Origin of the sequence: Candidatus Methanoperedens nitratireducens (assembly GCF_000685155.1) — an archaeon.
Lineage (GTDB): Archaea > Halobacteriota > Methanosarcinia > Methanosarcinales > Methanoperedenaceae > Methanoperedens > Methanoperedens nitratireducens.
Genome location: NZ_JMIY01000007.1, coordinates 394,808 through 443,327 on the forward strand (window position 1 = coordinate 394,808; position 48,520 = coordinate 443,327).

Sequence of the window (48,520 nt, forward strand, 5' to 3'; positions counted from 1 at the left end):
CCAATAGAGCAATCGTGGAGGGCGGCTAAGAAATGGCTGGCAATAAGGTACTGGGAGAATAAAAGTCAAATGAAAGAACAATTGGTTACAGCTTTTGAACAAGATATTGTTAACGTACCAATTTACGATTATCTTAGCACTTGACTATAGACTCTGGGGGAAAGGAGTTGTACTGCGTGATGAAGTAAGTGGAGCAGAAATCGCCACCTCAAAGAGGTTTATTGTTCATTCGCAGCAGTTTATCTTATCGCGCATTGATGCCCGTAACGGGGCTTTTGGTCTTATTCCAGAGCCTCTTGATGGCGCGGTTGTAAGCAATGATTTTCCTGTTTTTAATGTAAATCCGTCACGGATTATTCCAGAATACCTTGGTTGGATGAGTAAAACGCGTTTTTTTGTTGATCTCTGCAAGGCTACCAGCGAAGGGACAACAAATCGAGTGCGGCTAAAAGAGGATCGCTTTCTCGCCATGCAAATCCCCCTCCCTCCCCGAACAGCGCCGCATCGTCGCCTACCTTGACGCTTTGCAGGCAAAGGTGGACGCGCTCAGGTGCCTTCAGACATCAGGAGAATTGCAGAATTACGACTCATGGTTTTCTCACTCTGAATGGATGAAACTGCAGCCTATCCTCAGAGCTTCCCACCTGAATGCTTATATTCCCCATGATATGGATTCTTTTTCCTGGAGCAAGATCAATCGGCTCCCTGTTACTGAGCTCGATTTTACCGTTATCAATAGAGGTAACCTCCATGATGCCGAAGGTATCGCCTTCTTTGATCTCGGTGATATTTTGAGACCTGAGCCATGTATATTTGAAATACGCCGCATCCGTGTATTGTAAACTGTCTACTCTTGAATAATAAATCATAAAATTTAGAGTACTATCACTCAAGTTCATCCGATAAGTGAAAAATTTATTCGGTCCATACTGTTGCACCATGACCGTATCAACAAGTTTATTCGAGTCCTTAAATAAAGTAATCCACGCTTGTCTGCCACCAGTATCTTTTGCACTAATTGAGTTGGCGATTACCCTGTATCCTTCTCCCAATTCCCAGGACTCGCCAATGGTCATTTCTTTTTCCTCTGTTGCATTCTGCTCAAATATTATCTTCGCGAGCCTGTTCCCCTGCAGATACACATGCTTCTCTCCCAGCCAGACGATTGCCTGATAGAATCCATCCGTTCCATCGGGAGTCTGGTTTGCCTGAGCATAAACCTGATACTTAAAAGGTACAGGGTTTGTAACGTATATCAGGCTGTGTTTATCTATTACTCTATAGCTATTGTTCAGCAAGCTCTGATCTATGATCAGGGTCTCGGTTGAAACGTTTGCTTCAGGATCGAGCCAGAACCCTGGGAAATTCTCAGCATCCCAGCTCTTCGTGAAATTACCTTTAGCCTCGTCAAAAGCCTCGCCCCTGAAATACTCAAGAGCCGGCCGAGGGGTCACTACGCTTGTAAACACTTTTTTCTCTTCCCGGTCAATTATGTAGCGGATTATTTCGCCCGGGAAATCCGGGTCGCCTACGTCCACAGTAACGACAGCAAAAAAGCCAGAAAAATTCTCCAGGTTAAGGTATTCTGAAGTAATTCCTGTGATCTCGTACCTTTTGTCTTTCAAATAAGTGTCATTAATCGCTATCGTCAGTATCTCTGCTTTTTCAGTCTCGTTGAGAAGAGGAGGCTGATCTGCGGAATAACCAATATTCCAGGTATTTTCAATTATGGACTCTCCCCCAGGCGGACTCTTCTTTCCGCCTTTACCGATTTTAAAATACAACATGTTGCTCCCGACCACCCAGCCTTTATATTTAATAGTGATCGTTATAATATAATCCCCTTCAGCAGCCGCATTACTTGTATTTATTGTTAAGTTTGAATATACTACCTGCTGCTCATCTCCTCCTCCCGGAAAGATCAGCCGCTTTTTCTCCGGGATAATTTCAAAACCTTCAGGTTCATAAAACAGAGAGCCGTTCGTATGCAGTATCTCTGTTTTATAATTAACATAAATATCACCGCCATTGGAGATATTATTGCGTGCGATGAATGACAGTTTTACAAGAGTTGAAGTCCCTCTATATGCAGGCGAGCGAATCGACTCAACACGGGTTTCAATGCGAGGCAATAATGCAGTCCCATTTACTTCTTCTCCTGGAATTATAAAACTCCCGCTTACTCTCTCTCTCAGACTTGTATCCTTGATCCAGATATCTTTTCCTGCACGAAATATTGCATGAAATATGATTCTTCCGGCGTATTTATTTAGAATAATTGTTGACCCCTTATCGGTTGTTGCCCCGTATATGTTTAGCTTGCCATTCTCCATATTAGCAATGAGCTCAGCAGTTCTACCGTCATCGATTTCCAGGTTTACTTTGGTTTTTTCATCGCTAAGTTTTAGTAAAACAGTATTTTCTCCGCCGGTTACTCTTATAGTTCTATTGTTATCGATTTTTTCGATTTTTGTATCTCTTAGCAAGTCAAGACGGTGCTCTCGGTGTAAAAAATATATGAGTCTTCCATTGCCGTTTCCTGGAATTTCGTCCCAGCTGAACAAATACATTGTTTCTCCAATATCGGGTGCCAGATAGGAGTAGATATAATTCCCATCCTGCAGAACTACTGCGCTCTCATTTATGGATTGAAAACCTCCCGGTTCCTTTTTCAGTTCTTCTTCCATAACAGCAATGCTCTGTTTCAGGGTGAGTTCTTTTCTCTGCGGGTAACTGAAATAGTATGACCTCTTAAAATCAAAAGTCTGATAATCAAGCCTGAAGATCGCTATTTTTATATCTTCTTTCTTTTTTGGGATCGAGGATGCCACAACAATCCATTCTGACGTGGAGATGTCATAGGGGCTGTGAGCAGCGGGCACTCTAGTATAGGACTGGACAAAAACTGTTACTGAATAGTTTTTCTCACGGGTGACAAACTTTGCATCATCAGAAAATTTGACCTTCTCCCATACAGTGGAAGCCTGCTTCTGGTCGATTTCGAAACCAGGTGTGGAATAGTTATATACGGCCTCATTATAAGCTGTTTCTTCGTAAGGTTCGTTTTTAATTTCCTGCAGGCACCCGCTGATTAAAACAGCTCCTGTTATAAAGATTCCAATCAAGATTTTAAGCACTTCTGACATCTAAACCCTTCCATTTTTATATATAATATTTTAATATCCATCACGCCGTCCAAAAACTGATTTCATAGAATGAGTTATTTATTTTAACAAAACAATTGCCTTTCCCTATTGAGCGGCATTTCTTCTGGTCATCGAGAAGAGTCATAAGTGCTCTCCATTCTTCTCTCGGAACCGCACCTGAATATTCGATTATCCTGCCTTTCTCGATATCATTGATAGCTTTTGCAAAATATGGGTACCTGTCGATTTCTCCAGCATCAACAACTACAAAAAATTCAGGCTCATTAACTTTCTTGATAAAGTACCCGGCATCGTGGCTGGCTCCCAATGCAAAAGCAAACATAAATAATATCCAGATAACGGATACAATTTTACCGAGTTTTGTAAAAGTGTTTTTAAGGCGATTTTCATTTGCGCTGCTGCTACCTAAGATGTAATACAATCCAATGCAAATCAGCCCGCCAAGAGTTATCATAGAGGTTAAAAAAGAGAAAAATCCTATTAAAGGAGGCATCACTCCAGTAAATTTATCTTTCAGAGTAGATGAATAATTTAAAAGAATTGAGATAATTATTCCTGAAAATGCAATTCCAATAAATAAAATTGCATTCTTTATATTTATTTTATTGATCAATATTGCGCTAATTAATGAGAAAAGACCAAATAAAAATCCTGGAAGAATAAAACCAAATCCCCAGATTGAAGAAGGAGGATTGATAAGATAGTACCAGATAAGTCCTCCAAGAGTGCCGCTTATAATGCCTATAGCCCCAAATTTTAATCCTTTATTCCATAAAAGTCCTGTATAAAACCCAAAAATACTCCACGCTACTGTGAACACCAAAATAGGCATTATTTTGATGCCCATAAACAGAGTCGAAATAAAAAGCCCAATTGTCTGACCGAATATTAATCCAACTGCTCCGTGCGAAAAATATTTTCTAAGGCTTTCCATATGTTTTACCTCCTAAATCTATAAATCCACTTATAGCTCGTGTATGCTTTCATTTCAACTCCTCCTGCTACCAAAAACCTGCTTAAAAAGCAATGTTAGAAGAGCCAGCAGCAGAGGTATGGGTTCGTATCTATTTGCCATGTCTACCCAAATCCATTTTCATCTGATCTTCCCTCCTTCATCTGTGCACTCATTTTTAGTCCTCCCTATTCTACAAAAATAGTGATATTGCTGGATTTTACCGTACCGAGCCAGTAGGGATTTGTTATTCTCTCATCTTTGGCCGGGCCTGTATGGTACACAGCGCTTAAGGTGTACGCTCCTTTCGTAAGATTCCAGCAGCTAGAATCCTGAGTTGCAGTTATGGAATCTCCTGGCTGTAGAGTAATCAGGTTCTCATTTGTCAGTGGAAATCTCTGAATTATTCCACAGTTGTAGGATACTTTAGCCCCATCCTGATAAGAAAAGAGTATATCATAGCTTACCTGCTCTTCCAGCATCCATAAATTTATGCTCTTGCTGTCTGCATTTGATAATATCAGGTGAATTTTAAAGTTCTCTCCCTCTTCAACCTGAGTTTTTTCAGGTATTATCGTGAGGTTTAATTCGCCTGTTTGAGAACGTGCTAAAAAGCCGTATGGAATGGAGGTTTTAAACAATACCAGCAAAAAGAATACTGTAAGGAGAATGATTCCGCCTGATAAGATGTATTGCCTTTTCATTTCAATCTCTCCTCTTCATTAAGTAAATTATCAAAAGCAGAAGCCCTGCCGCAGGTATTGTCCCAAAGCCCGGCGTCTTTGGCGTATTTACTGCTTCTGTGGTGTTATTTTCTAATACGCCAGCAATGCGAACTATGCCATTGGGCTCTGCATAGCGTACATAAGGATCGGTTGAAACTTTTTTAATAAATTCAGTAATGTTGTTTGTTTCAAAAAGTGCAGATTTCAGAACATTGTTAGCATCATCAAAATTCTTTAATTTACCTTCATGCTTGGATGCAAACTCATCAAGCGATGGCGGAAACCTCCAGAATCCAACAATCACCTGATCAGGAACGTATTCATCCCTCATATCCTCTGGATACATTACCCTGGGCTCTGGCGAATACTCCTTATCTGACCTAATAAACTCAAATTCATCTCTATAGGCTTTCTCAACGCTAGAATCCGTTGAGATTCTATTAATGAAATCTAGCGTTTGTTGACTTGTTTGTGCAGGTATTGAGATAGGATTTGTCTCAAAGGCAGCCATCTTTATATCATGTTTTGTGAATATCAGCTTTCCACCGTATCTGGATGCAAACTCATCAAGCGATGCTGGCATCTCCCTGAAATAGACAACAACAGCTTCTCTGAAAACGGGCATTGGTAGGTCTTCAACCTCGGGCTGGTACTCGCTTCTTATGGATACTGCATCTTCCACATTTATAGTTGCCGCCGGGATCTCTTCCAGGTTCTTAACTCTTATAGAAACTGCTCCCTCAACATTTTTACTGGTCAAATTTACCGTTATGGTGTCATGATACACTCCATAGGAGTTGTTCCATCTGAAAATTACATCGTAGATATCTTTCCTTTCAGTGTAAGAAGGCTTTTCTATTGCTATTACTTCAGCATCACCTGGAAGCATGACCCTGATCTTGGAGTCATTACTGGCAATCTCAACTACACTGATAATCACATCAGTAGATTCTAAGCCCGGGTAAAGCTCTTTTACTGTGCCTGTGATGATCCTGTCTGAATTATTCACCTGATACGGTATTTCTCCGGCTTCAGTTGCCCAGCTTGTAGAGACTGCCGCATTTGATAATAATACTAAAGCAAATATCCCGGGCAGAACATACAGTACAATCCTACTCACCTGGTTTAACATAATCTCCTCCTGATGTTTATTAAGAAAGTTGTTTAAATATTTTATGTGACAATCATCTATATGTTCAACTCATAAAAGATTTTCTTAAGCTACGAATGGATTCGTAGCTATCCTGCCTTCATTACTCAAAATGCCTCCGGGAAACAAATGATAGAAGAGATTTGCTTAAGATTGATGATGTGCGGAAAATGAGATTATGCTTCTTTCTTGCTCAATACCCTCACAATCCTGTCGTGCAGTTTTTTATTTTTTGTCCCTGTTATCGACATGCCTGTTGTCCTCACATCGCCTGATATCACCTGTCCCTTGATATCTGTGAGGGAACCGCCTGACTCTTTCAATATCAGGGCAGATGCCATGATATCATAGCCGCTCACAAGCCCGCGGGTATCAACAACACCGTCCAGTGTTCCATCGGCAACAAAACACATATCTAACGCGATGCTGCCCAGCGCCCTGAGTATGATTGTTTTCTCAAATTCTATCAATCCTGGCGGGACATATGGCACACCGTATGAATACACCGATACCACAGGTTTTGGTCTTGTGCCGCGTTTTTTATCGGTAACCCGTTTACCATTTAAAAAGGCACCTCTTCCCCTCACTGCATGGTATATATTCCCCTGTATATCGCATATCACGGCCATGCTTATATCCTCGAATGTGGCTGCATCCGTTTTTTCAGTGTATGCAAGCGACGTGCAGAAGAAGGGGATACCGCATGTGGCATTCGTGGAGCCATCTATGGGATCAAAAACCAGCATGAAACCAGGTTTTTTTCCAACAATGCGGTCGCCAAGCTCCTCTGAGATTATCCTCGCTGACAGACCACGATTTAAAAGCGCATCATCAAGAGCCTGCTCAGCGGTCATATCGATCCTGCGCGTGATATCCTTTGGCCGCTGCACGACCATCTCTCCATAATCTACGTTCTCGTGGATGAAGGATCTTACTACATCCCTTATCTCGACTCCTATCTCTATGAGGGTCTCAATTTCCATGTTCATGTTCATTTATCTCTCCAAAAAGAGCAATAATAGCATCTGCCACTTTTTTTGCAGCCTCATCAGGCGCCATTTTATCACTGTCGATTACTACCTCAGGTCTGAGGGGTTCTTCATATGGGATGTTAACACCAGGGACAGTGGCACCCGGTCGCGCTGATTTTTTGTAGATATCCTTTGGTGAAAAAACAGCCTTCCTTCTCGCCTCGCGTTGCATGCATACCTGAATAGGGCAGCGGATATACACCTCAGCGAACTGCGGGATGATCTTGCGCGCAGTATCGCGGTATTTTCTCCGGTTCGCAGTGGCATCAATAAAAACATTCATGCCGCACTCGGTCAGGAGTTTTGCCATATAGCCAAGGGATGCATAGACAATATCCCTCTCCTCATCCGTATATCTGGGATGCGGGGTAAGGATGCGGCGTATTTCATCAAGCTGAAGTATCCTGACATCGATGCCTTTTCTCTTGAGTAAGGCTGATGTGCGGTGTGCGATAACTGTTTTCCCGCTGCCGGGAATTCCTGTGAACCAGACTGCAAAAGCCATTCTTCCCCTATAGATATGAATTCACGTTCTTGTACTCAAATTCTTCGCTCTCAAGTACATTATTAATAAAATTAAATAGTTTTGTCCTCACACCAGGTTCAAGAGTGGGATACCATATAGGGCTTGCCACTACAAGGCCCCTGAACACGTAAAAAGGCTGGATGACCCTCAATACCTCATAGTCGCCTGTTTTTTCAAGGTAGTTATCAAAGAAAAGTTCATATAATTCACGGAACGGCCCTGCAAGCTCTCCATATTTCTGCAGGGAATAGAAGATATAGTTCATTGTTATGGATGAGATATCATCAGCAGCCTCACCCCACTCACCACGGCTCCTATCAAGCAGAGTGAAATCGACTCCCTCACGGAACATGATATTCCATGGATGGAAGTCACCGTGGGTCATGCATAATCGGTATGTCTTTCCCTTGATCTTATAGCGCCAGTCAACGCACTTTTTCTCTATCTCGCACAGATCATCCCGGCTCACAAAATCAAGGTTATCAGGGTAGCTGTCCGTCAGTCCCATTATACATTCCCCGTGACCGACAGTATCCCTGATCTTCCTGAAGTACAGCTCGCGGTCATCATGCTTTATGGTATGGATCCGGGCAAGACAGGAGGATAATGCCTCTGCCCTATCCCTATCAAGGGAGGTGAGTTCTCCATCCCTCTTTATCCTCTCAAGGTCAAGGAAATACTCCTTTCCCTCGATCTTCTCCATTAAAATAAAATATTCCTCTGCATCTCCTGCTGAGCGAAGTTCACCTTCATGCGTGAAGTATCCGACATCAAGGGAGCGGACATGCCCTGGAAGCTTATTAAAGGCAGAGTTCTGCCAGATCAATATCTGCGCCCGATCTGAGAAATGATCATGCCCGAACCCTTTCTGCACGCGCATCGTTGACAGCACAACAGATTTGATGCTGCCGTTTGCCTCAAATTCTATAAGATAAGGCTTCCCATAGCCGAATCCCTTTATACCTTCATCTACCTCAGTCGGTATCCCGCCAAGTTCACCTATACTGATGATCCTTGCACTGCCGTATAATCCTGATAAGTATCTCTCAACTTCCTGTCTTCTTAATATCATGTTCCCAGGGTCCATGAATGGAGGTATCTGTCCTGCTCCTCTGTCAGGGTCTCTATCTCAATGCCCATGGCCCCAAGCTTGAGTTTAGCTACCCTGTTATCGATCTCAACAGGCACTCTGTAAACCTGGTTCTCAAGGCTTTTACCTTTCTCATTGATATACCTTACAGCAAGCGCCTGGTTTGCAAAACTCATATCCATGACCTCGGGCGGATGCCCGAACGCACTTGCAAGGTTCACAAGCCTGCCCTCGGCAAGCAGGTAGATTCTCCGATTATCTTTTAAAACATATTCCTGCACATCATTCTTTATCTGATTGACCTGACTTGATAGCTCAGTAAGTGCGGGGATATCTATTTCCACGTTGAAATGCCCTGAATTGCATACTATCGCCTGATCTTTCATGACCTGGAAATGCTCTTTGCGGATGACAGAGATATCGCCTGTGACTGTAATAAACAGATCTCCGATCTTAGCAGCTTCAGTCATGGGCATTACCCTGAACCCATCCATCACAGCCTCAAGTGCTTTTCTCGGCTCAACCTCCACGATAACAACATTGCCTCCAAATCCCCGTGACCGTGACGCTATGCCCCTGCCGCACCATCCATACCCTGCAACTACTATGGTCTTTCCTGCAAACAGGATGTTTGTGGCGTTCATTATGCCATGTACTGTGCTCTGCCCTGTGCCGTAGCGGTTATCGAACATCATCTTGGTCTCAGCATCATTTACAGCGATAACAGGATACTTCAGGGCACCGTCTGCCGCCATTGCCCGCAGCCGTATCACGCCTGTTGTTGTCTCCTCGCATCCGCCTTTGATATCACCTATCAGTTCCTGGTGCTTTGAGTGGATAAGCGCAATGGTATCTGCACCGTCATCAAGTGTAACGTGGGGTTTTATCTTGAGCGCCTCTTCGATACACTCATAGTACTGCTCCTCATTCTCGCCTCTTATCGCAAAGACTTTTATCCCCTCTGAGGCAAGCGCAGCAGCCACATCGTCCTGAGTGCTCAGCGGGTTTGAAGCTGTAAGCGCGATACCTGCACCCCCTGCTTTTAGCGTGTGAATAAGATTGGCTGTTTCAACTGTCACATGGAGGCATGCTACCACGTTAATTCCCTCAAGCGGTCTCTCTTTCTCGAACTGTTCCCTGATCTTTTGAAGAACAGGCATGTGTCTTCGTGACCATTCGATCCTCTGTTCTCCAGCCTCGGCAAGGCCTATGTCTTTTATTATATAATCTCTCATCAAAATCCCTATTTAAATCGTTAAAACAGGCATAAAATGCCCAATATGCTTATTAAATCTGTTGGTTTTGGGATGGTTAAAAATCAGGGAAACTTAAATAATACTTGCCTCTTATTAAGATTTACATGCTAAAAGAAGAAATCTGGATCGAGAAGTACAGGCCAAAAAAACTTGATGATATCGTGGGGCAGACTGAGGTAATAAAACGTCTTAAGTCCTATGTCCAATCAAGAAACCTGCCGCATCTTCTGTTCTCAGGACCCCCTGGCGTGGGAAAGACGGCAGCCGCCATCTCTGTAGCCCGTGAACTTTTCGGTGAAACATGGGTCAACAATTTCACCGAGCTAAATGCCAGTGATGAGCGCGGAATCGATGTGGTCAGGAACAAGATAAAGAACTTTGCCAGGACATCGCCGCTGGGTGACGCCTGGTTCAAGATAATATTCCTTGATGAGGCTGATGCGCTTACCCAGGATGCGCAGTCAGCACTGCGAAGGACCATGGAAAAATACACAGGCTCATGCCGTTTTATACTTTCATGTAATTATTCCTCCAAAATAATCGAACCCATCCAGTCAAGGTGTGCGGTTTACAGGTTCAAACCCATATCAAGTAATGCCATCGAGGAGAGGATGGGACATATAGCCAGAGAAGAGGGTATTACACTTACCGATGATGGCCTGGAGGCTATAAGATACGTCGCCGAAGGGGATATGAGACGTGCCATCAATGCTCTTCAGGCGGCTGCTATGCTTGATAAGACCGTAACTATGGATGCTATCTACAAGACCACAGCTACTGCCAGACCGGAAGAAGTTGCTGAGCTGGTAAAATTCGGTCTTGAAGGCAATTTCGCCAAAGCAAGGGCAAAACTGGATTACCTGCTGATAGAACAGGGGCTTTCGGGTGAAGACATCACAGGGCAGATATTCCGCGCTATTCGTGACATGACGATTCCAGACAGGCTAAAAGTTGATCTTATTGACCGCATTGGAGAGATCGATTTCAGGATGGCTGAGGGTGCGAATGAGCGGATTCAGCTTGAAGCCCTGATTGCTTATTTTATACGATACGGTGCCAATAACAAATGAACACTGAAGTACTCATACATATTTTCAGTTCCATCCCATCATGGCTTGCGGTTATTATGATTGCCATGCTGCCAGTTGCAGAACTTCGGCTCTCCATTCCAATAGCGATAGTGGGATTCGGGCTCGATCCTCTTACCGCTTTCTCTCTATCAGTCATAGGTAATATGATACCTGTCATACCACTGCTCCTCTTTCTTGAGCCCGTATCAAATTTTTTGCGGCGGTGGAGATTATGGGATACTTTTTTCACATGGCTGTTTGACAGAACCCATCGCAGGCACAGTGTCAGGTTTGAAAAATACGGAGCAATCGGTCTTGCTATATTTGTAGGTATGCCCCTGCCTGTTACAGGTGCATGGACTGGTTGTGCCGCCGCTTTTGTTTTTGGTTTTAAATTCAAGAACGCCCTTATTGCAATATTTGCAGGTATTATAGCGGCTGGACTGGCAGTAACTACATTTACAATATTCGGAGATGGCTTATTTAATTATATTTTCCAATAAATTCTATCCTTATTAGGATATATCAGAGCTAATCCCCTGCCTTCGGCACGCTTTGCGAACCTTTTCAAAGTATGGATACAGCCCGTACAAAAATCATAATAAGAATACTTTCACATTGCTTACATGAGGTTATTATATTCTAAATTCTATGATCGCTATAGGTGACACAAGTTTCAGACAGACGCAGTTCAGAGGCAACGGTATGACGAAGCTAAGAAAAAGAATTGGCAAATGGTCATACGTAAGATGGATGCCCACGATTTCAATCATGGGAGAAGGTCACTGTTTTCTTCAAAACGTTTATCCATTTAGAACACAATATATGGGCTTGAATCCAGAAATCAGAAATTAGAGAGTGTTAATTAAGAGATGTCATCCATGGGTAAAAGAATTCGTATCATTAATGAGCCTTCAGATATAGTCCCGCTTCTCCGTGCTTTTGGCTCCGAGCGTCATAAAAAAGTTTTCGATACTTTGCAGAAAGATTGGAGAACCGAAGAAGAGATAGAGAAAGAGGTAGGGTTCAGAATCGGAGAAAGCCTTGATGTTTTGAAAAAGAGTGGATTGGTCGAGAGTAAATGGCGAATGCCGCAACCAGGCAAAAAACCTGAAAAAGAATATCACTCATCATATTCCAGGGTGCACATTAATCTTCAGTGCTCGGTTGAGGATCTAAGTGATCTGATTATGATCACTTTCAAGAGCGACAGCGAAATAAGACCATACCTTGACGTGATCGAGAAAGAGGTAATGGAGGGCAACCAATCGATGAACGGCCTCCAGCGTGTCGTAGATAAGAGCGCTATGTTCATAAGGGGAATGGCAAAACGATCACCGGTCCTGACCGTGAAAGGGCAGAGGATTGAGCTGGTCGGAGAAGGTGAATGATACTTCGGAGTAAAAAAGAGAGCACTAAATTTCAGATACTCGTTGAAATAGCCGCACACCAGCCTGATGTCAGGCAGAAAGAGATCGCAGATAAGATTGGTATAACCCCGCAGGCAATATCAGAATATATCAAGGAGCTTGTTTCGGATGGGTTTTTATGCTCAGATGGTCGTGTGCGCTATCGTGTAACAAAAAAAGGAGTGGAATGGGTTCTTGAGCAGGCGGTGGAACTTAAAAAATATGCACGCTTTGTCATGGAGGATATTGTCAGCCATGTCTCGGTCGCTACTGCAATCGCCAGGGAGAGATTTAATAAAGGGCAGATGGTCTCACTTATTATGGATAACGGCCTGCTGTATGCAGGCTCAGGGGATGGAGATGTCACCGGTACCACGATATCAGATGCGAAGGAGGGAGAGGATGTAGGGGTGACAGACTTAAGAGGGATGATAAATCTGCCTGAGGTTAATATAACAATATGTAAAGTACCCAGGGTAGAAAGAGGAGGGTCACGTTGTGTAGATTATGAGATGCTAAGAGAACGTTCTCAAAATATGCCTTATATCGCAGCACTCGGTGTTGAGGCGCTGATCTCTCTTCGAAAGATAGATATTGAACCAGATATTCTCTTTGGCACCAGAGAGTCGGTTGTTGAGGCTGCATTTCATGGCCTCTCCTCACTTGTGGTCTCTGTGGATGAGGAAGTCCCATCTCTTCTTAACAGGCTTGAATCTGAAGGATTGAGCTATGAGGTCGTAGATTTGAGCAAATAATCGATGGATTTTTATTCTTTAATTATCAGTATATAGTATATCTCGTTCCAGTACTGGCAAGGAGGCCTTATGGAAAATGAATTTGCGCCCCATGTCGAGGAAATAAAAAGGGCGCTTGGTAATGAAATAGACGATAATAGCATAATAACTGACCTGAAAAAGCTGCTTGAGTACAGGGTACCCCTGAGTGAAGCAAAGCGAAGCCTGATCAAGAAATATGGCGGGACAGAAAGAAGCACAGCACTTAAGCTCAAGGATATAAAGATCGGTGAGCATAATATTGAAGTGACAGGACAGGTTATTGAACTCACTAAAAAAACTATCAACATAAAGAGTATAGAAAATACGATTTTTTCAGGGATTATCAGGGATGAGACTGCTGCAAGACGTTTTACAGCATGGGATGATTTTGGCTTAAATGTGGGAGACGTGATCAATATCACGAATGCATATGTGAGGAACTGGCAGGAGGGGCCTGAGATAAACTTTGGGAAAAAGTCAAGTATAACAAAACTCACCTCCACTATCCAGATCAGTCAGGAGGATGTACAGAAAAAACTATCAGAATTAAGGGATGGGGATGTGAATATACATACTGTGTTCACCATTTTGAGCATCGGACTTAGAGAGATTAACACAAGAAGCGGGAGTAAGAATATTCTAACAGGTATTGCTGCAGATGAGGATACAAAACTACCGCTCACCTCGTGGGTGATACTGCCACAGCTCATGGCTGGCAGTACAGTCGAGATAAAGAACGCATTCATAAGATCATTCCGGGGAATCCCCTCTCTGAACATAAATGAAAACAGTACAGTAACAAAGATTGATAAGAGTATAGAATACAAAGAGCCGCGCAGGGTAATGATAGGGGATATAGTTAAGAAAGAGGGGGCCTTTGATACGATAATAGAGGGAAATATCCTCTCTATCAGACCGGGCTCAGGGTTGATAAGCCGCTGCCCTGAGTGCTCCCGTGTTATTCAGAGGAGCGTATGCCGTGTACATGGCAGGGTGAATGAGAAAATGGATATGCGCACTAAAGCCATAATCGATGACGGAACAGGCGCGTTAACACTTGTTCTTGATGCCGGGCTCACACAGAAGATATGCGGCTTTACAATTGAAGAGGCACAGCAGATAGCAAAAGCAGCAATATCCCAGAAAGCGGTTGAAGATGAGATCAGGAAGAAACTATTCGGAAAAATGCTGACATCGAGGGGAAATATGTCAAAAGGCGACTTCGGTACCATGTTTGTAGCGAGCAACATATGGGAATCTCAGAATATAACTAAAGAAAAAGCAATAGAGCTGCTTGGAAGGCTGGGGTACCATGGATAATATAATTGATAGGGAAGTTGCATGGCGCATTTTTGCTTATGAGTTTAACAGATCGGATCTATGCCTGAGTGAAGGTGATGAAAGAGCCACGAATTATATCATCACCCTGACCGGTGTAAAATGCAACCGCCTCTTTATTGTTGGTGTGGTCACAGAGGTCGAAAACATCGGTGCAGGTAATAGCCTGTGGAAGGCGCGCATAGCAGATCCTACCGGCGTAACTACCGTGTACGCAGGGCAGTACCAGCCTGAAGCGGCTATTTTCTTATCTGAATTGAAAGTGCCTGCATATGTTGCAGTAGTAGGCAAGGCAAGGACATACGAACCTGAGGGCGGAAACGTGTACACATCGATCAGGCCTGAAGAGATAAATAATGCTGATGAGAAATTAAGGGACAGATGGGTACTTGATACTGCTGAGCGAACACTGGAACGCATAAGAATCATCGAGGATGCACTGAGATCAGGATTATCAGGAAATGACCTTATGGAATATTTACTGGGGAATGGAGCAAACGCAGTACTCGCCGATGGTGTAGCCAGGGCGGTTGAGCATTATAAAAACCTGGATATCATCATAACCGAGCTTAAAGATGCATTAATCCATGCAGTGGAGATGGTTTCATCAGATGATGTTCATAGAACCGAAGATGTCCAGCATGCGCCTGAGGAGCAAAGAACCGAAGAGATAAAAAAAGCTGATGTAGCAGATGAAGAGAAAGAGAGCACTCAAGAGCCGCTGACCGAAGAACCTGAGGCTGAGATTGAGAAGGAGCCAAAAGAGGTTCTTGCTGATATAATCGATAAACTGGATACTGGCAGGGGCACATCCTTTTCAGGGATAGTTGAGGCTGCAACAGCGGCTGGTATTGATGCTGAATCAATAGAGGCAGGTATTAAAGAGCTTATGGCAGAAGGAAGATGCTATGAGCCGAAGATAGGGGTGCTGCGGAAAGTATAATGAACCCGCTGCTAAACGAGCCCGCCCTGGTGGTTGAGAATACTATCCGCACGCTTGTAATTGCGGATATCCACCTGGGCATAGAGTGGGATCTCTATAATAGTGGTATCAGCATCCCGAGCCAGGTTGAGAAACGAAAGATGCGTATCCTCAGCTATATCAAAAAAGTCAGGCCGGATGTGATCGTGCTTCTTGGTGATATCAAGCATAATGTCCCGAGAACATCATGGCAGGAAAAAAAAGAGGTTCCAGAGTTTCTTAAAACGTTAGCATCGTTTGCCCATGTTGATATCGTGCCTGGAAACCATGATGGTGATATAGAGTACCTTATACCTGAAAATGTGACAGTACGTGATATGAGAGGCTTTGTTCTGGATAATGCAGGTTACTTCCATGGCCACACCTGGCCGTCCAGGGAATTGCTCTCTGTACCCTGTGTTGCAATGTCGCATAACCATCCCACGATAAGGTTCACGGATACCCTGGGTCATGCTCTCTCAGAGCCGGTGTGGATACGCACGCATTTTATAGAGAAGGCCATGAGAGAGCACTACGGTGAGCTTGACTGGATTAATCCTGAGGTTATAATAATGCCTGCATTTAATGAATTATGCGGCGGCATACCTTTTAATGAATCCATGCATGAAGAGCTGCTTGGACCTGTCTTTTCAAACCATGCAATTGAACTTGAGAGGGCCAGGGCGTTCCTGCTTGATGGGACAGATCTTGGCACAATCGGAAGTCTCAGAAGACTACGAATAACAAGGGCGCGTAAATTATGAGTACGGGAAGTATAGTAATCGCTATAGGCGGGAACGCAATATTGAACCCGGCAATGGGTAATCCGGATGAGCAAAGACGGATGATCGACAAGACCTGTCTTGAGATTGCGCAGATCATCCAGAGAGGGTATGATGTGGTTTTGACCCATGGCAATGGTCCCCAGATAGGGAATATCCTTGCAATGCAGGAAGAATGCGGCTCTGTTCAGGCGCAGCCTCTGGATGTCTGCGGGGCACAGACCCAGGGAATGCTTGGCTATTTACTCAAGCAATCACTTGATAACAGACTAAGGGAGAGTGGAATAAACAGGCAGGTTGCAGCAGTACTGACACAGGTAGTTGTTGATGAATCCGATCCTTCTTTTGATACTCCAACAAAGCCCATAGGTCTTTATTATTCGAAATACAGGGCGCAGAAAATGATGGAGCAGGGAATAAAGATGATACAGGACAAAAAAGGCTACAGGAGGGTTGTGCCTTCACCAGTACCGGAAAAAATTATAGAAGAAGATATCATCAAAGATCTCATCAGGGAAGGCATAATTGTCATAGCAGCAGGCGGCGGCGGGATTCCTGTTATACAGAAAAACGGTTTGCTGGCAGGGATCGAGGCAGTAATTGATAAAGATCTGACAGGCAGCCTGATGGCATCCGTTATCGGAGCTGAGGCTTTTCTTATACTTACCGATGTTGAAAAAGTAGCCTTGAACTATGGAAAAGATAACCAGATTGATCTTGATGAAATAACGACTTCAGAGGCACAGAGGTATGTCGAAGAAGGCCATTTCGGAAAAGGCAGCATGGAACCAAAGGTGCTCTCTGCAATAAGATTCATACGATCTGGCGGGAAGATCGCAATTATCTCAAATCTGGATAAGGCTGTGCCTGCGATTGAATGCAGGGCAGGCACAAGAATTATCCCATAAATGGCATTCCGGCTCAGTGAGACTCAGAATTTTGTCTTTTTTTCGGCTACAACTTTATTCAGATCTGATACCAGCGCATCTACATCGATCCCGTGGGCCATTGCACCCTCTTCTATGCTTTCAAATGCTGATACATGGCATCCAACACAGTGGAGTCCGTGTCTCATGAATACAATCATGGTCTCAGGGTACTGGTTAACTACTTCTTCTATTGTCATTTCTTTTGTTATAGTCATAATAACCTCCGATTATTCGTATATATACGAACATTAATAAAGCTTTCTAGAACGATCTTATGCGCCCTGAAGGCATGCACCGCTCGTAATGAAAGGAGTATATTACTGTATTATATACTTAAAAGTTCGGTTCTATATGAGCCCGAACTTAACGCAAGGTTTAAAAACAAAAACAACTATAGGGTCAAAAAACATTATTACAAAATAATTATAGGAGAAGCAATATGGCAGAGAAACCACATTTAAACTTAGCTGTTATTGGACATATCGATCATGGGAAATCAACTCTCGTAGGACGATTAATGTTTGAGACAGGTGCAGTACCACCGCACATCATCGAAAAGTATAAAGAAGAAGCAAAAGCGAAAGGCAAAGAATCATTCGTGTTCGCATGGGTGATGGACTCTCTCAAGGAAGAGAGGGACAGGGGTATAACAATCGATGTTGCACATCAGAGATTCGACACTGCAAAGTATTATTTTACGATTGTAGACTGCCCGGGCCACAGGGACTTTGTAAAGAATATGATTACAGGCGCATCCCAGGCTGATGCAGCCATACTTGTCTGTGCAGGAAAAGAAGGCGTACAGTCACAGACCAAAGAGCATGTATTCCTTGCAAGGACTCTTGGTATTAACCAGCTCATAATCGCATTAAATAAAATGGATGAGATCAACTATGACCAGGCAAGGTATGACCAGGTAAAAGCTGATCTTAGCGCACTTCTCAAGATAGTGGGCTACAAACCGGATACTATTTCTTTCATCCCAACATCGGCTTTTAAGGGGGACAACCTCTCCAAGCCGAGTGAGAATACAAAATGGTATACAGGGCCAACGCTCTTAGCTGCACTGGATATGCTCAAAGTGCCAGAGAAACCTATTAATTTACCGCTGCGCATCCCTGTTCAGGACTCGTACACAATCTCAGGTATCGGCACAGTGCCAGTAGGGCGTGTCGAGACCGGAAAGATGAAGGCAGGCGATAAGATCATATTCATGCCTGCAAAGGCAGTCGGTGAGGTCAAATCCATAGAGATGCATCACCAGGAGGTCAAAGAGGCACTTCCGGGAGATAATATCGGATGGAACGTAAGAGGCGTTGATAAAAAGGATATAAGACGCGGCGATGTCTGCGGTCACACAGATAAACCGCCTGTAGTTGCAGAGGAGTTCACAGCGCAGATCGTTGTCCTGCAGCACCCATCGGCAATTGCAGCAGGGTATACACCTGTAATACACTGCCATACAGCTCAGGTTGCAGGCACAGTTACAGCCATACTCAAGAAACTTGATCCCAAGAGCGGTCAGGTAGTAGCTGAGAACCCGGATTTCATTAAGGCCGGGGACGCTGCTGTTATAACCATAAAACCAACCAAGCCCATGTGCATCGAAAAAGTAAAAGAGATCCCTCAGCTCGGCCGCTTCGCAATAAGAGATATGGGAATGACAATTGCGGCTGGCATGGTGCAGGATATTAAACCTCGCCTGTAATTTTTTATTTTTAAAACGGTGCTTATATGGCTCAAAAAGCGAGGATACGTCTATCAGGTACCAGTCCGTCTACCCTTGATGGGATATGTTCACAGGTAAAAGAAATAGCACAGAGAACAGGCGTGAACATCTCAGGCCCTGTTCCTCTGCCTACTAAGAAACTGGTGGTGCCGTGCAGGAAGTCACCAGACGGTGAAGGGAGTGCAACATGGGATCACTGGGAGATGAGGGTTCATAAGAGGCTCATCGACCTTGATGCAGATGAGCGGGCGCTGCGCCAGTTAATGCGCATACAGGTGCCCAAGGATATCAGCATAGAGATTGTTTTGACAAGCTAAACTTGTTATGGATAGGCATGGGTTAGATTATGACCCGGCCTTATCTATGATAAAAAGTAGTAGGCTATCTGATTCAGGATATCATAACCAAACCAGGCCAGTAGATAGAATCTCGGCGCCCTTGATAGGAAAACTGCAAGCCAGTATTTTTTAATATCGTAGTTAACATATCCTGCTATAAGTCTGAAGGGCTCAAATGGTAGAGGGGTAAATCCACCAAAGACTATCCAGAAGAATGCACGTTTCTTAAACCTGTCCAGGTAAGGTTCGATCTTTTTATAAAATTTTGTGTTTTTAGTTAAGTTCATCCCGATGTAATAATCTACTGTTGACCCCATAGTACTGCCCACCCCGCCAAGGATAGCAATCACAGCAAAATCTGCGATATGTGATGCTCCAGCGGCAACAACGGCAGTGTCGCTAGGAAGCGGAATAAGCGTGCTGGATACTGTCATGAATATAAAATAATTCAGCAGGATATTCACCTTGGCATAGTAGAGGAAAGTGAAAAGTAAAGAGAGTTCAATAAAAATAACTTTCTTCTGGCCAAAATAAGCAGAAATCCCCCGAACATTTAATTCATTGATGTCTCTGTATATATTGAGGGAATAGACTCTATTTGAGAATGGATACAGTATCGGCACACCGCGGTCAGAGGCCAGTCTTATCACTGTACTTGATGTTAAGATAAGAAATGAGATTTCAAAATATGGCTGTTCAAAAGAAAAGATTAATTGCATAATCAGCACCACAGCAGTAATAAATATAGCAAAAAAAGGAGTGAAAAAAATATTTCCGCTTCTCCTGATAAAAATACTCAGACTGACTGGTATGGAAAGAAACAGGAGGGATAAAAAGGCAATTTTTAGACCTGGTTCAAAAAATAGGGCAATCAAGAGTGTAATAAGAATATTTCCACCTATCATTATCAGATTACCTCAAGATAATCATTCATAAGTGTGTATATATCAGTAGTCCTAAGAAGTCCTGTTTCAATTTTTTTATTTAAAATTACAGGCACATTCATATGCTCCTTTAGAAGAGAGCCATGGGAAGCCCTGTGCTCCGGGATCTCAAAAGTGCGCAGATCATACCCATTATCGGCAGTAACAATGATATCACCGCTTCGTGCACTTCTGAATATCTGGGCTATCTGAACAATGGAATCAGGGTAATTACTGGCAAATGTGATCTCATGCCACTTATTTTCCCCCAGCCACTCGCCAGAGAATGATCCTAAGCCCAGTGGATCACCTCTGATCATCTCATACTTATATCTATTTTCACTCTGCTGTATTATTGCTTCCTGATCTCCTTTATTGATCCTGATTCCTCCATTCTTAGAGAGGATCAGATCAATTCCCTTTATATTGGACAATTTTTTCTTGATTTTTTCTTTATTGTGATCTGTATGTCCTTTTTCGAAATAAATGTGAGCCATAGAATTACCGCTCTCTGCTACAAATAAATCGTGCCCATTTTTGATGTTGAGAGGATAGCTTCTTACTGAGAAACCCATGAGTTTTAGTACTTTTACCAGGCCTATATGAGTGTGTGTATCAGTCAATCCATGATCACTTGTTATTATAAACAGGTAATCTTCATACTGGTCTTCTAATAAACGTTGTATTTTCCCAATATTATTATCAAATAACTCATACGCTCTCAATACCTTATGGTGCATACAACCGTTTCTGTGACTTAATTCATCAATAGAGGCAAAAAGCGTTACTATCAATTGGAATTTCTTTTTTCTTAGAATATGGGTTGTGTAATCAAGTCCTAACCTGTCAAAATTGGTCCAGGTATTAAAGATATGGGAAATAAAATGTCCATATGCAAATATCTTCTTTGTAGCGCCTCTGCTTACAGGCTCAAAAATACTTGCTGAAATAAATTTTTCATATATGGTCTTTGAGAACCGTCCCATGTCTTCATTTAATCCATCTCCTTTAAGATAGCCGTATGGCGAGGTATATGATTGTGTCCTGGTCTTTCTCGCTCTTTCCATCCATCTTATACCAGGGATATTGCAGTCACCCGGATATCTACCAAGAAAAAATGGGATATGGGCAGGACCTGTGGCTGTGGGGAACGTGGAGGTTATTGTGCTGTATGTACCGTTCTGTATGATCTTTTCTAGATTAGGCAGTTGTCTTTGTGCTAAAAGTCTATTGATAATATCGCCCCTTGCACCATCCATTAGCAAAAAAACTACAGCCTTTTCAACCATTTTATTTCTCCATCCCTGTATTCTCGATGTCTCTGATAAACAAATGCATTATACTCTTAGGTGTGTTTTTAAGTTGTATGAAAATTGCGGTCATACAAAAGGGATTAATATGATATGAACATAAACTACTATCAGGGGGTAATGTACTTGAGAGCACTAATGATAAGTGCGGATAATTTTGAGGATCTGGAGCTCTTCTATCCGCTCTACCGATTAAAAGAAGAGGGGGTCACGGTTAAAGTAGCATCCATGAGAGAAGGAAAAATTACAGGAAAACATGGGTATCCAGTCGATGTGGATCTGACCCTGGATGAAGTAAAGCCTGATGAGTTCGATATGCTTGTTCTTCCAGGCGGAAGAGCGCCAGAGAAAGTAAGACTTGATAAAAATGCGCTTGAGATTGCAAGATTTTTTTTCCACCAGAATAAACCAGTTGGGGCAATATGCCACGGCGTGCAGACGCTCATTTCGGCAGGAGTGATAGAGGGGCGGAGAGCCACATGCTATATCGGCATCAGGGATGACCTTATATCCGCAGGGGCGCATTACGAGGATAAAGAAGTTGTAGTGGATGGCAACCTCATCACCTCAAGGGACCCGGATGATCTTCCTGCTTTCGGGAGGGAACTTATCAAGATATTGAAGAAGTAATACTGTATCTGTTTGCCGTGAACATGCTCGTTCATATCACAGAAGGGAATACCTTCACAATGTCAGAGAAATAGACAGGCATTTCAGCTTTTTACTTTTTAGCCTTGCCCTCTTTTATCACATTACAATGGGCGCGCCAAAGGTTAAATCCTCAAGATTGTAAAAAAGCCTGGTGTTTATAGAAAACGAAACAACGAACTTAAAACTAACTCAAAACGAACTTCCGGAGTTCGTACAAGTTCGTTCAGTTCGATGTTAATATTATCTACCCTCTGATGCCGATTTTTACTGAAATACTAAATACTTTCGGTAAGTATATGTGATCCTCAGATCGTTACAAAATTCATCCAATTTGACGCCATGTAAATTCACAGGTAACATTATAAATAGATATATGCAAAATAACAACTATGAAATTCAAAGTCATCATTAGAGAAGGCGAAGATGGCTGGTATGTAGTTGAAGTCCCTTCGCTTCCAGGCTGCATCTCACAGGGCAAGACAAAAAAAGAAGCCCTTGAGAATATAAAAGAAGCTATCGAACTCTACCTTGAGCCAGAAGATGATCTTTCCTTAGTAGGTGCAGGGCAGGTTGCAAAGGTATAAGAGTAATGCCAATATTTACCAGTGCCCCTGTTTTAGCTCCAAAAATTGTCGCACAGTTAAGATGCTCTAACAAATGCATATAACACCTATGCTTTGCAGTCACTAAACCCCACACTGGAAAGTGCAAGGCATCAGTAAGTATGCTCATGGATTCGATATTTCAATCGGTTCATTGGTTCTCTATGTTTATTTATACAGGCGCAAGGTCATGAATTGATTGTTTTATGCATTTAGATTGTGCTATTTGTAAAAAACCTCTTGCTGAACATCAAACTGTTGAGTACGCTCTAATCAAAATGATAACGTGGCATTGCAATCCCCAACATGCCCGATGTATAACCATTGGAGGCGATTGTTTAGATAAAACGCCAGATTGGTTCAAAGACGCAATGCCAGATTGGTTTAGAAAAGCATTATAATGGAATGAATTCTGATGTCCTTTGGTGTTTGTTCTGAGGTATGGTAGCGTTATTAGTGGTCAATAATGAAAAAATTTTATTGGTTAGGTTATCTGTTTATAGATATGATGACAGAGATCGTGAATCTACATGTTTTAGCGATAGCAAGACCTACAAAGAGTGTAGTCTGCGTTGCTGGTATAAATGACAATGGTGAGTGGATAAGACCACAAAGAATATTTGAGGATGATATCAAACAAGGTACTAAAATCAATTTTGATATCTTTGGAATTACAAAAATTTATGTGGAACCTTGGAAAGGGAAAACAATTCGACCTGAAGACCGTTATTTAATAAAAGCAGTTGGAAAAACGCCTGAATTAACGAGATATATGTCAGAATCAGAAATCCATAAATTCTTAGAATCACATTTAGATTCATCTGTGGAATCAGCATTTAATAATGGAAGAACATTAGGATTAATTAAACCACGAAATATAATTAGATTATATAGCGATATCAATAAAATTAGAATTACTTTCCAAGACTCTTTGGGGAACCAATTCACATGGCCAGTAAGAGATGAATCATTTTATAAAAAATTATCTACTTATGAAGAGAAATATCCAGCCAATTTCGTAGAGGAATATTATAAGTGTATGCAAAAAAGCATTACTTATTTCGCTATTGGTTTAACACAAATTTATGAAAACAATATAAACGCTGAATACGGCGGATGGCCAATGATAGTAGGAATTCACTGTTTAAAGAGGAAATAAACACTTATGGATGAAAAGAAGGAAATATTTACTGTTGGATTCGCCCAAAAATCTGCTGAGGATTTAATTAAAACATTAAAAAGTAATAACATAACTAAAATTTTGGATATCAGATTAAGCCCAAATTCACAACAAGCAGGTTATGCAAAACAAGACACTTTAGAATATATACTTAGATTAAATGACATTAAATATGAACACAATGCTTTATTAGCGCCAACAAAAGGAATTTTAGAACATTATCGAAAAGAAGGAGATTGGGAAAAATATGAAAAAAATTTTAATTTATTGCTTGAGCATAGAAAATCAAACTTAAAAATTAATTTGGATGATAAAGAAAATGGACGGATATGTTTATTATGTACCGAACCAGAACATAGTAAATGTCACAGAAAATTGGTAGCGGAATATTTAGCAAAGCAATTGAAAAATGTTACAATAATTCATATATGATCACGCTTGTAATGAAATATTTGAAGTGATATTTTAATGGTAAAGATTTCAATAGAAATAGATGCACAATTAAAAAATCAATTTAAGAGTCTTGCTATAGAGAAATTTGGTAAAAAAAAGAATTTTTTGGCATTGGCTTTAAATGAAGCAATTGATAGATGGATTTCCGAATTTAAGCTTCCTAATAAAACATTTGAAGATTTTAGTGATTCAAAAGAATCTACTCAAAAATATGCTGACGTTGTAATTGAAGGTTCATCTAAAAATTTGTTAGAATCAAAAGAAGTGAACTTAAAAGATTTTCAAGATACTAATATAAAATTATTTTACACTATAGGATATCAGAATAAGAATATAAATTTTTTCATAGAACTTTTAAAGAAAAAGGGGATAAAGACGCTTGTCGATATTAGGCGGAATATAAATAGTAAGAAAGAAAATTTTTCTGGAGTTGAGTTAGAACATATACTTCGTCAGCATCAAATAATATACGTATCTTTACCAATATTAGGCCCTCCTTCAGAGATGCGCTACGAATTATATAATACTAAAAATTATCATATTTTTTTCGATAAATTTAGAAATTATTTAAAAAATAATATAAATAATTTGAAGAAAATAAATAAACTTACATTTCCAATATGTCTTTTATGTTATGAAGATAAAGCATCTGAATGTCATAGAAGCATTGTGGCAGAGAAATTAATAGAACTTAATAATGAATGGATGGTTGAGCATATCGAATTAGCTAAAAAAGAGTGGATATCTGAAAAAGATTTAACAAGCTTTGATGTTAAGATTGAAAACGCCAATAGCCAAATAAGCATGAATGAAGCATGAATGTTTAAATTTTAAAGTCGTGAGCACTTAATTCATTATGTATTAGCGCCGATGTCCAGAAATTTGTATTCATGTCAGTTTTTGCTTTTTTCCATTTACTGTATTAAAAGTTTAAGTATGATATACCCCACATTTCGACCCATGTGCCAACACATATCGATTCTTTATTCATTTCAGGAAAAAAAATACGTTTGCGCTAAAGGAGGGTACGGAATATGGTTTGAATATCCTTGTGCGCTTAATTTTCAGTTTTGAGGAAGGTTGTTCTTGATTCCATCGCCTTTCGGGAGCATGAGAACGAGCGCGGAGGACAGTCACAAACCCCGTACGATGTACGAGGCCTGTACATAGCGTTTATTACTGCTTGAGGGTATTGAGTTTAAATTACCGGATCTCTACGCGGGTATTTAACTATACAATCGGCGCGCCGAAGGTGAAGTCCTCAAGCTCAACCACTTTTCTCCATAATTCCTTACACTCGCAGTCAAGGTTATTAAAAACCCCTGTATCCTGGGTCAATGAGAAAACACGTATAGCCTCGGCCACATCCCTATCGCATTTCCCGCAATTATGCGGGCCGCGCGCTGAACCCGCAGCAACTGGGTCGGATATTATGACGGTGTCAGGGTTTGATTCCTTACCGGTTCTCAGGACTTCCACAGCACTCCAAAGCCAGGGAGGGCGGTAATCCCCGCGCTCAAACATCTCATCCACAAGTGTTCCTCTCTGGACATTGCAGAGATTGATTGATATTGTTTCAGCGTAAGGCGCAGTGTCATTGATGGAGCGTATCATGTCGTTAATAGCGGCGCCCTCTGAGAGAAAAGCAGGCTTAAGAAGCAGGTAGGCCTTGACTGTCACACCCTCAAGCCTTGCAGCATTGCTTGCCCTGATAAAATCCGAGAACGAAAAGCCCTTATTGATGCAATCGTTCCGTATCACATCGTTGCTCGTCTCAAGCCCGATAGCCACCTCAAACCTTTTACCAAGGCTTGCTCTGGATCGGGAGAGCGTCTCCTGCGTAATATATTCAGGTCGTGTCTCTGCAATGACCTTTTTCACACGGCTATCTTCACCGAGGCGAGAGAGCATCTCCTGTCTTGTCTCTGCACCAATCTCGCAGTCATCTAAGAAGCTGCCTGAGGTGAATATCTTTACAATGAGATCCTCATCCCTGCATCGTAAGAATGCATTCTCGAACTGCTTTATCAGATCATCATGCAATGGAGGCTTCTGTGCGCTGTCATAGACATACCCGCACATAGCGCAGTTACCCCATCTGCATCCTCCTGTCTGAAAAATCACGGTGAGCGTAGCAATTGTCTTTCCATCAAGCAGATCCTTCCCGATCCATACAGCCGTGGGTTTATCAGGCCGATTGATTTTGAATCTCTGTCTTGAGCGGATATCGCGTATAACTTTAGTGAGTGACATTTTCCTTATTCAAACTCGATTGTTGCAGGCGGCTTTGGCGTCAGGTCATACAGCACACGCGAGACATTAGGTATCTCACCCGTGATGCGTGATTCGATTTTTCTGAGTACCTCCCACGGAAGTTCCATTGCCTCCGCCGTCATCCCGTCTCTTGATTCCACGGCACGTACAGCGATTATCCATCCATGTACCCGGATATCACCTTTTACTCCTGTCCCTTTCTCAAGCAGTGCAGCAAATGTCTGCCATGGATTGAACCGCTCCACCAGTTCTTCCTCGACAATGGCATTGGCCACCCTTACGACATCCAGTTTTTCCTCTGTTACCTCACCTATAATTCTGATCGACAGACCAGGCCCCGGGAACGGCATACGCTCTGAGATCTCTCCTGGCAGGCCAACCACCCTTGCCACTTCTCTTACTTCATCCTTGTACAGGTCTGCCAGTGGCTCAACAATCCCTTCAAAATCTATCACTGAAGGAAGGCCGCCCACATTATGATGACTTTTTATTCCTCCTTCTGACTCGATCCTGTCAGGATAGATAGTTCCCTGGATCAGGTATCTGGCACCGATCTTTCTTGCCTCTTCCTCGAATACACGGATAAACGCCTCGCCCACTGCCATCCTCTTCTCCTCAGGGTCTGTCAGGCCTCTCAATGCCCCAAGAAAACTCTTTTTTGCATCAATCACACAGAGGTTCATATCAGAAAAGACCTTTTTAATTCGCTCAGTCTCCCCTTTTCGCATGAGCCCTGTATCGATGTAGATAGGTGTAAGTAAATCGCCTATAGCGCGGTAAGCCAGTACAGCGCAAACTGAGCTATCAACTCCCCCTGAGAGCGCTATTATTGTCCGTCCTCTCACGCCTTCTCTGATCTTCTCGATGCTCTCGTTAATGAATCTATCAACCTTGACCATTAGCCTCTACTTGTTGCTCCTGCCTTAAATCATTTTACATGGACTCTGGATTGTTTTTAGGAAATAAATAGTTTCAAATATCATAAAGATTAACTGTAATCTAGGGATTGATAAGTATGAGAGGTTTTGATGAAATAGTCACCGGGGCTGTAGAAAAGGTGATACCGAGTGTCGTGAACATCAGTGAAGTAAAACTGATCCGGGATGCGTATCTGCGTGTACATCCGGTTCCTGGCGTGGGCTCTGGCTTCATAATCGATGAGGGGGGATACATATTGACCAATGCCCACGTGGTGTACGGATCACGCGAGATAAAAGTAACACTGGAAGATGGCAGGACGTTCCCGGGGGGGATAAGGGGCATAGATACCATAATGGACCTTGCTGTAATCAGGATTAAGGCCAATGGCCTGCCTGTTCCCAAGATGGCAAAGGAAAACAATCTCAGGATAGGGCAGATGGCGATTGCAATAGGCAGTCCGTTCGGCCTGGTGGGAGGTCCTACGGTCACAGCAGGAGTCATAAGTGCACTGAACCGGTCTATTCAGACTGAGGTGACATTTATGGAAGGGTTGATACAAACCGATGCTGCCATTAACCCGGGAAACAGCGGTGGTCCACTTATAAACAGTGAAGGTGTCGTGGTAGGGATCAATACAGCCATCATACCCTTTGCCCAGGGCATCGGGTTTACCATCCCGATACAGCCAGCCATGTGGGTAGCCGAGCAGTTGATCGAGCACGGGGAAATTGTAAGGCCCTGGCTCGGTATCAATGCAGTGGATGTCAATCCAAAACTGGTGGCATACTATAACCTGCCTACTGATACCGGGGTAGTGGTGACCAATGTAGCACCGGGAAGTGAGGCAGATAGATCTGGTGTCGAGGTGGGAGATATTCTGGTGAAGATTGATGATATAGAGATCAAAAATGTCAGGGACCTTATCAAGGTTATAAATAAACATAAAGTGGGTGATAAGGTTTCTATTGAATTATTCAGGGGACAGGATAAGGGGCGGCTTGAGGTTGGACTTGACAGAGCGCCGCCGATAAGAACCCCGCAGGTTCCTGGATAATATATCTTCCCTGCATGTTTATTCCCTTTTTTTCCCTGTATTTATATATGAATTGCCCTCCCCAGTGCTGCTTCTGCTGCCTCAGCAAGCGCCTCTGGCAGGGTGGGATGGGGATGGATTGTTACTGCCATATCCTCTAAAAAGGCAGCCATTTCTATGGAGAGCGAGGCTTCGCTTATCAGCTCAGAGGCATTTGCCCCGACTATGTGTATCCCAAGGAGCTCGCCGTTCTTTTTATTTGCTACCACCTTCACAAACCCATCCGTCCTGTCCATGGTAAGCGCCCTTCCTGAGGCACGGAAAGGGAACTTGCCTGTACTTATCTCAAAACCGCTCTCTTTTGCACTTTCCTCATCCAGGCCCACTGTTGCTATCTCAGGGTCGGAGAAGATCACAGCAGGCACTGCCCTGTTATCAAAAGCACCCGGCAGGCCAGCTATCACCTCTGCAGCCACCTTTCCTTCCCTGAACGCTTTATGGGCCAGGAATGGAGGCCCTGCCACGTCCCCGATAGCATAAATTCTTGTGTCAGTGGTTCTGCGCCTCTCATCGACTTTTATAAAGCCTTTCTTATCAAGCTCTACCCCTGTGTTTTCCAATCCTATATTATTGCTGTTCGGATCTACTCCAACGGCTACCAGTATTTTATCAGCAGCAAGCTCTGTTCTCTTCTCTGTATCTTTACTGCTTATGGCTACTCTTGCCCTGCCGTTTTCTATGCGCATCCCTTCAGGTTTTGAATTGAGATAAACCTCTATACCTAATTTTTCCATCTTTCGGCTGACTATCTCAACAGCTTCGGATTCAACTCTGGTAAGGATCCTGGGTGAGCGCTGGATTATCTTTACTCTGGTGCCAAGCTTGGCAAACATTGTTCCAAGCTCTATGCTGATATACCCTGCACCTATTATCACCATATCCACAGGCACTTCTGAAAGGCTCAGAGCCTCTTTTGAGCTGATAACGAGCTGACCATCGTATGGGAACTCAGGGAACTCTGAGGAGCGTGAGCCAGTGGCTATGATCGCATTTTTAAATTTCAGGGTAGAGGTTCTGCCGTCCTGAAGTGTAATTCTGGCCCTTTCAGATGACTCAAGATAAGCTTCGCCTTTAGTTACCTCTACACCGTATTTCTTGCACAGATAACCTATACCATCTCTGAGTCTTTTTACCACTCCAGAATTCCATTCCTGGATCTTTTTAAAATCAAACTCCACTGAACTCTTTATGCCTATATCTCCAGGATTCTTCATGTCATGGATAAGATTAGCCGCATGTATTAAGGCCTTGGAAGGGATACAGCCATGGTTCGTGCAGACTCCTCCAAGTTCATCCTTTTCTACCAGGATAACATCCTTACCGAGCTGGCTTGCCCTTATGGCAGCCACGTACCCGCCCGGACCGCCACCTACAACCAGAACATCGCATCCTGTAACGAGATCCCCCACTACCATCTATATCCCGTCCAGCAGGAGTAGATCCGGGTCTTTAAGATGCTCTATTAAGGTATTCATAAAGCGAGCAGCCTGGGCTCCGTCCAGTACCCGATGATCGAACGAGAGAGCCAGAGGCATTATCTTTCTTACTTTGATCTCCCCGTCGATCACGATAGGCATATCTCTTATTTTGTGAGTTGCAAGAATAGCAACATCAGGAGGGTTGATTATCGGTGTTGAATAGATCCCACCTATGCTTCCTATGTTCGTTATCGTGAATGTATTGCCCTTTAGATCAGAGAGCTTTATTTTTCTACTTCGAGCCTCCTCAGAAAGCCTCTCCATCTCCCGTGCCAGTTCCAGGATGCTTTTCATATCAGCGCTCTTAATAACCGTAACCATCAAACCATCAGGTGTATCGGTCGCTATCCCTATGTTGTAGTAGTATTTGATTACCATCTCGTTCTTCTCAGGATCTACGGATGCATTGAAGTGAGGATACTGCTTGAATGCCGCAATTACTGCCTTGATAATAAAGGGGAGGTAGGTAAGCCTTACGCCCTTCTCCTGTGCTATTTTTTTATCTTTTTCCCTCAATCTCACAAGTTCTGTAACGTCTGCCTCATCTACAGTAGTAACATGGGGTGCGGTATACTTGGACTGCACCATCCTCTCTGCTATGGATTTGCGCACACCCTTTATAGGGATTCTTTCTTCTGAAAGCTTTATCTCTGGCGGTTTAGCTTCAATTTCCGGTGGCTTAATCTCAGGCGGCTTAGCTTCAGGCGGCTTAGCTGCAGCTTCAGCAGATCTTCTAACATCCTCATCAGTTACCCTGCCTCCCGGTCCGCTGCCCGCAACCTTTGATATGTCCACACCCAGTTCCCTTGCCAGGCGTCTTGTGGAGGGTGTTGCCAGAATCCTCTCAGGTCTCTCAGGTGGTTTTTCAGGTGGCTTCTCTGGCGGTTTTTCAGGTGGTTTAATCTCTTCTTCTGGTTTAATCTCAGATGGTTTAATCTCCCTGGATGGCTTGGGCGGCTTAATCTCCTCAGATGGCCTGATCTGGGGCGGTTTTACCTCAAGCGGTTTAGCTTCTGGAGCCTCTGGCGGTTTTACCTCTTCCCCTGGTAGGGCAAGTGTAGCAAGGGTACTTCCGACCTTTATGGTATCCCCCTCTTTTCCATAGAGTTTTAATATCCTTCCTGCCTTGGAGGATGGTATTTCGACTATAGCCTTATCAGTCTCAATCTCCACCACGGCCTGGTCAGTCTTTATTTCATCGCCTTCTTTTACAAGCCATTTGACAAGCGTGCCTTCGGTTATGCCCTCGCCCACATCCGGGAACTTTATGTCGATCATATTTATTCACCTCAGAAGCCTGCAACCTCTCTTATAGCTAAAGCCACTCTCTCAGCATCAGGCAGATAGTAGTCCTCAAGTTTAGCCAGAGGTACGGGAATATCATATCCTGTGACCCTTTTGACCGGGGCCTCAAGATAGAGGAATGCTTTTTCGTTTATTCTTGCAATGATCTCCGCCCCTAAGCCCAGTGTCTTCGGCTCCTCGTGAACTATAACAGCCCTGCCTGTTTTCCTGACAGAGTCTATTATGATCTTATCATCCAGGGGCGAGAGCGTGCGCAGGTCTATTAGCTCAACGCCGATATCCTCAACTTGCTTCATAGCTTCCTGGCATACCCTGACCATGGCACCCCAGGATACAAGGGTTATATCATCGCCCTCTGAGAGTTTATTACCCGTACCAATGGGGATTGTATATTCGCCCTCAGGTACTTCTTCCTTGAAAGCGCGGTAAAGCCTCTTGGGCTCAAAGAAGAAAACAGGGTCAGGATCCCTGATACACGATACAAGAAGACCTTTGGCATCATATGGGGATGAAGGTATTACCACTTTCATGCCCGGAATATGCACATAAAAGGTTGCCACAGCCTCTGAGTGGTGCTCAAGTGCCCTCACGCCCCCTCCGTAGGGCGATCTTACAACCATGGGGCAGTGGTAAACGCCTCTTGAGCGGTACCTTATCCTGGAGGCATGGGCCGCAAGCTGGTCTATGGTCATATAACTGAACCCCTCAAACTGTATCTCAGCCACAGGCTTCAGGCCAGAGACCGCCATACCTATCGCAGTTCCGACAATGCCTGACTCTGCAAGGGGTGTATCAATTACCCTGTCAGTGCCAAACTTATTCAGAAGACCTTCGGTGACCCTGAATACTCCACCATCCACACCAACATCCTCACCCATAACTATAACCGTGGGGTCTCGTTCCATCTCCTCATGCAGCGCAAGGTTGATTGCCTGAACCATATTGAGTTTAGCCATCCTCATTCCTCCATCTTTTTTGCAATAAAGCCCATGAGCTCATCCATCTGCTCTTTAAGGTTCTGTGGCATCTCACCGTACACGTACCTGAACATACCTTCTACCCCGGGCTTATAAGCCTCGGCCTCTTCTACAGCCTTCTCGATCGCTTCTGTTGCTTCTTTAATCAGTTTGTCTTCATAATCCTGATTCCATATGCCCTTTCTCTCAAGGTATATCCTGAAACGCTTTACAGGATCTTTTTTTCTCCATTCCTCCACTTCTACTGCCTGTCTGTATCTGGAGGCATCATCAGATGTTGTATGTGCGCTCATGCGGTAGGTATAGCACTCTATCATTGTGGGCCCGCCGCCAGATCTTGCCTTCTCAAGTGCATCCATAGTTGCACTGTACACTGCCAGTACGTCATTTCCGTCTACCTGGATGCCCTCAAAACCATAAGCTAAGGCTTTTTGAGCAAGTGTTTTAGAAGCTGTCTGCCTCTCTCTTGGTAAGGATATGGCGTACTGGTTGTTCTGGCAGATGAAAACAACGGGGACTTTGAACACTCCTGCGAAGTTCATACCCTCATGAAAATCCCCTTCAGAAGTGGCTCCATCTCCAAAATAAACGACAGCGGCTATATTCTGCTTCTTTATCTTTGCAGCCCATGCAGCTCCCACGGCGTGGAGTATCTGGGTACTCACCGGTATAGAGACCATAAAATTCCCTGGAGTGATCGTCATATTCGCATCTTCTGAGCCCATCCAGTACATATAAAGAAGCTTCATAGGAAATCCTCTTGCTATTTGAGCCCCGTGCTCCCTGAAGGAGGGAAAAAACCAGTCCTCAGGTCTGAGGGCAAAAGCGCTTCCTATCTGGCTTGCCTCCTGCCCGAGGGATGAGGCGTAGGTAAGCATCCTGCCCTGGCGCTGAAGCTTCAATGACTTATCATCGAAAAGCCGGGCAAGCACCATTGTCCTGTAAAATTTTTCCAGTGTTTCTTTATCAAGTTCTGGCTCTAAATCCTTATCCACATTGCCTTCTGGGTCAAGAACCTGCAACCAGTCCACGCTCATATTTAGAATTTTTTGCCGGGGCAACTCTGAAACCTCCCATTACTAGTTTTAATAACCCTGTACCTTTTTAATCTTTACTGAAATGTAAAGTTAAATACGATCCAGAGCCTGTTCTATATCAGAGATGATATCACCTGCATTCTCAAGCCCGATAGATAAACGCACAAGTTGATCAACTATCCCGCATTTGATCCTGTTCTCTTTCGGGACGACTGCATGGGTCATCGAGGCAGGATGCTGGATCAGTGTCTCTGCATCGCCAAGGCTGACTGCAAGGGTGCATATCTTCAGGGCATCAAGGAATGGATGTACATCTTTTGCCTCTTTCAACAGGAACGCGATCATGCCCCCTGACCCGCACATCTGTTTCTGGGCAAGGTCGTACTGCGGATGCTCCTTAAGCCCTGGATAAATAACCCTGTCCACCCTATCATGTCCCTGTAAGAACTTTGCAACCGCCATTGCGTTCTCATTGTGCCTGTCCATCCGGATCGACAGTGTTTTCAATCCGCGGATGATGAGCCATGCGTTAAACGGGCTCATAGCCCCCCCAATATCCCTTGATGTGCGCCTTGCCAGACTTATAAACTCAGAAGAACCTGCTACAATACCGCCAAGTGTATCCCCGTGACCATTGAGATACTTCGTGGCGCTGTGCACAACAACATCTGCGCCATACAGGAGCGGCTGCTGGAAATAAGGTGTCATGTACGTGTTATCAACAAATACCACTGCTCCTCTATCGTGCGCTATATCTGAGACCGCTTTTATATCAATCAGCTTGTTCGTTGGATTGGCAGGTGTTTCAAAAAAAACAAGCTTTGTACCGGGACGCAGTGCTGTTTCGACATTCCCGGTGTCTGATGTATCTATAAAGCTAACATCCACACCGAACCTTGTAAGGCCGGCGAACAGGTCGTACGTGCTCCCGTAGATCACTTCATCTACAATCACATGGTCTCCTGCTCTTACTGTAGAGAACACTGCTGCACTGATGGCCGCCATTCCAGATGCCTGCGACAATGCAGCCTCACATCCCTCAAGGTTCGCTATCTTCTCCTCAAGCACCTTGGTAGTGGGATTCAGGCCGCGGGAATATACGTAACCTTTCTCCTGCCCACCCATCACACTTGCCGCGTGGGCTGCATTCCTGAACCTAAAAGGTGCAGTCTGGTAGATCGGGGTAGCGGTTGCCCCAGTCTCATCCATTTTTTTCCCGATATGGATTGCCCTTGTGGAAAATCCGGCTTTTTTAAGATCCATATTAGATAAGTTAGATAAGCGGTCTTGGCTGTTTCTCATCAGGCTGCACAGGCAGCTTCATGGTATTTATCAGAACAGGGTCAGTGACCTCTTTTGCGCGCTCAAGCAGCAGTTCTTTCCCGCGCTGCGTGATGGCAAATATGGGGATCGCAGTACCAAACTGGGCGCATGCTTTCCCCTCAATCTGCCCGCGAATCCATTTTGAGGTGCATCCCGTGGTCATATCCACCAGGTTTATGAACTCCTTTGCCTCATCCCCTGGCATGCATGTCGTATGCACACCAAAACCTGCAACCTGTACGTCGTGCTTTTTCTCAAGGTCGCGGATCTCTCGAATATCCTTTACATTCGTGACCGAGACACCTATTTTCTTATAGCCAAGGTCTATGGCCTTTCTCACGCCCGCGACCTGATCAATGACCGCAGTATCGGGATCAAGGACGATACCCCCGACATTATGTATCCTATCGATCAGCTTTGGAATCGGTGTTGTCTCAACAAGCCCTGATATGCGCGAGCCCATACCCTGCGCCAGTTTTGGGTTGCTCGTAATTACAGTGCCTGCGCCGTCACATGCTGTCACGCAGGTATCGATCAGCCCCCTGCGCAGTCCTGTCATGAAGGTCTCACTCGCACCGAACCCCACGAATACCTCCATCTCGATCGCCCTGTCCTCTGTGAACATACCGAAATCCCTCATCCGGAACTCGATATTTTCTTTTGCTGTTTTTGGTGTGAATTTCTTTATGCCTCGAACCTTGTCAAATATGGGACAGTATTCTGTCTGGGGTTCTCCGATCTCAACAACCTTACCGTTCTCAACCACTACACGCGTCTTTCCGAGAGCTTCCATTACATGCCTGTCTTTCTGCTTTGCCATAGTCGTTACTATTGATCTTGTGGTTATTAATCGTTAGGGATACCGACAAAATATTGCAGAAAGAGGCAAAATTTACCTTAAAACTTGCTATGCTAATGAAGCCTCTCAATCTCCTTTATTTTATCAAAATCGTTATCAAAGGAGATTATCTTTTTAATTCTGTGTTGTTTCATTATCTCCACAGATGTTGCATCTGCCAGAGATATTGAGCCGTCATACTTTAAGAATATCCACATTCCTCTTGCCAGCATCTCTCTATCAATGAACTCTATTTTGCAGTTATCTGTGAGGTATTCATAAAGTAGCTTTCCCGCCTTACCACCTTCCAGAGAACCTACCAGTGTGACGCTTTCACTGATAACAAGGTCAGAGATCATAAGTGAGTCCTTGATTTCTTCTGTGAGCTTTAAGGCATCCTCATGCCACCTGTCCTTATCTCTTGCCAGTGCGATAAAATAAGAAGAATCAGCAAATATCATTTAAACCCCATCTGGATTGATTTCTTAGACTCAACTGCGTCGCCTTCGGCTTTTACAAGTCCGATTATATCCTTTAGCGTTCTTCTTTTCCTTACCTGTACCAGTATCCCTTTTTCAGTTTCTATCCATTCAAGAATATCTCCGGGCATTATCTTGTAGTTTTTTCTTATCTTTGCAGGTACTACTGTCTGATAACCCTTTGAGATTACAGTCTCATTAAGCATTTTATAATCACAAAGGTATCTAGTTTTTCAAAGTACTTAATTCTTTCATTAAATGGTGTGGAGAGCATCTCTGGGCGCCAAGCTGCTATCACAGTTCGGTCGTATAGGCTGGAGTGGGGTAGAAAGAAGATATATTTCTGCCCAGAACAGTATAGCAGTAGAAAAAGCTTTATAGGCAAAAAACGCTAACAAGCCCTGTACCCTTCAAGTACGGGGTATAGTTGAAGGCGATAGGCGTTGTGTGCATGGTAAGATAACAATACCAGAATAGCTATTGTGAAACTGAAATTGGGCACATTGGCTCTAATCATGCCAAAACATTATTATACCAAAATACCATAATGGTATTATATGGAAATCGTGAACATCGACAAAGCTGGTAGAATTGTTATCCCAGGTGCCCTACGCAAAAAACTGAAGCTAAATGAAAGCTCCAAGCTACTCATAGCAGACGTTAAAAATGACCTTTTAATTATCAAAAAAATAAACATCGAGGAATTAGCGGAACAGCTTGAGAAAGACTTTAAAAACATCGATATCGATAGCATAGTTGGCAAGGTGCGAAGTGACGTCAAAGAAGAAATCAGAAAAAAGCATCCATCTGTTTTTGGTTGATACAAATCTATTCATCGCGTCCGTCAAGAATCCCAAAAAGGAGACCACATCACTAAAGCTACTTTTGGAATTGATCGAGGATGCAACTATTGAGCTTATTGGTAATGAATTCTTGATCATGGAAATGGAAAAATATGCACAGGTCTTTCAATCAGAGCGCGGAAAAGAGATCCTTCAGAAATTGATAGATAAAACGAAAGTAATGGATGTGAATGAAAAGTTTTTGCGTACTTGCAAATCGTATTTTCCAGAAGATGAATTAATAGATGAATATTTTGAAAAAGGCGGCCATTCAAGGATAAGAATGGTGGAAAATATGTATTGCACCAATTGCGGCAAGGAAATAGATAAAAATGCGAGGTTTTGTGGATACTGTGGATATGAGCTAATAGGAAAAAAGGAAGAAACAATAACGTTTGATGAGAAAGAGAGAAAAGCTGACAAAAACCCAAAAAAAAATAACTTTAGTAACTGGTTTATTATTAACGCTTTTAGGAATAAAGTTCATATGTATGTTGTTCCTGACTTTCTATGATGATCTCATTAATGTTATTGATATGATAATATATCTTGTAATTATTTTTGCGGTATTATTTAAACCAAAGTGGGGTTCGCTTTTAGCTATGGGTTATAGTGTGCTTGTTATTTTTGTTGCATTATTAGTACCGGTACCGACCTTAGTACTTGGTCGAGAAATTGATTATCCTACAGCTTATAATGCTGGCGCAATTATCATGCATTCTTTAATATTTATATTGGCATGGAAAGAGTATAACATTGTTAAAAATTTCGGAATAATCAAAGAGAGAAACTATTAATAACGGAGGAAAAAAATGTTTTGCCCAAAATGTGGGAAAGAAGTGGGAAAAGATGCAAAGTTTTGTGGATTTTGCGGAAATGCCTTGACAAAAGAAGATTTAACATCACATGCTCAAAAATATGTAATTCAGGAAGCATCGAGTCCTATTATTGAACAAGAAACCGACATTAAAAAAGCTACTGTTAGAGAGATCCGCCCATGGGTCCGCTATTTTGCGAGAAATATCGATTATCTTATTGCAGGTCTTACTTTTGGCTTCATGATGGGTCTTTTTTTCGGTCCTAATGCTCTAGATGGGGTACCGGATCTTGCGTCTGGTATGTTTATTATTTTTATCTGGATATTTATAGAAGCAATTTTACTCTCTTCATGGGGAACAACGCCTGGAAAATGGCTTTTTAAAACGACCATACGCACGGAAAATGGAGAGAAACCTAACTTCTCAAGTGCTATTGGTCGTAGCTTTTCAGTTTGGCTGAAAGGGTATGCAATAGGAATCCCTTTTATATCTCTAATAACTCTTCTAATGGCGTATGACAAACTCACCAAAGATCATAACAACTACTTGGGACAAAGAAGCTGGGTTAGTGGTGTTACATGAAAATATTGGTATTCCAAGAGTTATCCTAATAGTTTTACTATATATATTTATTATATATACAATGATATTAGGGGTAATCGACTGATTAGAATTTGCATGGTAAAAGCGTATCTGTAACACTATTTTATATACACTTCCTGAGCCTGAGTTGAGGAGAATGGGGCTGGTTTAAATTATTTAATTTAAACACGTTAATGTTTATAGATATTATCGTGATGGTCATAATCTTCCAGTGTGACGGTCTTTGATTCCTCATCAACAGAAAAAATTAACACGAAATGTTTATCCACATGGACTCTTTTCCAATCATTCAAAGGTGCACGAAGATTCTTATATCTGTGGGGATTCAACAAGATTTCATCGATTTTTTTAAGAATAATCTCAACCTGTTTACTGTTCTTTTTCGCTAACTTCTTGAGGGCCTTCTCAAGATCAGGCTTTATCTTTAATATATACACAAAGATATCAAAGGCCTAATCTATCCCTCAATTTTTCAACACTTCCCACATCAACAGCCTTTTGCTGAATTATTTTCTTAGCCTTCTCAATATATTCAGGTTTTAACTCTGGTTCAAGTATTTCCTCTTCATATTGCGTTGCCATAAGATCTATAGCAGAACTTTTGTCTTTCAAGTTATATTTAGCCTTGATAATATTCAAGATTCTGTTGGTATGTTCATCAATATTTATTATGGCCTGAACCATATATATCGCCTTAACATCATGTTAGTTTCATATTAATATATATCTTTTCACTCTGAAGCTCTTAGCTTAATCTTTGTTAGAAAGAATAAAATAGCAGCGTCATGTCCGCCGGGTTAGAATCCCGCTGCGCTGGTCTGCTCCTGTGTAAAGAAAACAGGTAGCGCGGTGCTGCGAGCACTGTGCTGAGTACCTTAATATCGGGTTTCAAGGACGGCACAGTAAAGAAATTATTCGGTGAAATGGGGCTGGTTTATTAAGAATAATCCCAACCTGTTTAATGTATCTCAGGCAAGTTTTGTCTGCTGGAATTTTGCCTTTAGCCCATCAAGATCGATCAGCTCATTAATGATGCCTGTCATGACCTCATTCCCCCGAAGCAGCATATTACTATTACTCTCGCTGATCTCAAAAGCAGGTTCATTGTTTGGTATCTTTATGCGTGTGATCTCTGCCCTGTACTCTTTCAGGCGCTCATCTTTTGATTCCTTTACGTTCCCTGTTTTTCTTGCTTCGATCCCCAGAAGCTCAAGCTCGTATTTAAAACAGGGACGGTGGAAGAGGGAGGAGAGGACAAAGACAGCCACTTCCAGCCTCTCAGAGGTATCTATATCCTCCAGATGCTCTTTAACAATAGTGTATATATTTCTTTTCAGCCTGGGTTTTAGAGCATACACTTTTGATGGCGGTATATCCATCTCCTCAAGATGCCCTATATCGTGCAGCGCACGGAGGTAACCTGTAAGGATCAATCTGTGCTGGTCATAGCCGTTTTTCTTTAACTCTCTTGCAATCCTGCTTATTGACATTTGCTGATGCGCCAGCATCTCTGTAATGATATTATAAAATTGCGGCATCGGTATAAAATGTGGTAACAAACCTGATAAAGGCTTTGGTTGGAATCCTTTATTACACCTGCAATAATAGAAGCCTGTAATGGGAAAGCTTCAGGATATGCTTCAGGATATCATTCTTGCAAAAGCGCTTGATCGCTATATCGAGATAGGGTATACATCAAGAGTATACTCGATTCGATTTATCAGATGTAAAGAAGAGCTAACAGAGAAGAGGATATCAAAAGCCAGCTTTGAATTAGAGCAGTACTTTAGAGGCAAGAGAACTGAGTTCTCATGCGATCTTGATATATCAGGGCTATCAGCTTTTGCGCAGAGAGTGTTAAATGAGACAGGGAAAATCAAATACGGAGAAACGATCACGTATTCAGAACTTGCGAAAAATATCGGGTGTAGATCTTCTCGCGCAGTAGGCAGAGCGCTTGCAAACAATCCCATCCCAATTATTATTCCATGCCACAGAGTAATAGCCAAAAACGGGATTGGCGGGTATTCAGGGGGGGTGGATATAAAGACAAGACTGCTTAAACTTGAAGAAAAAAATAAAGACAGTAATCTTTAAGAGGATAGAAATGAATCTAAGTGAGCGCCCCGATAGGGTAGTGGATATCCTTGAAGATTGCGGATCTTTAGACCTGGGTTCAAATCCCAGCCGGGGCGCTAATTTATTTGAAAATCATGACTGTAAAAGCGGTTAAATATAAAGAACCTAATATAAGCATACCCATGCTGGAGGAATTAATTGCAACCTGTTATAAACATAGGCATAGTAGGACACGTTGATCACGGCAAGACCACGCTTGTCAGGGCACTTTCAGGTGTCTGGACAGACAGGCATAGTGAAGAGATAAAAAGAGGAATATCGATCAGACTTGGCTATGCCGATATAGTGCTTAGAAAATGTCCCAATTGCCCTGAGCCTGAGAGCTATACATCTAAAGAGATATGTGAAATATGCGGAACAAAATCAGAGGTTCTGCGCGCTATCTCGTTTGTAGATTCTCCAGGTCATGAGACACTGATGGCGACGATGCTATCAGGGGCAGCGCTGATGGACGGCGCACTACTTGTCATTGCTGCTAATGAGCCATGTCCACAGCCGCAGACAAAAGAACATCTTATGGCTCTGAACATCATCGGTATAAAGAATATCGTGATTATCCAGAATAAGATCGATCTTGTTACACGCGATAAGGTTATAGAAAATTACAACCAGATCAAAGCCTTTGTAAAGGATACTGTGGCTGAGAATGCCCCGATCATCCCGGTCTCAGCCCAGCAGAATACGAACATCGATCTTGTTATTGAAGCTATTGAGAAATATATCCCTACACCAAAACGCGATTTAGATAAACCACCGATGATGTTCGTTGCACGGTCATTCGATATAAACAAACCCGGAACAACTCCAGATAAGCTCTTAGGTGGTGTTATAGGGGGATCCCTGAGCTGCGGGCGCCTGCACCCGGGTGATGAGATAGAGCTCCGCCCTGGCAGAAAAGTAGAGTCAGGAGGGACTGTCAAATGGGTGTCGATTAGAACGGTCGTCACAAAGATACTTGCAGGTAATGAAGATATAGAAGAAGCAACGCCCGGGGGTCTTATCGGTGTAGGCACCAAACTTGATCCCTCTCTGACCAAGAGTGATGCACTGGTTGGCCAGGTTGCTGGAATCCCGGGATCAATACCTCCTACTATTGAAGGTTTCATTATGGAGACTAAACTACTTCCGCGCGTGGTGGGAGTGAGTGATGAATACAAAGTCGAACCAATACGCTCAAATGAACCACTGATGCTGAATATGGGAACTGCAACAACTATTGGTATAGTCACAAGCGCAAGAGCATCTGATGCAGAGGTCAAGCTTAAAAGACCTGTATGTGCAGACAGAGGTGCATCTATCGCAATCAGCAGAAGGGTAGGGGCGCGCTGGAGGCTTATCGGCTCGGGAACATTAAAAGAATTTAAATGAGATCGAAAGTGATAATTGATACTAATGGTCTGATGATTCCCGGTCAGTTTGGTGTGGATATCTTTTCTGAGCTTGAGCGACTGGGTTTTAATACCTGTCTGGTTCCGAGCGCATCTATCAAAGAGTTAGAAAAAATATATGCACGGGCACATGGCAGGGACAGGATAGCGGCCCAGATCGCGCTATCTTTAGTGGATAGGTGTACTATAATTGAAAAGAGTGGGCCTGTCGATGACATTATTATAGATATGGCTATCGATACGGATGCAGCTGTTCTTACCAATGATATCGAATTAAAGAAAAGATTATGTAGTAAGGGAGTTACTATTATACACCTTCGAGGAAAGACTCATTTAAGTATTTAATATCTTTTGTTAAGAGGATTCAAATGTATAAGAGAATGAGATTAGCAGATACGGTGAGAATTGCACCTGAATTACTTGGCGAACCTGTAGAGGAAGCAGTTAAACTCGCTTTGCGGGATAAACTTGAAGGGCTTGTGGATAAGAATATAGGATCAATAGTCGCAGTAACAGACGTTATAGAAGTGGGTGAAGGACATATACTGGCCGGGGATGCGGGAGTATATTATGACGCAATATTTGATGCAGTAACTTTTATGCCTGAGCTGCAGGAGATTATTGAAGGTAGCGTTTTAGAGGTCGTTGAATTCGGGGTATTTGCAGGCATCGGTCCGCTTGATGGTCTTGTACATGTAAGCCAGCTTACTGATGAGTATGTCAGCTATGATGAGAGAAATTCAAGACTTATAACCAAGGAATCAGGTCGCGCCATAACCGTAGGGGATCGTATCAGGGCAAGGATCGTAGCTGTGAGCCTTAATGAACGTGAACCGAGGGACAGTAAAATCGGTCTGACCATGCGACAGCATGCACTGGGCAAACTGGAATGGCTTGAAGAGGCACGTCAGGGTAGAAAAGAAGGTACTGAGGAAAAAGAAGCAAAGCCCAGGAAAAGAAAGAAAGAGGAGAAGAAAGAAGAAAGAAAAGAAGAGGAGAAAAAGGAAGATACAGTCAAGGAAGAAAAACCAGAGGTCTCTAAACCAGAGGTGGTGTAATGGCAGAGCTTGTTTGCAAAGAATGCCACCGAGTGATAAGCGGACAGGTATGTGAGGGCTGCAGTTCAACTGCCCTTACTTCTGACTGGAGCGGTTATGTTGTGATAATTGATCCTCAGAGGTCACAGATTGCAAAAAAGCTTGGTGTTAAATTGCCAGGGAAGTATGCCCTGAAGGTGCGGTAGAGCTTGAAGAGATACTGTCTTCCGTATGAACTAAGGGCAGAACTGAGGAAAATTCATGGTGAGCTCTACTCTGGAGATGGAGTTGAGAACGCCAGGCGGATAATCAATGATTTTAAAAATCCGACTAAACTGATATCTGTAGGTGATATTGTAACATTTAATCTTCTCAGCGCCGGGCTGGTTCCAGATATATCCTTTGTGGATGATCGAACAAAGCGGAATACTGCTCCTGATGAAATAATGCACGGCACAAAGCATCCTCTTTTTAAAACCATAACAGTCGAGAACCCGCCAGGTATGATAACCGAAGAACTACTGCAGGAGATCTCAAAGGCCATGGATTCTGATAACCCGGTACGTATACTTGTAATAGGAGAGGAGGACCTAGCAGCCCTGCCTGCGATTGCTATGGCACCTCTTACATCAGTAGTTATATATGGGTTGCCGGATGAAGGGGCGGTAGTAGTAAGAGTAACAGAGGATAAGAAAAAAGAAATACAATCACTACTTCATAGGATGAAATGTAAGGAGGAAGAATAATGGAACTTCAGATTATTAAAGATAGAACAAATCCACTATTGAGAAGAAGAGAGGTTTTATTAAAAATTAATAATAAAGGAACCCCTTCAAGGATAGACGTAAAAAATAAACTTGCGGCAATGCTTAACTCAAAACCCGAACTGATTATTATAGAGCAACTTAATGCAGTATTTGGGAAGCAGGATACCTTTGGATCGGCCAGCATCTATGAGAGCGAAGAGCGCCTGAAACAGATCGCTCATAAGTATCTTATTGAAAGAGATGCACCCGAGGTAAAAGAAGAGACGGCCTCAGAATCACCTGCGGCAGAAGCGATAGCAGAACCAGAAACTAAACCTGAATAGGAGTGATCCCGATGGCAGTACATAAATTCTATGAAGTGAGCGGCGATAAAGCCAAAAAAATCAAACCATCATGCCCAAGATGCGGTCCTGGAGTATTTCTCGGAGAACACAAGAATCGTGTTGCATGCGGGAGATGCGGCTATACCGAGTTCAGGAAATAAACTCTTCACAGATTGGCGGTTAGAAAACCTCTAATCGCCGATTCAACTTTGCGAGCTACAACTTCAAGTTCAGCTCCCGCATCTACTATCACAAACCTCTGCGGCTCCTTCTCTGCAAGCTTTAGATAGTTTTCCTGGACAATCCTCAAGAACTCTATTTTTTCAAATTTTGTATGTTCCCCGCGGATACCGCATCGTGAAACCGCTATACCTGGATCTATTGTAAGTAGAATAGTCAGATCAGGTACAATAGTCCAGCCATTATGGATGCTCTGTAACCATTCCATTGCATTGTCAAAGGTATGCGAAAGTGTGGCCCCTTGGTATGCATACCTGCTGTCAGAGTACCGATCAGAGATGACCAGTTTTTCATCCCTAAGTGCGGGTCTGATTACCCTGGCAATATGTTCTGCATGATCTGCCACAAATAAGAATAATTCAGCCAGAGGGTCGGTATCAGATCCTATCGATCGTCTTACTGCCTCCCCAATCCAGCTATGGGTAGGCTCCATTGTAAAAACAGCCTCTGGAAATTTAGTTCTCAGCATCTTTGCTATGCTGGATTTTCCTGTCCCGTCAATTCCTTCAAGAGTGATCAATTTTCCTTTTAGCATTTTGTCTATATATATGAATTATAATGAAAAAGCTTATTCATCTTCCAACTCCAAAAGAATAATGCCTTATTACTATAAGAGCGATTTTACCTATATACACGACCGAAAGTTTTATTAAAGACTAATTAAAACTGCTTTCTGGTTTATGCCATATCACAACGCATAGACTACAAAGGAGGTAAAACAAACAATGAAAATCGCATTGATTTTTGCAACGGTTGTGATTGGAACAATCGTAGCAGTAAGCATGGTAACCGCAGCAGATGAGACCTCATACAAGTCTACTGAACTGTTCACCTTCCCCGGTGACTGGGCTGAAGTGCCTGCAACCAGGGTAACCCTATTCTATCCCGCCCAGGCGTCCTGGCAGTTTCTTTCCAGCCCAGAACATCCTGGCAGTAATGGTCTGCTCGCCGGCACAGGATGCACAACCTGTCACAGGGGACAAGAGACCACATTAGGCGAAAGGCTCGTAGCCCACCCCAGCCTTGAACCCGACCCTATCGAGGGCAAGAAACCGGCTATTGATGTTGATATGAAGGCAGCCTATGACAGCGACTATCTTTATATGCGCTTCGAATGGGATGCGGAGTGGCCCGGCATAATGCACGACCTCTTGCGGTGGGATGGAAGCAACTGGGTCAGGTGGGGAGGGCCAAAACCTGATGCTCCTAAAGCAGGCATAAATGCCAGCTATGAAGATAGGCTGACGGTCATTCTCAGCGATCGTGACATCCCTGCCTTTGACGGGGCAAATATAAGCTTTGCTGGAGCCGGGTGCTTTATTACGTGCCATAATTCCATGCGCGCCATGCCCAGGGAGCCGACAGCCGATGAAGTCAGGGCAAATCCGTACCTTGGCGATGCCGGGCTGGGACAGAGTGATGTGCGGAAGTATCTCCTCATCACCCGCACCGAGCTTAACGAAGCGGGCGGCTGGGACAAGGTGAAGACCGGGGACGAGGTTGGCGAACTTTTGACCGAGGGGAACTTCCTGGACATGTGGATGTGGCGCGGTGCCCGCTCCGGACCCATCGGCTATGCCGACGATAACTATGTGCTGGAGTACCGCCTCAGTGACGAAGGCACAGGATCTTTCCTGACGCAGAATGAGCCGGAATGGATGTATGATCAGGCAAAAGTGGGATTTAACGCTATCCCAGAGGCAAAGTTCGAAGAGCTCGGAGAGTTTCTTGAATTGCCCCCGCTTATCAGGGAAGTGAACGCCGTACCCTTTGACCCTGATGTCTCGTTCAACGTGGGCGACCTGCTCCCCCGCCGTATATTGAGGGAACCCTCGGGAAGCGTTGCCGACATCCTTGCCAATAGCAAGTGGGAGGATGGCCGCTGGGTGCTGGAGATGCGCCGCAATCTGAATACAGGCAATCCCGATGATAAAGTGGTTGAAACCGGGAAGGTCTACGACATCGGCCTGGCCATCTTTGACGACAAAGTCTCTAACCGGCGTCATTATGTCTCCTTCCCCCTGACTCTTGGGATAGGTGTAGATGCGGATGTCAGAGCTGTTGCCTCTACACCTGCACCAACACCGACACCAACACCAACGCAAACACCACAACCGACACCAGCGTTCGAAGCGGTATTCGCGCTCGCTGGTCTGCTTGCGATAGCGTACATGGTAAGACGGCACAGACGGTAAAAATGGGGAGCTACTCCCCTTATTTTTACCCTCCACGAACTTATGAACATTCAAACAACAACCCGGACTGAACTCATCGACATCACCGACCGCATACGGACGATAATAAAAGAAAGCGGTATAAAAGATGGGATCTGCGTCATATCCACACGCCACACCACAAGCGGAATAATAATCAATGAGAACGAGCGCGGGCTCAGGAGAGATATTATGGATATGCTGGAGTCACTTGTCCCGGAGAATAAAAGCTATGCCCATAACCAGATAGATAATAATGCTGATGCACATCTGCGGGCAGTCCTTCTTGGCATGAGTGAGATCATACCCATCGAGAACGGGCACCCTGTCCTGGGTACGTGGCAGAGTATATTCTTTGTTGAACTTGATGGACCAAGAACCCGAAATGTTAATATAAAAATAATAGGGAGTTAGAAGGTCTCTATCTCCCCATTAGCTATCATCTCTGTCATCTTTGTGACGTCAGCAAGCCATTGATCTATGATTGCTTCAGATTCTGATTTGATCATCGCCATATTCGCACCCTCCTCTGGTATTACCTGTGCGCTTGCAATCAGAGGCTGATCTATAGGTTTGCCTATCTGTGAAAGTATGCGGATATGCACATCCTGGATTCCTGGAACATTCTTTGCAATATCATTCGCTATTCGATTGGATAGAAGGTTGTACAGCTTACCTACATGGTTTATCGGGTTTTTACCGCTTGTGGCCTCCATACTCATAGGTCTGTTAGGCGTAATCAGGCCGTTGCACCTGTTTCCTCTACCAACAGAACCATCGTCTCCCATCTCAGCCGAGGTTCCAGTAACTGTCAAATAAATCGATCCGCTCTCTTCATCATCTGCTGTATTGATGAATACCTCTACTTCGCGATCTGTATATCCCATTGCAAGATCGCATATTTTATCCCTGAGCTCTTCTTTTGTGGAAATATAGTGTGAGAGGTCATCTATATATTTCCCTATCATTGCACATGCCACAGTGAGGGTTATTTTATCGTTCTTCCTCATACCCATCACCTTGATATCTGTTCCAATGGCAGGGAGGTCTTTCTTGAAGTTCAATACCATCTGCCTCTCGGTATTATAGACTATCTGCTCAGTCTCTGATAAGGGAGCATACCCAACACCAAAAGAAGTATCATTAGACATCGGCGCTTTTCCGCGCTTGAAAACGCCCTGGAGATCTGTTGATCCGGAACCCAGCTTGCAGTCGATTATGATGTTATGCTCGACATCAATATCAGGAAGGGTGCTATCCAGGTATTGCCTGGCAGCTCTTACCGCAGTAGTATCTGTTGGTATTCTAATCTCATTGAATTCTTTTGTTGCTCTCCCTACAAGAAGCACATAGATCGGTGAGATCAACTCCCCGCCTCTATACTGGGGATGAGAGCGCCCTGCCACAACTTCAACCTGGTCAGTGTTATGGTGAAGCACAGTTCCGCATTTTTTAATGTATTCTTTGCATAGTGCACGGCTTACAGCTTCAGCAAAGCCGTCTGCCATGCTATCAGGGTGTCCTACCCCTTTTCTCTCTACTATTTCTATCTCCTGTTTTTCTATTGGAGTTTGTGTGAGTTTTTCCACGCGGATGTTTCTTGCCATTGAATTACCTCTAACGGTTCTCTTCAATTGATGCTATTTTGTATATAATAATTTTCGGTTAATCAACAGAATATTCTTGTAGCATGAAATAGAGAATATTTATCCGGGGTAACTTAACTATACGGCAATGATAGTGAGTTAATCTTATCGAAATATTGAACAATACATGGAGCAGCTATAAATTAGCTGAACCTGTAAAATCCATAAAAGTATAGATACAAAATAGGGGTGATATAAATGTCAAGAGAAGAGCGCGGCAAAATGACAAGGGAAGAGGCTGGTCGCAGGGGTGCTGAAGCCAGGGCTAAGGCAGAAGAAGTAACCTGGAGATAATCAGTGCTGGTTCTGTGAGAACTTCAGCGCCGAGCTTGTGCGCCGCCGCCTCATAACCGAGTTTGATCTATTAAAAGCAATTTTTGCCTGAACACCAAATTACAATAAACCAGAATTCAATGGATTATTCATGTACA

Annotated in this window: 57 protein-coding genes and 1 tRNA gene; 32 read left to right on the plus strand and 26 right to left on the minus strand. The window is 43.3% G+C overall.

Annotated features, from left to right (window positions below; translation table 11 throughout):
- Positions 1-94 precede the first annotated feature (94 nt).
- The gene (locus ANME2D_RS13860; protein WP_048092859.1) at positions 95-520 is read left to right on the plus strand and encodes a hypothetical protein; all 426 of its coding nucleotides are present in this window, start codon (positions 95-97) and stop codon (positions 518-520) included.
- A 67-nt stretch (positions 521-587) separates the two neighbouring features.
- Here the strand turns inward: ANME2D_RS13860 and ANME2D_RS13865 are convergent, their stop codons facing one another.
- The 8 genes from ANME2D_RS13865 to ahcY form a co-directional block, all read right to left on the minus strand.
- A complete protein-coding gene (locus tag ANME2D_RS13865) occupies positions 588-3,146 on the minus strand; it encodes an S-layer protein domain-containing protein (protein WP_048092861.1) in 2,559 nt (852 codons plus the stop codon).
- A gap of 40 nt (positions 3,147-3,186) precedes the next feature.
- Complete coding sequence (locus ANME2D_RS13870; RefSeq protein WP_048092865.1) at positions 3,187-4,101, minus strand: hypothetical protein; 915 nt, start codon at positions 4,099-4,101, stop codon at positions 3,187-3,189.
- A 206-nt stretch (positions 4,102-4,307) separates the two neighbouring features.
- On the minus strand, positions 4,308-4,823 hold the full coding sequence (locus ANME2D_RS13875) for a hypothetical protein (protein WP_048092867.1): 516 nt from the start codon (positions 4,821-4,823) through the stop codon (positions 4,308-4,310).
- 1 nt (position 4,824) lies between these two features.
- A complete protein-coding gene (locus tag ANME2D_RS13880) occupies positions 4,825-5,976 on the minus strand; it encodes a S8 family serine peptidase (protein ID WP_048092869.1) in 1,152 nt (383 codons plus the stop codon).
- 194 nt (positions 5,977-6,170) lie between these two features.
- On the minus strand, positions 6,171-6,989 hold the full coding sequence (locus ANME2D_RS13885; RefSeq protein WP_052368943.1) for an inositol monophosphatase family protein: 819 nt from the start codon (positions 6,987-6,989) through the stop codon (positions 6,171-6,173).
- Positions 6,967-7,530, minus strand: coding sequence for an adenylyl-sulfate kinase (locus tag ANME2D_RS13890; protein WP_048092871.1), 564 nt, complete (start codon positions 7,528-7,530; stop codon positions 6,967-6,969). The genes ANME2D_RS13885 and ANME2D_RS13890 overlap by 23 nt, the downstream gene beginning before the upstream one ends.
- Before the next feature lie 7 nt (positions 7,531-7,537).
- Complete coding sequence (locus tag ANME2D_RS13895; RefSeq protein ID WP_048092873.1) at positions 7,538-8,623, minus strand: phosphotransferase family protein; 1,086 nt, start codon at positions 8,621-8,623, stop codon at positions 7,538-7,540.
- A complete protein-coding gene (ahcY, locus tag ANME2D_RS13900; protein WP_048092875.1) occupies positions 8,620-9,876 on the minus strand; it encodes an adenosylhomocysteinase in 1,257 nt (418 codons plus the stop codon). Before ahcY ends, ANME2D_RS13895 begins: the two co-directional genes overlap by 4 nt.
- A 125-nt stretch (positions 9,877-10,001) precedes the next feature.
- On the opposite strand from ahcY, the gene ANME2D_RS13905 reads away from it, so the two are divergent.
- From ANME2D_RS13905 to arcC, 8 genes are all read left to right on the plus strand, one after another.
- Complete coding sequence (locus tag ANME2D_RS13905; RefSeq protein WP_048092877.1) at positions 10,002-10,967, plus strand: replication factor C small subunit; 966 nt, start codon at positions 10,002-10,004, stop codon at positions 10,965-10,967.
- Positions 10,964-11,470, plus strand: a complete 507-nt coding sequence (locus tag ANME2D_RS13910) for a COG2426 family protein (protein WP_048092879.1) — start codon at positions 10,964-10,966, stop codon at positions 11,468-11,470. Before ANME2D_RS13905 ends, ANME2D_RS13910 begins: the two co-directional genes overlap by 4 nt.
- Before the next feature lie 378 nt (positions 11,471-11,848).
- Positions 11,849-12,358: an ArsR family transcriptional regulator gene (locus tag ANME2D_RS13920; protein ID WP_048092886.1), complete on the plus strand. Its 510-nt coding sequence runs from the start codon at positions 11,849-11,851 to the stop codon at positions 12,356-12,358.
- Positions 12,355-13,131, plus strand: a complete 777-nt coding sequence (locus ANME2D_RS13925; protein WP_048092888.1) for a DUF7839 domain-containing protein — start codon at positions 12,355-12,357, stop codon at positions 13,129-13,131. The genes ANME2D_RS13920 and ANME2D_RS13925 overlap by 4 nt, the downstream gene beginning before the upstream one ends.
- Positions 13,132-13,200: 69 nt before the next feature.
- Positions 13,201-14,472, plus strand: coding sequence for a Single-stranded DNA binding protein (locus tag ANME2D_RS13930; protein ID WP_052368944.1), 1,272 nt, complete (start codon positions 13,201-13,203; stop codon positions 14,470-14,472).
- Positions 14,465-15,433, plus strand: a complete 969-nt coding sequence (locus ANME2D_RS13935) for an RPA family protein (RefSeq protein ID WP_052368945.1) — start codon at positions 14,465-14,467, stop codon at positions 15,431-15,433. The genes ANME2D_RS13930 and ANME2D_RS13935 overlap by 8 nt, the downstream gene beginning before the upstream one ends.
- On the plus strand, positions 15,433-16,215 hold the full coding sequence (locus ANME2D_RS13940) for a metallophosphoesterase (RefSeq protein ID WP_048092890.1): 783 nt from the start codon (positions 15,433-15,435) through the stop codon (positions 16,213-16,215). Before ANME2D_RS13935 ends, ANME2D_RS13940 begins: the two co-directional genes overlap by 1 nt.
- The gene (arcC, locus tag ANME2D_RS13945; RefSeq protein ID WP_048092892.1) at positions 16,212-17,141 is read left to right on the plus strand and encodes a carbamate kinase; all 930 of its coding nucleotides are present in this window, start codon (positions 16,212-16,214) and stop codon (positions 17,139-17,141) included. The genes ANME2D_RS13940 and arcC overlap by 4 nt, the downstream gene beginning before the upstream one ends.
- A gap of 23 nt (positions 17,142-17,164) precedes the next feature.
- Here the strand turns inward: arcC and ANME2D_RS13950 are convergent, their stop codons facing one another.
- Positions 17,165-17,377: a DUF1858 domain-containing protein gene (locus ANME2D_RS13950; RefSeq protein ID WP_048092895.1), complete on the minus strand. Its 213-nt coding sequence runs from the start codon at positions 17,375-17,377 to the stop codon at positions 17,165-17,167.
- Positions 17,378-17,601: 224 nt separating this feature from the next.
- Between ANME2D_RS13950 and tuf the strand changes: the two genes are divergently transcribed.
- Complete coding sequence (gene tuf, locus ANME2D_RS13955; RefSeq protein ID WP_048092898.1) at positions 17,602-18,870, plus strand: translation elongation factor EF-1 subunit alpha; 1,269 nt, start codon at positions 17,602-17,604, stop codon at positions 18,868-18,870.
- A 26-nt stretch (positions 18,871-18,896) separates the two neighbouring features.
- Positions 18,897-19,208 (plus strand): 30S ribosomal protein S10, encoded by a 312-nt coding sequence (gene rpsJ, locus ANME2D_RS13960; RefSeq protein WP_048092900.1) that lies wholly within the window; start codon positions 18,897-18,899, stop codon positions 19,206-19,208.
- Positions 19,209-19,252: 44 nt separating this feature from the next.
- Here the strand turns inward: rpsJ and ANME2D_RS17090 are convergent, their stop codons facing one another.
- Both ANME2D_RS17090 and ANME2D_RS13970 read right to left on the minus strand, forming a co-directional pair.
- On the minus strand, positions 19,253-19,948 hold the full coding sequence (locus ANME2D_RS17090) for a YqaA family protein (protein ID WP_157834134.1): 696 nt from the start codon (positions 19,946-19,948) through the stop codon (positions 19,253-19,255).
- A 188-nt stretch (positions 19,949-20,136) separates the two neighbouring features.
- Positions 20,137-21,441 (minus strand): alkaline phosphatase family protein, encoded by a 1,305-nt coding sequence (locus ANME2D_RS13970; protein ID WP_048092902.1) that lies wholly within the window; start codon positions 21,439-21,441, stop codon positions 20,137-20,139.
- 147 nt (positions 21,442-21,588) lie between these two features.
- Between ANME2D_RS13970 and ANME2D_RS13975 the strand changes: the two genes are divergently transcribed.
- The 5 genes from ANME2D_RS13975 (at position 21,589) to ANME2D_RS13995 (ending at position 25,167) form a co-directional block, all read left to right on the plus strand.
- A complete protein-coding gene (locus ANME2D_RS13975) occupies positions 21,589-22,092 on the plus strand; it encodes a type 1 glutamine amidotransferase domain-containing protein (RefSeq protein ID WP_048093711.1) in 504 nt (167 codons plus the stop codon).
- 410 nt (positions 22,093-22,502) lie between these two features.
- A complete protein-coding gene (locus ANME2D_RS13980) occupies positions 22,503-22,697 on the plus strand; it encodes a type II toxin-antitoxin system HicB family antitoxin (RefSeq protein ID WP_048092904.1) in 195 nt (64 codons plus the stop codon).
- Between the two features lie 523 nt (positions 22,698-23,220).
- Complete coding sequence (locus ANME2D_RS13985; protein WP_157834135.1) at positions 23,221-23,874, plus strand: dual OB domain-containing protein; 654 nt, start codon at positions 23,221-23,223, stop codon at positions 23,872-23,874.
- 6 nt (positions 23,875-23,880) lie between these two features.
- Positions 23,881-24,327 (plus strand): DUF488 domain-containing protein, encoded by a 447-nt coding sequence (locus ANME2D_RS13990; protein ID WP_048092910.1) that lies wholly within the window; start codon positions 23,881-23,883, stop codon positions 24,325-24,327.
- A gap of 36 nt (positions 24,328-24,363) precedes the next feature.
- Positions 24,364-25,167, plus strand: coding sequence for a DUF488 domain-containing protein (locus ANME2D_RS13995; protein ID WP_048092912.1), 804 nt, complete (start codon positions 24,364-24,366; stop codon positions 25,165-25,167).
- Positions 25,168-25,578: 411 nt separating this feature from the next.
- Here ANME2D_RS13995 and ANME2D_RS14000 read toward each other — a convergent pair whose 3' ends face one another.
- Both ANME2D_RS14000 and guaA read right to left on the minus strand, forming a co-directional pair.
- The gene (locus ANME2D_RS14000; protein ID WP_048092915.1) at positions 25,579-26,601 is read right to left on the minus strand and encodes an archaeosine biosynthesis radical SAM protein RaSEA; all 1,023 of its coding nucleotides are present in this window, start codon (positions 26,599-26,601) and stop codon (positions 25,579-25,581) included.
- 5 nt (positions 26,602-26,606) lie between these two features.
- Positions 26,607-27,521: a glutamine-hydrolyzing GMP synthase gene (gene guaA, locus ANME2D_RS14005; protein WP_048092917.1), complete on the minus strand. Its 915-nt coding sequence runs from the start codon at positions 27,519-27,521 to the stop codon at positions 26,607-26,609.
- Positions 27,522-27,637: 116 nt separating this feature from the next.
- Here guaA and ANME2D_RS14010 point away from each other — a divergent pair, with 116 nt between their 5' ends.
- Complete coding sequence (locus tag ANME2D_RS14010; protein WP_048092919.1) at positions 27,638-28,597, plus strand: S1C family serine protease; 960 nt, start codon at positions 27,638-27,640, stop codon at positions 28,595-28,597.
- Positions 28,598-28,638: 41 nt separating this feature from the next.
- Here ANME2D_RS14010 and lpdA read toward each other — a convergent pair whose 3' ends face one another.
- From lpdA to ANME2D_RS14050, 8 genes are all read right to left on the minus strand, one after another.
- Positions 28,639-30,051 (minus strand): dihydrolipoyl dehydrogenase, encoded by a 1,413-nt coding sequence (gene lpdA, locus ANME2D_RS14015; protein WP_048092921.1) that lies wholly within the window; start codon positions 30,049-30,051, stop codon positions 28,639-28,641.
- The gene (locus tag ANME2D_RS14020; protein ID WP_048092923.1) at positions 30,052-31,392 is read right to left on the minus strand and encodes a dihydrolipoamide acetyltransferase family protein; all 1,341 of its coding nucleotides are present in this window, start codon (positions 31,390-31,392) and stop codon (positions 30,052-30,054) included.
- An 11-nt stretch (positions 31,393-31,403) separates the two neighbouring features.
- A complete protein-coding gene (locus ANME2D_RS14025) occupies positions 31,404-32,375 on the minus strand; it encodes an alpha-ketoacid dehydrogenase subunit beta (RefSeq protein ID WP_048092927.1) in 972 nt (323 codons plus the stop codon).
- Between the two features lie 2 nt (positions 32,376-32,377).
- Positions 32,378-33,457, minus strand: a complete 1,080-nt coding sequence (gene pdhA, locus ANME2D_RS14030) for a pyruvate dehydrogenase (acetyl-transferring) E1 component subunit alpha (protein WP_198527438.1) — start codon at positions 33,455-33,457, stop codon at positions 32,378-32,380.
- Between the two features lie 66 nt (positions 33,458-33,523).
- Positions 33,524-34,696 (minus strand): trans-sulfuration enzyme family protein, encoded by a 1,173-nt coding sequence (locus ANME2D_RS14035; RefSeq protein ID WP_048092931.1) that lies wholly within the window; start codon positions 34,694-34,696, stop codon positions 33,524-33,526.
- Between the two features lie 10 nt (positions 34,697-34,706).
- Positions 34,707-35,576: a methanogenesis marker 8 protein gene (locus ANME2D_RS14040; protein WP_048092933.1), complete on the minus strand. Its 870-nt coding sequence runs from the start codon at positions 35,574-35,576 to the stop codon at positions 34,707-34,709.
- 92 nt (positions 35,577-35,668) lie between these two features.
- A complete protein-coding gene (locus ANME2D_RS14045; RefSeq protein ID WP_048092937.1) occupies positions 35,669-36,055 on the minus strand; it encodes a type II toxin-antitoxin system VapC family toxin in 387 nt (128 codons plus the stop codon).
- Positions 36,052-36,279: an AbrB/MazE/SpoVT family DNA-binding domain-containing protein gene (locus ANME2D_RS14050; RefSeq protein ID WP_048092938.1), complete on the minus strand. Its 228-nt coding sequence runs from the start codon at positions 36,277-36,279 to the stop codon at positions 36,052-36,054. The genes ANME2D_RS14045 and ANME2D_RS14050 overlap by 4 nt, the downstream gene beginning before the upstream one ends.
- Before the next feature lie 351 nt (positions 36,280-36,630).
- Between ANME2D_RS14050 and ANME2D_RS14055 the strand changes: the two genes are divergently transcribed.
- From ANME2D_RS14055 to ANME2D_RS14070, 4 genes are all read left to right on the plus strand, one after another.
- On the plus strand, positions 36,631-36,894 hold the full coding sequence (locus ANME2D_RS14055) for an AbrB/MazE/SpoVT family DNA-binding domain-containing protein (RefSeq protein WP_048092939.1): 264 nt from the start codon (positions 36,631-36,633) through the stop codon (positions 36,892-36,894).
- Between the two features lie 64 nt (positions 36,895-36,958).
- Entirely contained in the window at positions 36,959-37,429 is a 471-nt protein-coding gene (locus tag ANME2D_RS17095; protein ID WP_157834136.1) for a zinc ribbon domain-containing protein, read from the plus strand.
- 22 nt (positions 37,430-37,451) lie between these two features.
- The gene (locus tag ANME2D_RS14065; RefSeq protein WP_157834137.1) at positions 37,452-37,712 is read left to right on the plus strand and encodes a hypothetical protein; all 261 of its coding nucleotides are present in this window, start codon (positions 37,452-37,454) and stop codon (positions 37,710-37,712) included.
- 15 nt (positions 37,713-37,727) lie between these two features.
- Entirely contained in the window at positions 37,728-38,315 is a 588-nt protein-coding gene (locus ANME2D_RS14070; protein ID WP_048092942.1) for an RDD family protein, read from the plus strand.
- 191 nt (positions 38,316-38,506) lie between these two features.
- Here the strand turns inward: ANME2D_RS14070 and ANME2D_RS14075 are convergent, their stop codons facing one another.
- The 3 genes from ANME2D_RS14075 to ANME2D_RS14085 form a co-directional block, all read right to left on the minus strand.
- Complete coding sequence (locus tag ANME2D_RS14075) at positions 38,507-38,773, minus strand: type II toxin-antitoxin system RelE family toxin (RefSeq protein ID WP_048092943.1); 267 nt, start codon at positions 38,771-38,773, stop codon at positions 38,507-38,509.
- A gap of 7 nt (positions 38,774-38,780) precedes the next feature.
- Positions 38,781-39,020, minus strand: coding sequence for a DUF2683 family protein (locus ANME2D_RS14080; protein ID WP_048092945.1), 240 nt, complete (start codon positions 39,018-39,020; stop codon positions 38,781-38,783).
- 284 nt (positions 39,021-39,304) lie between these two features.
- Positions 39,305-39,874, minus strand: coding sequence for a hypothetical protein (locus ANME2D_RS14085; protein ID WP_048092946.1), 570 nt, complete (start codon positions 39,872-39,874; stop codon positions 39,305-39,307).
- A gap of 79 nt (positions 39,875-39,953) precedes the next feature.
- On the opposite strand from ANME2D_RS14085, the gene ANME2D_RS14090 reads away from it, so the two are divergent.
- The 9 genes from ANME2D_RS14090 to ANME2D_RS14130 all read left to right on the plus strand — a co-directional run bounded on the left by ANME2D_RS14090 (position 39,954) and on the right by ANME2D_RS14130 (position 44,151).
- Positions 39,954-40,433, plus strand: coding sequence for a methylated-DNA--[protein]-cysteine S-methyltransferase (locus ANME2D_RS14090; protein ID WP_198527439.1), 480 nt, complete (start codon positions 39,954-39,956; stop codon positions 40,431-40,433).
- A gap of 26 nt (positions 40,434-40,459) precedes the next feature.
- Positions 40,460-40,531 (plus strand) — tRNA-Arg (locus tag ANME2D_RS14095).
- A gap of 82 nt (positions 40,532-40,613) precedes the next feature.
- Positions 40,614-41,843 (plus strand): translation initiation factor IF-2 subunit gamma, encoded by a 1,230-nt coding sequence (locus tag ANME2D_RS14100; RefSeq protein WP_081810300.1) that lies wholly within the window; start codon positions 40,614-40,616, stop codon positions 41,841-41,843.
- Positions 41,844-41,851: 8 nt separating this feature from the next.
- A complete protein-coding gene (locus ANME2D_RS14105; protein ID WP_320408820.1) occupies positions 41,852-42,208 on the plus strand; it encodes a DNA-binding protein in 357 nt (118 codons plus the stop codon).
- A gap of 23 nt (positions 42,209-42,231) precedes the next feature.
- Complete coding sequence (locus ANME2D_RS14110; RefSeq protein WP_048092949.1) at positions 42,232-42,921, plus strand: DNA-directed RNA polymerase; 690 nt, start codon at positions 42,232-42,234, stop codon at positions 42,919-42,921.
- Positions 42,921-43,106 (plus strand): transcription elongation factor subunit Spt4, encoded by a 186-nt coding sequence (gene spt4, locus ANME2D_RS14115; RefSeq protein WP_048092951.1) that lies wholly within the window; start codon positions 42,921-42,923, stop codon positions 43,104-43,106. Before ANME2D_RS14110 ends, spt4 begins: the two co-directional genes overlap by 1 nt.
- A gap of 3 nt (positions 43,107-43,109) precedes the next feature.
- Positions 43,110-43,646, plus strand: a complete 537-nt coding sequence (locus ANME2D_RS14120; RefSeq protein WP_048092952.1) for a GTP-dependent dephospho-CoA kinase family protein — start codon at positions 43,110-43,112, stop codon at positions 43,644-43,646.
- Complete coding sequence (locus ANME2D_RS14125) at positions 43,646-43,990, plus strand: 30S ribosomal protein S24e (RefSeq protein WP_048092954.1); 345 nt, start codon at positions 43,646-43,648, stop codon at positions 43,988-43,990. Before ANME2D_RS14120 ends, ANME2D_RS14125 begins: the two co-directional genes overlap by 1 nt.
- 11 nt (positions 43,991-44,001) lie before the next feature.
- Complete coding sequence (locus tag ANME2D_RS14130) at positions 44,002-44,151, plus strand: 30S ribosomal protein S27ae (RefSeq protein WP_048092955.1); 150 nt, start codon at positions 44,002-44,004, stop codon at positions 44,149-44,151.
- A gap of 5 nt (positions 44,152-44,156) precedes the next feature.
- Here the strand turns inward: ANME2D_RS14130 and tmk are convergent, their stop codons facing one another.
- On the minus strand, positions 44,157-44,765 hold the full coding sequence (tmk, locus tag ANME2D_RS14135; RefSeq protein ID WP_048092957.1) for a dTMP kinase: 609 nt from the start codon (positions 44,763-44,765) through the stop codon (positions 44,157-44,159).
- 190 nt (positions 44,766-44,955) lie between these two features.
- Here tmk and ANME2D_RS14140 point away from each other — a divergent pair, with 190 nt between their 5' ends.
- Entirely contained in the window at positions 44,956-46,425 is a 1,470-nt protein-coding gene (locus ANME2D_RS14140; protein ID WP_052368948.1) for an ethylbenzene dehydrogenase-related protein, read from the plus strand.
- Positions 46,426-46,467: 42 nt separating this feature from the next.
- Positions 46,468-46,857: a secondary thiamine-phosphate synthase enzyme YjbQ gene (locus ANME2D_RS14145; RefSeq protein ID WP_048092959.1), complete on the plus strand. Its 390-nt coding sequence runs from the start codon at positions 46,468-46,470 to the stop codon at positions 46,855-46,857.
- On the opposite strand, the gene ANME2D_RS14150 is transcribed toward ANME2D_RS14145, so the two are convergent.
- On the minus strand, positions 46,854-48,050 hold the full coding sequence (locus ANME2D_RS14150; RefSeq protein ID WP_048092961.1) for a methionine adenosyltransferase: 1,197 nt from the start codon (positions 48,048-48,050) through the stop codon (positions 46,854-46,856). The two genes, ANME2D_RS14145 and ANME2D_RS14150, sit on opposite strands and share 4 nt — an antisense overlap.
- Between the last annotated feature and the right edge of the window lie 470 nt (positions 48,051-48,520).

Excerpts from the sequence above, each read along its gene's own strand:
- ANME2D_RS13865 (WP_048092861.1), bottom strand. The coding sequence starts at position 3,146 with ATGTCAGAAGTGCTTAAAATCTTGATTGGAATCTTTATAACAGGAGCT.
- ANME2D_RS13870 (WP_048092865.1), bottom strand. The coding sequence starts at position 4,101 with ATGGAAAGCCTTAGAAAATATTTTTCGCACGGAGCAGTTGGATTAATA.
- ANME2D_RS13875 (WP_048092867.1), bottom strand. The coding sequence starts at position 4,823 with ATGAAAAGGCAATACATCTTATCAGGCGGAATCATTCTCCTTACAGTA.
- ANME2D_RS13880 (WP_048092869.1), bottom strand. The coding sequence starts at position 5,976 with ATGTTAAACCAGGTGAGTAGGATTGTACTGTATGTTCTGCCCGGGATA.
- ANME2D_RS13885 (WP_052368943.1), bottom strand. The coding sequence starts at position 6,989 with ATGAACATGAACATGGAAATTGAGACCCTCATAGAGATAGGAGTCGAG.
- ANME2D_RS13890 (WP_048092871.1), bottom strand. The coding sequence starts at position 7,530 with ATGGCTTTTGCAGTCTGGTTCACAGGAATTCCCGGCAGCGGGAAAACA.
- ANME2D_RS13895 (WP_048092873.1), bottom strand. The coding sequence starts at position 8,623 with ATGATATTAAGAAGACAGGAAGTTGAGAGATACTTATCAGGATTATAC.
- ahcY (WP_048092875.1), bottom strand. The coding sequence starts at position 9,876 with ATGAGAGATTATATAATAAAAGACATAGGCCTTGCCGAGGCTGGAGAA.
- ANME2D_RS13905 (WP_048092877.1), top strand. The coding sequence starts at position 10,002 with ATGCTAAAAGAAGAAATCTGGATCGAGAAGTACAGGCCAAAAAAACTT.
- ANME2D_RS13910 (WP_048092879.1), top strand. The coding sequence starts at position 10,964 with ATGAACACTGAAGTACTCATACATATTTTCAGTTCCATCCCATCATGG.
- ANME2D_RS13920 (WP_048092886.1), top strand. The coding sequence starts at position 11,849 with ATGGGTAAAAGAATTCGTATCATTAATGAGCCTTCAGATATAGTCCCG.
- ANME2D_RS13925 (WP_048092888.1), top strand. The coding sequence starts at position 12,355 with ATGATACTTCGGAGTAAAAAAGAGAGCACTAAATTTCAGATACTCGTT.
- ANME2D_RS13930 (WP_052368944.1), top strand. The coding sequence starts at position 13,201 with ATGGAAAATGAATTTGCGCCCCATGTCGAGGAAATAAAAAGGGCGCTT.
- ANME2D_RS13935 (WP_052368945.1), top strand. The coding sequence starts at position 14,465 with ATGGATAATATAATTGATAGGGAAGTTGCATGGCGCATTTTTGCTTAT.
- ANME2D_RS13940 (WP_048092890.1), top strand. The coding sequence starts at position 15,433 with ATGAACCCGCTGCTAAACGAGCCCGCCCTGGTGGTTGAGAATACTATC.
- arcC (WP_048092892.1), top strand. The coding sequence starts at position 16,212 with ATGAGTACGGGAAGTATAGTAATCGCTATAGGCGGGAACGCAATATTG.
- ANME2D_RS13950 (WP_048092895.1), bottom strand. The coding sequence starts at position 17,377 with ATGACTATAACAAAAGAAATGACAATAGAAGAAGTAGTTAACCAGTAC.
- tuf (WP_048092898.1), top strand. The coding sequence starts at position 17,602 with ATGGCAGAGAAACCACATTTAAACTTAGCTGTTATTGGACATATCGAT.
- rpsJ (WP_048092900.1), top strand. The coding sequence starts at position 18,897 with ATGGCTCAAAAAGCGAGGATACGTCTATCAGGTACCAGTCCGTCTACC.
- ANME2D_RS17090 (WP_157834134.1), bottom strand. The coding sequence starts at position 19,948 with ATGCAATTAATCTTTTCTTTTGAACAGCCATATTTTGAAATCTCATTT.
- ANME2D_RS13970 (WP_048092902.1), bottom strand. The coding sequence starts at position 21,441 with ATGGTTGAAAAGGCTGTAGTTTTTTTGCTAATGGATGGTGCAAGGGGC.
- ANME2D_RS13980 (WP_048092904.1), top strand. The coding sequence starts at position 22,503 with ATGAAATTCAAAGTCATCATTAGAGAAGGCGAAGATGGCTGGTATGTA.
- ANME2D_RS13985 (WP_157834135.1), top strand. The coding sequence starts at position 23,221 with ATGATGACAGAGATCGTGAATCTACATGTTTTAGCGATAGCAAGACCT.
- ANME2D_RS13990 (WP_048092910.1), top strand. The coding sequence starts at position 23,881 with ATGGATGAAAAGAAGGAAATATTTACTGTTGGATTCGCCCAAAAATCT.
- ANME2D_RS13995 (WP_048092912.1), top strand. The coding sequence starts at position 24,364 with ATGGTAAAGATTTCAATAGAAATAGATGCACAATTAAAAAATCAATTT.
- ANME2D_RS14000 (WP_048092915.1), bottom strand. The coding sequence starts at position 26,601 with ATGTCACTCACTAAAGTTATACGCGATATCCGCTCAAGACAGAGATTC.
- guaA (WP_048092917.1), bottom strand. The coding sequence starts at position 27,521 with ATGGTCAAGGTTGATAGATTCATTAACGAGAGCATCGAGAAGATCAGA.
- ANME2D_RS14010 (WP_048092919.1), top strand. The coding sequence starts at position 27,638 with ATGAGAGGTTTTGATGAAATAGTCACCGGGGCTGTAGAAAAGGTGATA.
- lpdA (WP_048092921.1), bottom strand. The coding sequence starts at position 30,051 with ATGGTAGTGGGGGATCTCGTTACAGGATGCGATGTTCTGGTTGTAGGT.
- ANME2D_RS14020 (WP_048092923.1), bottom strand. The coding sequence starts at position 31,392 with ATGATCGACATAAAGTTCCCGGATGTGGGCGAGGGCATAACCGAAGGC.
- ANME2D_RS14025 (WP_048092927.1), bottom strand. The coding sequence starts at position 32,375 with ATGGCTAAACTCAATATGGTTCAGGCAATCAACCTTGCGCTGCATGAG.
- ANME2D_RS14035 (WP_048092931.1), bottom strand. The coding sequence starts at position 34,696 with ATGGATCTTAAAAAAGCCGGATTTTCCACAAGGGCAATCCATATCGGG.
- ANME2D_RS14040 (WP_048092933.1), bottom strand. The coding sequence starts at position 35,576 with ATGGCAAAGCAGAAAGACAGGCATGTAATGGAAGCTCTCGGAAAGACG.
- ANME2D_RS14045 (WP_048092937.1), bottom strand. The coding sequence starts at position 36,055 with ATGATATTTGCTGATTCTTCTTATTTTATCGCACTGGCAAGAGATAAG.
- ANME2D_RS14050 (WP_048092938.1), bottom strand. The coding sequence starts at position 36,279 with ATGCTTAATGAGACTGTAATCTCAAAGGGTTATCAGACAGTAGTACCT.
- ANME2D_RS14055 (WP_048092939.1), top strand. The coding sequence starts at position 36,631 with ATGGAAATCGTGAACATCGACAAAGCTGGTAGAATTGTTATCCCAGGT.
- ANME2D_RS14065 (WP_157834137.1), top strand. The coding sequence starts at position 37,452 with ATGATAATATATCTTGTAATTATTTTTGCGGTATTATTTAAACCAAAG.
- ANME2D_RS14070 (WP_048092942.1), top strand. The coding sequence starts at position 37,728 with ATGTTTTGCCCAAAATGTGGGAAAGAAGTGGGAAAAGATGCAAAGTTT.
- ANME2D_RS14080 (WP_048092945.1), bottom strand. The coding sequence starts at position 39,020 with ATGGTTCAGGCCATAATAAATATTGATGAACATACCAACAGAATCTTG.
- ANME2D_RS14085 (WP_048092946.1), bottom strand. The coding sequence starts at position 39,874 with ATGCCGCAATTTTATAATATCATTACAGAGATGCTGGCGCATCAGCAA.
- ANME2D_RS14090 (WP_198527439.1), top strand. The coding sequence starts at position 39,954 with ATGGGAAAGCTTCAGGATATGCTTCAGGATATCATTCTTGCAAAAGCG.
- ANME2D_RS14110 (WP_048092949.1), top strand. The coding sequence starts at position 42,232 with ATGTATAAGAGAATGAGATTAGCAGATACGGTGAGAATTGCACCTGAA.
- spt4 (WP_048092951.1), top strand. The coding sequence starts at position 42,921 with ATGGCAGAGCTTGTTTGCAAAGAATGCCACCGAGTGATAAGCGGACAG.
- ANME2D_RS14125 (WP_048092954.1), top strand. The coding sequence starts at position 43,646 with ATGGAACTTCAGATTATTAAAGATAGAACAAATCCACTATTGAGAAGA.
- ANME2D_RS14130 (WP_048092955.1), top strand. The coding sequence starts at position 44,002 with ATGGCAGTACATAAATTCTATGAAGTGAGCGGCGATAAAGCCAAAAAA.
- tmk (WP_048092957.1), bottom strand. The coding sequence starts at position 44,765 with ATGCTAAAAGGAAAATTGATCACTCTTGAAGGAATTGACGGGACAGGA.
- ANME2D_RS14140 (WP_052368948.1), top strand. The coding sequence starts at position 44,956 with ATGAAAATCGCATTGATTTTTGCAACGGTTGTGATTGGAACAATCGTA.
- ANME2D_RS14145 (WP_048092959.1), top strand. The coding sequence starts at position 46,468 with ATGAACATTCAAACAACAACCCGGACTGAACTCATCGACATCACCGAC.
- ANME2D_RS14150 (WP_048092961.1), bottom strand. The coding sequence starts at position 48,050 with ATGGCAAGAAACATCCGCGTGGAAAAACTCACACAAACTCCAATAGAA.